This window comes from Kosmotoga sp. DU53, assembly GCF_001639905.1.
In the GTDB taxonomy this organism is placed as follows: Bacteria; Thermotogota; Thermotogae; order Petrotogales; family Kosmotogaceae; genus Kosmotoga; species Kosmotoga olearia.
Window position 1 is genome coordinate 1 of sequence record NZ_JGCK01000058.1, and the last position, 43790, is coordinate 43790.

Genomic DNA, 43790 nt, shown 5'->3' on the forward strand with positions numbered 1-43790 from the left:
GCGGAAAGATATGAGAGGAACAGCGTAATAATCACAACGAACCTTGAGTTCAGCAAATGGAATGGGATATTCTACGATGAGAAACTCACCAGTGCCATAATAGACAGATTGATTCACCATTGCCATTTGTTGGTGTTTACAGGCAAGAGTTACCGATTGGAACATTCGAGTATTAAGGCTTAATTTTTTTACCCCGGGTGCTGTTTTTTTATTTTTCCAAACGCTGGATTTTTATATTGCCAAAAACAATCTTCTTCGTTTTTTGATTTCACATTGAGATTTGGATTGGTTGAGGATTTGAAATCGGAACAGAATAAACTGACGGTTAGCAATGTCACACGAATTTTTTTAAGTCCACAACATGCTAAGGTGCTTTATAAGATACTTAAACAGCAGCTTGATGAATACGAGAAAAGATTCGGTGAAATAAAATTGCCTAAGGAGGAATAATTATGAGACGTGAGGCTTTGCATAAATGGCTTCATAAGAATGATATAACAACTTCCATGTATTATTTGTCTATTTCTACGAAGGGATATTCTAAGGCCATTTCTTCAAGTAATACACGACAAGTTGTTGGTATTCAATATGTGAAATCTTCAAGGCAAAAGCGCGGGTTACTTCAATTACGTGGGCTTGGAAAGCATGTATGGAAAGGTATCAATGCAGATGAGTATGTTCGAGAGCTAAGGGAAGAATGGAAAGAGAGTGAATGAGTCAGTTTGGAGAATGTGTTTGAAAAAGTAACAAGAATAGGTATTGATACCTCCCTTTTTATTTATTTCATAGAAGAGAATGAAAAATACCTCGAGTTTCTTACCTCCCTTTTCAAAAAGATTGACATAGGATCTATAAAGGCTTTTTCGTCAGTCTTAACTCTCGCTGAAGTGCTGGTGAGACCATTTGTTAAAGGAGAACAGTATCTTATCAATGAGTATATTAGTATTCTTACAGGCTGTGAAAACCTTTCTTTGATCCCTGGGGAAAAAGAAATAGCAGTTTTGGCCGCCAAAATTAGAGCTAAGAATGGTTTGAAACTTCCTGATGCTCTCCATTTTGCGACAGCCAAAGTATATAAGTGCGAGTTGTTTATCACAAATGACAAACATTTCAATGGGATCTCAGATTCAGAGATACAGATAGTTTTGCTTGATGATCTTCTTGATAAAAATGCTTGAAATGCTGGACTTCGTCCAGGAGGCTCACGACGTTGACGCTCACGAGGTTGAGGCTTGCAGACGCTGATGAAAAGCTGAGATCCGAGAATCCGAGAGTCCGAGAGGGCGAGAATCCGAAAAATTAAGAACGGTAGTTCCTGAATCGACAAAATCAGAAGAAAATACTTGTAATACAAAGGGCAGAACATGTTCTGCCCCTACGATAAAAAACAGTATCATTGCCTTAGGCAATTGCTTTTGCCATATTTTTGCCGAGTAATTTACATTGTTCAAGTTCTTCCTTTTTTGGAGCGTGTTTAGCTTCTATTACAGGTTCTACGAGTTTCCACTTCATTTTTTGTGCGAAATCGTGTAGTTCTTTCAGAGCTCCTCCGCTCCAGCTGTAAGAACCAAAGACACCTATATGCCTGTTTTTCAGCATTCTATTTTCCAAGGCGGCCAGGAGGTTTTTCATTGGTGGGAATAGTTCCATGTTATAGGTACAGCTACCAAGGATAACCCCTTTGAACCGCCATATATCTCTTATTATGAAAGATAAGTGAGTGACGGATATGTTGTGAATTCTTACTTTTTCTACACCTTCTTCGACGAGACCCTGCGCAACCGCTTCCATCATCTTCTGGGTATTGCCGTACATCGAGCCGTAAACAAGAACTACCCCTTTTTCAGCTTCATAACGGCTCCATTTATCGTAAAGCTCAATAATCTGTTTTGGATTGTCCCTCCAAACAGGGCCGTGTGTGGCGGCGATGATTTTGATATCCACGTTCTCTAACTTTTTGAACGCTCGTTGAACCATGGGGCTGTATCTTCCAACGATGTTGGAAAAATATCTGAGAACCTCGTCCTCGTAGAATTCTATATCGACTACATCATCAAAAATACCGCCGTTCAGAGCACCGAAACCACCAAAAGCGTCTCCAGAGAATAGGATACCATCTGTTAAATCGTAAGTCATCATTGTTTCAGGCCAATGGACCATGGGTGTGAGATAGAACTTCAATTTGTGTTTTCCGAGGTCCAATACATCACCATCGTTGATCACCATAAAATTGTCGCTGATTCCATAAAACCCTTCAAGGAAATCCCTGGTCTTCTTGTTGCCCACTATTTTGATATCCGGGAAAGCCTCTACAAGTACCTTTATTGCTCCAGAATGATCAGGTTCCATGTGGTTTATTATGAGATAGTCCACAGGTTTACCATCGGGTAAGAGGGCTTTGACTTTGTCCAGAAAGGTGGCAAAGAAACTGCCTTTCACGGTATCAATGAGTGCTACTTTTTCATCTAATATCATGTAAGCGTTGTATGATACCCCCATAGGAAGCGGCCATAAAGATTCAAAGAGATGTGTCTCAAAATCATTAACCCCTATCCAGAAAACATCTTTTGTTACCGGTATACCCTGATCCATACTTTTACACCTCTCCTTTTTATTTATAAGAACCAAAACTCATGTTGTGGGTACCTTTCAGAAATCCGAATCCCGAACTAACATTTTCTATGAATGCAATTCCTAGGTTTCCTCTTCAAAATCAAAATATTCTTTAAGAAGCTCCTTCGCTTCTTCAATACACTTATCCTCAATATACACAGATTTTGCTCTTCTTGAACCGGAAATATAACCCTTTTCTGTCAAATCATTCAGAACATCAAAATTATACCCTTTCCAGGCTCTAAGTGGAGACGGTCCCCGGGAAGTTAATTCCCGCCACGAGGTTAAGTACAGAAGCATTATCGTCAGTTTCTCGATAATCTCTTCCCTTTCCAATTTGCACACCTCCTTTATGTGCTCACATCAATTATAAAACAAAGTTGCGATTGGCTAACGTCGAAGCCGCTACGCGGTGGATAAGCCCGGCTGCGCCGGGGGTGAGCCTAGCTGCGCTGTGAAGCTGAGCTGCGCTCAGGAGGCTCACGACGTTGACGCTCACGAGGTTGAGGCTTGCGGACGCTGATGAAAAGCTGAGAATCCGAGATCCGAGAATCCGAGAGTCCGAGAGTCCGAGAAAAAACATGACGCTTGCGACAAAAAAACACGAGAATCCGAGAGGGCGAGAAAAAACAAGACGCTTGCGAGGCTATGCGCTGCTTCGTAGCGGCTATGCTGAGCTAAAGCTCAGGCTATGCGTGACTTCGTCACGGCTATGCGCAACTTCGTTGCGGCTAAGTATCTTTTAGAGAGCAATGACGAGATCCTGAATCGAGTTCAGGATGACAATCAAAATAAAGAGCACAGCATGCTGTGCCCTGTTTTTTATGTCAGCGACGCAGTCGCTTGATAAAAACACAAGAATCGGAGAAGCGAGAAGGTGAAAAACAGGACGCTTGTAAGACAGAGACTTGCGATGTCGAAGTGCTGGCTTACCCTATACCCTCTTTTTTCAAAAAGGTGTTAGAGGTTTCATATTTTTTGCAGTGTGATATGATATAACTTTAATATAGTGTATGAAACTTAATAAGAGGGGGATTATTTTGAGCCGGAGAATTGTTCTTTTTCTTTTGATTTTTCTCCTGGGGGTAACGGTCATTGGAAGAACCATAAAGGTGGGTATATATGAAAATAAGCCTCTTGTTTTTGTTGAAAATGGCGTTGCTAAAGGGGTATATATTGATATCCTTCAGGAGATTGCCCGTAAAGAAAACTGGGAGCTTAGTTTTGTTCGAGGAAACTGGATAGAGTGTCTGGATAAGCTAAGAAACGGCGATATAGATATACTTGTCGCAATAGCCCATACTCCCGAAAGGGAAGCGATCTATGATTTTAATAAAGAGGCCGTGTTTACTAATTGGGGACAGATATACTGTAGAAAGGGTTTTTCTCCAGAATCTGTTATTGATCTTGAAGGTAAGATGATCGCAGGGGTTAGTGGAGACATTTATTACCAGCATTTCTACGAGCTTCTTAAAAATTTCAACATTTCTGCTGATTTGGTGACTGTTGAGGAATATCATGAAGTCCTCTCGCTACTTGACCTTGGAGAAGTTGATGCTGGGGTTATTTCCAGGCTTTATGCTCAATTGAACGCTTCAAATTACAGGGTTAAAGAGACGGGCATTATTTTTTCACCTGTGGTGCTCAAGTTTGCTTTTACAAAGCATAAGCATAGAGACTTAATAATAACTATAGACAAATATCTGAAGGAGTTCAAAGAAGACCCTGAATCAGTTTACTATGAATCTTTAGACAGGTGGTTGAACATAGATGTTGTCGAAAGCACTTTTGTTATTCCACAGTGGTTAGTTGTTGCTCTTATTGTTTCTTCTATATTTATCACAATTTTTGCTGGAACTGCTTTTTTGCTCCAGAAGCGCGTGGATTTGAAAACGCGTGAATTGAGAGAGAGAAACATGGAATTGGAAGAGTTATCTAAGAAATTGAAGAAGAGTGAGGAAAAATTCAGACAATTAATTCAATCAATGGACGATGTTGTTTTTGTTCTTGATGTTAACAAGAGGTTTGTTGAATTCTACGGCGAATGGTTCGAGAAATATGGGTTGGACCCCGAAAAACTTGTAGGGAAAAAACCGTCAGCTGTGCTGGACAAGATCAATGGCGAGAGTATAGAAAAGGCCGCAGAGGTAGCTTTAGAGAGTGGAAGTGCAACGGTAGAATGGATCGTAAAACGTGACGATGACAATAAAGACAACAAAAAAGATGAAGGTTCCAAAATTTATTTGGGTGTTTCTCTTTCAGCTCTTCGTAATGGCAATGGTAAAGTGGTTGGAATAGTCGGTGTAGCGCGGGATATAACGGAGAAGGTGAAGAACAACGAGAAAATGCGGTACCTTAGTTTTCACGATGTTCTTACGGGTTTATACAATCGTGCCTTCTTTGAAGAGGAGTTGAAGAGACTTGATTCCCACAGGCAGTTGCCCATAAGCCTGATTATGATAGATATAAATTGTCTCAAGTTGACCAACGATATTTTTGGCCATCTTGAAGGAGATAGGGTAATAAAGGAAGTTGCCCAAGCTTTGAGAAGTTCGTGTAGAAAGGAAGACATAATTGCTCGTTGGGGAGGGGATGAGTTTGTTATCCTCTTACCAAAGACCCCCTTTGAAGAGGTGAAAGAGGTGGGCGAAAGAATAAGGCGAACGTGTAGGATTAAGATTGTCGATGATATTGAGTTAAATGTATCTCAGGGCATCGCAACAAAGGAAAAGTTTTCTCAAGATATGATGGATGTCTTGAGAGAAGCAGAGATGAGGATGTATGAGGAAAAGGTTGCTCTTGATGTTCAGATAAAGAAAGCATTGTTGAGATACTTTAGAGAAAAGATAGCCCAAGGGCAAGGGGCAGTTAGCAGTGTTGAATGCCTGGAGAAGATGAAAGAGATCGCAGAAAGGTTCGGTTACGCCGTTGGACTGGATAATGCAGAGATGAATAAATTACTTCTTCTGGTAGAGTACCATGATATAGGGATTGTTGCGCTGAAGAATCATTCTGAAAAAGGGTTGAATTACGAAAAGCATCCGGAGGTAGGGTACAAGATCGCTTTGAACTTCCCTGAGATTGCTCCGATAGCTGAGTACATACTTTATCATCATGAACGCTGGGATGGACAGGGTTATCCTAAGAAATTGCGTGGTAATGAAATCCCATTGCTTTCGAGGTTAGTATCTATACTCGACTTTTATGCGAAGGAAAAATGCAAAGATGGTGAACCCAAACAATCCGATGAGCGGATTATTTTAGAATTGGGAAAACGCGCAGGTTCCGAATTTGATCCTGATTTGGTGAAACTCTTCACGAAGTTACTTCTTTTGTAGTGGAATTCGAAAAAAAGGAGTGATATTGTGTCAGCTGAAGTAGTATTGGGAGTTAAAAACCTACGCAAGTATTATGGACAAGTGAAAGCAGTTAACGGGATTTCGTTCGAAGTAAAAAGAGGAGAATGTCTTGCCATCCTTGGTCCTAATGGCGCGGGGAAAACAACCACAGTTGAAATCCTCGAGGGGTTGAGAAAACCTGACGCTGGTGAGATATATTATTTTGGAAAGGTTGTTAAAAGAATAGATGATTCGATTAAGGAAAGAATAGGCGTTCAGCTGCAAAGTTCTGCTTTTCTGGAGCATTTAACGGTTAAGGAAACGCTGGATTTTTTTGGCGGCCTCTACAGCAAAAGGCTTCCTTCGAAAGAATTGATAAGACTGCTTTCTCTTGAGGAGAAGGTGAATGCCCGTGTTAAAGGTCTTTCTGGCGGTCAGCTTCAGCGTCTGGCTGTTGCTGTTGCGTTGATCAATGATCCTGAAATTGTCTATTTAGATGAGCCTACTACCGGCATGGATCCACAGGCTAGAAGAATGCTCTGGAGCACGGTTGAGGATTTGAAGAAACGCGGAAAAACAGTGATATTAACCACGCACTACATGGAAGAAGCGGAGTATCTTGCTGACAGGGTGTTGATTATAGACCACGGGAAAGTCATAGCGGAAGGTACCGTAGAGGAACTTATTCGTTCGATAGGTGAGCAGAGTATCATAGAGTTCAGTCTTGCTGGTATAGAAACGATATCTATTGAAAACCTGAAGAAATTGCTTCCAGATATTGAAGCCCTCGAAGAAGGGCGGTGCATGATTACTACCAATAAAGTCGAGGAAAGCCTTTCTCAATTGTTTGAGAAAACAAAGAACACTGGAATTATTATTGACGATGTTATTATAAGAAGACCAAATCTTGAGGATGTTTTCCTGAAACTTACAGGTCGTTCTTTGAGGGATTGAGTATGGAGAGAAGATTCTATACTCTGTTCAAAGGGCTTTTCCTCGATGAAATTCGCGAATTTCAGAGAGTTTTCTGGATGATGATTTTCCCTCTAATCCTTTATTTTATACTGGTTTCCGCCCTTGGGAACATGGGGAATGAGGGAGTGAGTTTTAAACTCGGGATTGTGAAAGAAGAGAATCTGTCCGGTTTTGGAAAGATAATCGATGAGGTTTTGAAAGGTATAACCTCCGAAGGAGGTCCTTTCATCGCCATTGAATTTGTGGACAGAGGGTCAGGATTAGAAGCGCTCAGGAAGAATAAAATAGACGCTTTGCTTGTTGTTCCCAAGGGTATTAATGCCGGGTTGGCGAGGGCTTTCATCGTTCGTGGTAAGGTGGAGCCTCCGAATTTGGAAGTTTATTACGCTGAGGGGAGACAGGCATCTGAAATTTCCGCCGATGTTTTATCGCAAATACTAGAGCAGGTTAACCTTGAAATTGCCAGACAGCAAAAAAAAGATTATAGAACGTTTGAAGTGAAAGAGAATATTGTTTCCTCTCCTGATAAAAAGACTTTCGATTATGCGGAGTATCTCTTCCCGGGAATTGTGTTGATGATGATCCTTTCTGTTTCTTTGTTCAGCGCTCCTATCAGATTGATGGTTTTTAGAAATTCCGGAGTGCACAAGAAGCTATACACTACTCCTATAAAGCCGCTGGAGTATTTCGCTGCTTATTTGCTAAAGTTGTTTGTTGTGATAATACTCTCTTTTATCTCTATTTTGTTTGTGGCGCTTTTTGTTTACAGAGTGGAGATTCCTGTTTTTAGTTGTGCGTTTCTCTTTTCGTTCCTGTATTCTATTTTGGTTTTGCTATCGATGGGTTTGATGTTCGCTTCATTTATTAAAAAGCTTTCAACGGCCAATGTTGTTGGGCAGATAGCTAATCAATTAATGATGTTCCTTGGTGGGCTTTATTTTCCTGTGTTTAATATCCCCTGGACAATGAGATGGCTGGTTTACGCGATCCCAACAACATATCTGGCTGAGTTAACAAGAAGGAGCCTTGGATATCGGATCGCTCCCATACCTGATCACTTTTTGATAATTGTGCCGGCGATATGGCTTGTAACCTCTGTGGTGATTTTCTCTTTGAATTTCAAGAAGGTGATGGGATATGAGTAATATGAAGCAGCTTCGTTCGCTTTTTGTCGCATTTACAAAGGAATCTTTGAGAAATCGTATGGAGGTTTTTTTCAATATTCTTTTTCCTCTTATTCTTCTTATCCTTTTTGGGACTTTTTTTGGTACTCCTGAGGTTAATCGCTTGAGAGTGGGAATTTATATAGAGCAGTCCGGAGGTTTATCTATTGATAATTTTGCGGAATTTGGGTTTGAGGCTGAGTTTTTTGATTCTCGAACAAATCTTTTGGAGTCAATGGATGCACGTAGATTGGACCTCGCTATAGAAGTTAAAAACGATGAGATTATTTTCAGCTATCTTGAGGGAAATATTTCAAAAACGAGTCAGATAAAGATGTTAGAGCATGCTATAAAGGCGGTGCTGGAGAAGAAGGTAAACGGTGTTGAAGATGTAATTTCTTTGAACAAGATACCTGTGAGTGTTGGAAGGGTAAAATCAGACCACTTAAATTATCTTATGGCAGGAATTATCGCCATCTCTTTGCTGTCTTCTGGGATGTTTTCGGTTATAAATCTTTTTGGTCGTTATCAGGAGCAGGGGGTATTGAAAAGGATTGTGGTGGCACCGATAAATCCCTTCAACTTTGTAATAGGCAGCACGCTGACGAGATTCTTGATAAGCTTTTTATCTGTTCTGATTATAATGTTTTCTAACAATCTTATATTCCATTCGCAGTTCGATGTGTACTGGCCAGCCTTCATTGTTACGGTAATCAGTTCTACCTCGGGATGATGGCTCTCGGTGTTTTGTTGGTGATAATCTTCAAGTCCTCTGGAGCCGCTGAAAGTGCCGGAGTATTGATGGTTTTCATGGTCTTCCTTGCCGGGGTTTATTTCCCCGTGAGTTTCCTTCCAAAATATTTACAGTATATTTCCGCTGTTCTTCCTATCAAATATGTCGCTGACCTCATGAGGTTTGTTGTTGGTGTGGAAAGCATGAGCATGTCGTGGTTTATCGTTACGAATCTCGTGCTCGCCGGTGCCGGAATAGTCCTTTTGTATCTAGCTGGAAAGAAGTTTTTGGGGCAGGTGCGTTGAAGAAAATGGGGACTGTCCCGTAGTGGACTGTCCCCATTTTCTTCAGATTCAAGAACAATTATTGTAGGGGCACAGCAAGCAAATAAAAACCGAGAGCCGAGAGCGCCGCTGCGCGGCGGACACGAATCCCTTCGGGATTGACCCGAACTCCTGCGGAGTTGTTGCGAACCACTTCGTGGTTGTTACGAACTGCTTTGCAGTTGAAAAAGCTGTCATTCTGGAGATGTTTTATCCAGAATCTTATTTTCTTAAGTACGAGATCCTGAGTCAAGCTCGGGATGACGGCCTTGCAAGCGGCGCCTCATCAGCTGACAACGTCGTGAGCCTCCGGGGCGAAGCCCCGCACTTCATTACCGAAGGCAATCTAAGCGTCAATCGGTGATTATGCCGCTGCTAAGGTAGCGTTCAAGATGATCCGGCGCTATTGTTACCACTCTACGGAATCCTTCTTTAGACAAACGCAGCGCTGCAGCCACATTTGCACCGGAAGAGATACCAACCAGCAATCCTTCTTTTCTTTGAAGATATTTTGTCATCTCTATAGCTTCTTCATCGGTGACCGTTAAGACACCGTCCAGTAATTTGAGATCAAGGATATCGGGTATGAAACCAGCACCAATTCCCTGTATTTTGTGTTTTCCGCTCCTGTTTTCTGTTATAACCGGTGAACCTGCCGGTTCGACACCGTAGATTTTTACGTTTGGAAGCACTTTCTTCAGAGCACGGCCAACACCGGTAACAGTTCCACCTGTACCTATTCCACAAACAAATGCATCAATATCAAATTCAGCCTGCACAAGTATTTCAGGTCCGGTGGTTAACTCATGAATCAAAGGATTCGCCGGATTTGAGAACTGATTGAGCATCACTGCTGAAGGCTCGTTTTTAACTATTTCCAGAGCTTTCTGTCTGGAACCGTTCATACCCAAATCTGCGGGTGTCAATATAACCTCAGCACCAAAGGCCTTTAAAACCTTGATTCTTTCCTGACTCATGCTTTCCGGCATTACCATTACCGCTCTGTATCCTCGAACGGCCGACAACATTGCGATCGCTATCCCGGTGTTTCCACTTGTAGGTTCGACTATCGTAGCTCCTGGAGAAAGGATTCCCCTCTTTTCTGCATCGATAATCATCCCGAGCACTGTTCTATCCTTAATGCTCCCACCTGGGTTGTTCTTCTCAAGTTTTAAAAGAATCTCCCTATCATCGTTTCCAAGGGATTTCAGCAAAATCATAGGGGTATTTCCTATAAGTTCACGCAATCTCATCCTCTTGCACCTCACATTTACAAAATTTACTAACAGGACGTGCTGGAATACCAACCACAGTGGTATTGGGTTGGACATGTTCCAGAACAACGCTATTAGCACCGATTTTCGCATTGTCGCCAATAACAAGTGGCCCAAGAATCTTAGCTCCAGCACCTATAACAACATTTCTTCCTACGTCCGGATGCCTCTTGCCTTCCACCAATTTGCGAGTTCCCAGGGTTACTCCATGATATATCAGAGTTCCACTACCTATGGAAGTGGTAGACCCTATAACAGTTCCAATGCCGTGATCAATTACTACACCAGGTTCAATCTTTGCGGCCGGATGTATATCAACGGAAAAAAGTATCCTCGCCGCGTAATGAATAAACTCCGCAAGCCATTTCATTCTATGACACCAGAAGAAATGAGAGATTCTATAGAATAATAACGCATGGAACCCGATTGATGTAAATGCAACATGAGTTTCAGAACGTGCAGAAGGATCCTTTAGAAAATACTCTTTGAGATCAGCCCGCACAGCTCTGAGCATTTCAAGAAAATCATATAATAATTTCATGGTCTCACCTCCAAAGAGGTTTGTGATAATTTTACCAGCTAAGTACAAATTTAATTATAAACTTTTAATGCAATTCCGATTAAATTTCTCGGAATGATCCTGCTTCGCAGGGGGAATAACGTGAAACGAACCGCAAGCGGTTGTTGCGAACCACTTCGTGGTTGTTATGAACTGCTTTGCAGTTGAAAAAATTGATACTTAAAACGATTGAATAATTTTCAAAATGCCGTATCTGATTATTCACCAAAAAATGATGGTCTGATACGTTGCTTCAACACTCCGGCATTCGGTACCGGTGAAATACGCGTTAATTCACAATATGTGAGCGCTACCTTGAGAATAGATATGAAGCAAGATTTCTCAGCGTTCATGATGGGTAGAGGTTGGAGCAATTTACCAATGCAGCTCTATAATTTCACGCCATTCACGGATGCCAATTTTCCTCAAATAGCTCTTGCACAGTACTACAAAGGACCTCTTTTGTTTTCTGTCAGCACAGGGTGAAGTGACGCTCAACACGCCTTATTTGAACATGGATGAACCAAGCGATGATCCGACGACTTTACCGATCTCGAAGACTGGAAAGGACCTGTTGGGGAGGTAAGAACCGTAAATATCCTGAAACTGGAGGCTAAATTATCCATACAAGAGCTGGATCTTTAGCGATTTATCCTTATTATTTCGGAGACTATTTTGGAAGGTTTATCTATGAAATACGCCTATATTTAATAAGATACTTTTAAATTACGCCGATTAAAAACAGCAAAAGAAGAGCTGTCGCAAATCCTGTTATAAAACCAAAGATAAAGGATCTAGAACTCCCTTTAGGAATTTTTCTGGGGAGTTCTAGCTTTTTTTGTTCTTCCTTATACCAGTCTCTATCGTAGATCCCCATGTTCTTACCTCCCGGGTTTTAATCGGTGTTCGAGAATAGAGATTCGAGATCCGCTGTGCGCTGCGAAGCAGCGGCAGTGCTGGGCTTTGCCCAGGCCATGCGTGACTTCGTTACGGCTTTGCGCAACTACGTTGCGGCTAAGTGCTCTAGAAACGTTGTCGGTTGTGGGTTGTACGTCTCTTTTTTTAAACTCTAGACACGATTTCTCTGTTGTCAGTTGATAGTTGTTAGTTTTTGAACTTTCTATATCCTAGATCCCAGACACTATACCCGATCTTTATCTAAACTCCAGTCTCCTACATCTATCCTCGCTTTTAATTTCTAATCCCAGATCTCGGTCACCGGTTCTCGGTTTTCTAGTCTTTCAAAACAAACATATTCCAGAATCTTCTTATGAAAACAATAGTGGGTACGGTAAGTATAATTCCAAAAGCTCCAAACAGTTCGCTGAATGCAAGAAGCGCTATGAGAACAACGAACCAGTTAAACTTTAATTGATTCGAGACGATCTTTGGCGATAGGAACCACATTTCCATCTGGTTTGCCGCTACAAGTATGATCAAAGCAATACCAACCCCCAGCAACCCTCTGCTGGTATAACCAAATACCATCATTGGAATAGCTGTTATTATGACTCCCAAAAAAGGTATAAGGTTGGTGATACCAGCAAGCAGACCGAGAAAATAAGAACCTTGAATTCCAAAAATCGCTGTAGAGATACCTATAAACACGCCGATACACAAAGCCACAATCAACTGTCCACCAATATATGTCTCAAGATCATCTAAGAATCCCTTCCAGAATTCCATTATTTTCTTGGTATTACACTTCGGAAACAGCTTTGGGATAATCCTATCAACATTCTTTCCTCTGGAAAGAATGTAAATGGCAGCGACTATAAGAAGCACGACAAAGGTTATCCAGTTTGCTATGTGAGTGCTTATATAGGTAACTATACTGACCAACACATTCGACATCAAACTCCCAAAATTCCCAAAGAAATCGTTTATAGATCCCTGTATAAAATCGGGTAAATCTGCCATGATAGATTCCAACGGGTTATCGATGATGAGTTTGTTGAAACTTTCCTTAAACTGATCAACACTCATAGAAATCATTGAAGGGAAGGTGTAAAACAGGTACGCAAACAATACAACTAATCCAAGGCTTACCATTACAACGGTTAGCCTTTTCAAAGTCTTCTTTTGGAAAAATCTTGAAGGATAATTTAGCAAAAGAGCTATTAAAAAAGCCATGCTTAGAACCCTTGATGTGTTCGGAAAAATAAAAAGACTCAAAAAATAGATTCCAGCATAGGAAAGTATCCATATCGCATTTCTGTCCATTGTCTTCTATCCTTTCTGATTTATATCAGGAGTTATATGATAATGCTTCTACCTGTGACCTTGTTAGACTTTTTCGCTTTCTTCAGTGCGCTTCATCAACCCTATAAACCGCTTTCTTAACATCGTGGGAGTACCAGAATCCGGGAAAGCTGTTTGAATAGGCTCGTTTTTCATTCCAAAATTATGACAAACGACCGGCTAATTCGTTCAATTCTTTTTGAGGAGGTCTCTCATTGGTAATCAGGGCATCCATTAACATCCCAATTAATATACTCAAAGTGCGCGAAATAACCTTCTTAGCCCTCTTTGTGGACATATTTTCCTCAAGGACATCTATACATTTTTCCATAAATTCCTGTTTTCCCGTTACCAGAATATCCTTTATCCTTCTGTTCTTTGTGCCGTGCAACCATAAATAAACGAGTGTTCTAACAACATCCGGGCGTTTTTCAAATAACTGAAACGCTTTCTCAAAGAGGTTCATCACAAATTCTTTGGGTTCTCTAGGATTTTTGTAGAGATCTTCGAATGTTGGAAATACGTATTTGATGATTATATATCTCGACAGATCGATTAACATTCCTTCCTTTGATCGATGGTGATAATGAATAGCGGCGAGGTTTACCTTCGCTTCTGATGAAACTTTCCTCGTGCTCAACCCCTCGATTGTTTCATTCGATATAACTTTTATAGCTGCTTCCATGATCTTTTCACGGGTTTTTTGGCCTCGCATAATATCACTCCTTTCAGTCGTTTGTATCATTTGCGATTATATCATAACCAATGATATATCAAAGAAGAAGGGAGAGTTACAACGTGCTGAGAGCTAAGAAAGCTGCTACGCGCTGCGGGGCAGCGGATTCGAATCCCTTCGGGATTGTCACGAACTGCTTCGCAGTTGAAAAAACATTGGGCGCTTGCGAGGCTGTCAGCTGATGAAGCAACGCTTGCGAGGTTGAGGCTTGCGGACGCTGATAAAAGCCGAGAATCCGAGAATCCGAGAATTCGAGAGTCCGAGAAAAAACATGACGCTTGCGATAAAAAACACGAGAGTCAGAGAGGGCCGCTACGCGGCGGAAGTACTGAGCAGCGCTCAGGAGGCTCACGACGTTGACGCTCACGAGGTTGAGGCTTGCGGACGCTGATGAAAGCCGAGAAACCGAGAGTCCAAGACGCTTGCGGGGCTATGCGCTGCTTCGCAGCGGCTATGCGCAACTTCGTTGCGGCTAAGTATCTTTTAGAGAGCAATGACGAGATCCTGAATCGAGTTCAGAATGATAATCAAAAAACAGGGCACAGCATGCTGTGCCCTGTTTTTTATGTCAGCGACGTTGAAAATGGGGACTGTCCCATTGTGGACTGTCCCCATTTTCACCTTTTCTTCTGTTGTTGAAAAGTATAGTTATTTGACTTTGATTACACCTCGATATTGGTATCTTAGTCCGTCGAACCAGTATGGTTGAATCCTTCCATCAAGGTATTTGAGTTTTTCAAGTGGGATATCATGTATTACTACGTCGTAAGTGCCGTCAATGTAAACATCATAGCCATCTGGCGGGAGTTCGTTGTCGAATTTCACGTTGACGATTTCAACAGGTGCCCATTCGGGTTTTTCTTTGTCCTCGAGTTGCTCGTATTGTTCCTGTAATGGTTGGGGTAGGTCTACGTTTTGAATGTATATTCCATCCTGCCTGCAATTTTTTATCTCAGAGTCTGCGATAAGAGCACCGCTGTTAGAAATCAAAATCCCTATGTAGGGTTCTCCGTTCTCTACGTCTCCGGAAACAACAATATTTTTTAAGAGGATGAAGACAGATTTTCCGATGACTATGGCAAAGTTCCTGGCATTTAGTTTTCCATTGTTGATTACCGCGCTGCTTACTTTTTCCAATTCTAATGCGATGTCACCTGTAGAGATTTCGATATTTTCTAAGCTACATGGTATGTCTAATGCGTTCTTAAGCTTTATGGCGGTACCCCTTATTCTGTCTGTGGCTTTAAAGTTAACGATTTCGAGACTTTCGGTGGGTTGGTTTATGATGACACCGTTTTCGGCGTTTATGATTTCTATATCGCGTAGTGCGACTTTACGAGGTTTTTCAAGATATATGGCGGTTCTCAGGTCTTTGAATTTGACGTTCTTCAACGTTAAATCGCTTCCAGCCGCCATGGAAATTGGTACGACGCCATGCTCAAAAGCGGCATTTTCAATGGTTACATTGCTGCCAAGTCCGTATAGCCTAACGGTTTCCCCATTGAAGTATATGTTACTGGCTTTGAACGTACTTCCGGGGAGAAGCAGCACTTCGCCTGTTGAAAGGTTTTCGAATTTAAGTCCGTCTGTTGTTCCTGCAATTTCCAGAGAACCCCTTACTTCAATCGAAGCTCCGTCTTGAATCAGGATTTCCCCGTTTCCTCGGATTTTAATTGAACCGGTTGGTAGGATCTGAACGAAGCCTGTGAAAAGAATTGGCATGGCATTGGAATCATAAACGACTTCTTTGTCGAATTTACCTGTAACAATCGTTGCACCCTTAAAGAGAGGGATATCCTTTTTGGTGAATTTAGTTTCGAAGTCTTTTCCGGTAACTATGACCTCAACGTTTATCAAGAGAGTGGAGTCGTCTGTATATTCGAATGGGGAATCAAAATCAACTTTCAATGTTGGTAAGGGTTCCCCTTCTTTAAGTGGTATGGGTTCCACAGTTCTTATATCTTGATAGTATCTTGTATTTGTAATCTTTCTCTTTATAACATAACGGATCTCAGGATCAGGGAGCTGGACAAATTCGACACGGAAGTTGCCATCTTCGGTTGTTTGGAAAGCTCTGAAATTCTTTAATTCCTTCAGCGTGACTTCTGTCTCGGTTGCAAGAATGGTTGGAGATTTGACGCCAGCAACGTTCAACTGGTAACTCAGTTGCATTTTTCCAAAGTAGACACCTTCGACCTTTTCCTCAACCCTCAGTTCTTCTGCAAGAGGATATTCAAAGATGAAAGATCCTTTTGGACTGTCGAGGTAAACGGTTAAGGTGGCATTGGGTGAAACAAAGTGAGTTTTGATCTGTACGTTAACAGGTTCGTAGTCTTTCTGATTTATGGAGAATTCAATCTTTTTAAACAGTTCTTCGAAATCGACGATACTCACTTTCTGTACGTTCACCTGAGAAACATTGCCAGCGAAGTCCTCGGCTAGCAGGGAAACTTCGAGAATTCCATCGAATCCTTCTATATTTTCGGGAACAGGTATCGTAATAACAGATGGTGTTTCAGTAAAAACCTCCAATTCAACCTCATGAATGAGTTCATCGGTTACTTTTACATAACCTGTGATTTTGGAAACGTCTGAGGAAAGGGGACCAAGAATAAGCGTGATCACACCTTTTCCCAGCTTAACATCCACTACTTCGGGTTCATTAGGTGGAATCGTATCAACGATAAAACTGGTTGTGGCTATGAGGCTTTCTCCATAAATACCAACAGCTTTTAATTCAACTTCATGTAGGCCTTCATCGAGACCAACAAATTTTACGAATCCACTGGTAGGTTCTAGTTGGGTTTTTTCACTGTTGTCCAGTTTCATACTCAGGGTCTCAACATTCTTAGCTATGTAAGGGATAGTTACTTCGGTGGCTGTGGAGTATTTTGAAATTGTTTTAATTTCCAACCTGGGCTTACCACGAACCGTGATTTCCTGTGTTTTTCCGAAGACAACTCCAAAGTAGCACGGTGAGATACTCAAAATAGAATCTTCTGCCGGTATTTCAATGACCATTTCCGTGGTGGTTGTTACTTCGGTGATATCAGCTATTTTAACTTTGTAAGAAATGTTGGCAGCATCAAAATCTTCGAAGGTGCTGCTCCACGATACTTTTAGTTTTTCCCCTTTAAGTTTTTCCACGATAGGTTTGGTTATTGAAATTACAGGCAAGGAATAGTTCATGAGATAAGGGAGTCCGTTATTCCAATCAAATACGGCTTCCTGTTTCAAAAGTTCGACTTTCCCGTAGCTCAAAGTGATGGAATGTTTTCCTTGAGAGACGCTCTTGAAAACAACTGTATTGTCTTCTCCAGGAGAGAGTTCCATATCATCCAGACTAACCTTTACCATATCCCTGGAGAGTCCCTGTGGAATTTTCAGCATAATTCTTACTTCAACCGGGTATTTTGGTACATCAATGGTGACAACTTTGGAAACGTCTATGCTGACTGGACCGTATTCAAACTCTGCGATCAGCTGGTATGAGACGTTCTTTCCTTGAAAATCGGCTACCTTATCTACAAATGGGCGATTTTCACGGGAAATCGTTATGCCATTTCTTTCAAGGGAAATCCCTCTGATGTTGTACGGTCCTTTATCAAGGCTCCAGTGCAGGGTTACCTCAGGAGCTTCTTCAGATAATTTGTATGTAAATTCGGATATCTTTGGTTCAGGGAAGGTGTATGTTAATTCTTTCATCCCTTTCTCAAAGTCTTTTCTTTGAAGAACTACTCCCTCAAGAGTGGAAAATTTTATTGTATCCTTTCCCTTTACACGTATGGATGCGCTGGGTGAGTTCTTGCTGAGTTGAATCTCTTCTATCGAAGAGCTAACTTTAATAGTTGGGTTTCCCTTAGCGGCATTGGGAAAAATGACGCTGACGTTTATAGTGATGGGTTTAATTGCTAAGAAGTAAATAAGGACTATAACTACCGCAATGAGTCCGATAAATAGCATGATCTTAGAACTTCGTTTCATTTTTTCACCTCCTTTAAGAAAAGTAGCCCGCCTTTGTGGGCGGGCCACTTTGGAGACGAATCACATTATTCGGCGTATATTCTTATAAAGTGGTCAGGTATGTTTTCGTCATCTTCGTGTTTTTCGAGGAGAACAATGTAATTCCCTGAAAGCTTGGAATAAGGAATTTCAATTCCATTGACTGTAACGCTGGTAAGGATAAGCTCTTTCAAACCTTTATTGATAACGGTACCTGTATCAGAACCAACTATTGTGGCGTAGATGTTGCCCTTCACCATTTCTTTTTCTGGAATGATCTCGGTCAGGAATTCGAAGAAGAATACTTTGTCTTTTTCATAGAATTTAGCTGATACGAGTCTTCCAAGCATTTTGTAGCTTATCTCAGCATTTTCAATGGAGATAACTGGAACGGGGACTTCAGGATTGTTCGTGAATTCGGCTTTTGCTGCGAAGACAGCATCTTCGGGAACACCCGCTTCGTCGAATACTTCGAGGAATCCTTTGAGCATGTTTATTACTTCAACTATTTTGACATCTGGTGACATGAGCTGTTCGCCAAAGGTTCCGACAAATTCTCTGAGTTTGCCAAGAGTCATTGGTTCCTGGGAGTAAAGAATTCTCGCAGCGACTGGATAGAAAACACTCTTAGCGCCTACAAAAGTGGCTTTGTCCATAGCTACCTTTGTAACCATCTTGATTTCTTCAACGTAAGTAAATCTGACGAGTTCTTTCGGGTATACCTTATTGACTTTGTTTTCTATTACATCGCCATTTACGGTGTAAATCTTCATGGTGAACTCTGGAATCTTGGATATGTCTATGTCTTTGTCAAGTTTGTCTGAGTAAACGGTGTAATCATCTTTGACACGGTTAACAACATCAGCTACAACTCTCTTTGTGATCTCTTCGCTTCTTGATTCATCCGGGAGTGCGAGATAGTGTTCGGCAAATTCATTTCCTTCGGCTACAAAAGCGGGTTTGGGGTCGTTTTTGAAATCATAACTGAAAATCGATTCATTGAGAAGGATGTAAACCTTTCCGCTTTCAGTCTTAACAAGAGTGAAGGATTTGAGTTCAGCGAGTTTCTTCTCGAACTCTTCTTTCATTGTTTCGAAGTTCTCGATGTTCTTGTGTTTTTCTTCCCACATTTTAAGGAGATCGTCAGCTGTATAGGCCTTTACTTCAACTACGACGTCTTTTGGAAGTTTAAGATCGCAGAATACCAGCTGACCATCGTATTTTGCTTTGTAATTGACAACGTTCTGGAATTCCCTGACAGGAACGAGAAGGCCAAGGTCCTCAGCTTTCTTCACATCGGCAAGAGCGATTCTGGCAAAGAGTGCGAAGGCTTCGTCTCTTGCAACATAGTCTTCGTAAGTTCTGCCGAAGAAATCAGCGGATTTGTAGAGTTCTTTATCTGCAAGTAAAGGAATAGCTTTACCCTTGTTGTTTTTATCTTCAACGAGGAAATAATTCTCAAATACGTAAATGTAAGCAGCATCCTCGGCGCTTGTTGTGAGGCTTCTGCTGTAAAGGGTCTTGAGTTTGTTGATTTTATCCTTGAGGTATTTGTATTCTGGATGCTTGATAACAAAAGCATCAACGAGATATTTAATGAGTTCTACTCTTTTAACATTTTTATCGAGATCTGTTATTGAAATACCTGCTTTCTTGAGCTCTTCCAGATAACCCCAGATTCTGGTTGTATCGAAAGTACCATTTTTGTAGCCAGCAGCTTCATATTTTGTCTTAATGCTGGGGTCATATGGAGCATTGATCGGGTAGTCGATAGCATCCAATTCAAGACCAAGATATTTAACAAGGATAGCAGCGATTTCGCCCTTGGTAACAGGATCAGTGAATTTGATAGTATTGAACGCTTGACTATTTGTCCAGATTTCATACTCTGTAAAATTGATTACAGGGTCCAGGTTGTGGTAAATGAGAAGTCTTATCAGATCAGCCCTACCAACTGGTTCTACGTTGGCTAATTGATCTTCAATGTTATACCAGAGCACGGGCTGAATGGGAACATTAACTGCAGCAACAATAACAGCTAACATAAGTAAGAGAGCTAACATAAGTTTCTTCATACATTTTCCCCCCTCTTTTGGATTTATGGATTATTTTGTGAGTAAACTTCTGATATTCACATTTCAGGCCAATTATACACCAAAAAACTATTCAAATGCAATGACGAAATACACAAAATCAAAAATTTATTACCACCAAGGAACCGTTGGTTGAATTGAATTTGAAATCTTCAAACAATAAAATCGCGACCTGTGAATCGTTGAAAATTAAGTCTATCGGGTATCCTTTTAAGTCTAAAGACTGAATCGTACTACCGTTAAGGTTTTTTAATTCTAATTCTCCGCTGATAGCGTTTAATACGAAAAGATTATCATTTATTCTGACACATTTTATTGGTCCCCGTCCTTCCACCGGATAGGATTCCATCGTGAGTTTTTTAATATTAAGCTGGTAAATTCGATCTTCGCCCGTTGAGGATATCCATACAATGTCACCTGAGATTACCGGGAAATTAGGGTATTTTCCAACGTTGAAGGTTTTAATCTTTCTGAATGTTTTTGTTGATATGATGTCTACGGTGGAGCTGAGATAATTCACCACACCAAGGTAATCATTTACGATGAACATATAAGACGGCCTTTTTCCGAGCTTCAATGTTTTTACGAGTTGTCCTTTTTTGTCGATGACGTAGAGACCGTGTTCGGTGTCATATTCGTTGGTGAGGAGGTTGTAATTGTAAAAGAGTGATACGAAGAAGTATTTGTCTTTAGCTACCATAGACAGAGCTGTTACGGGTAATTTCAGCGTTTTTACGGTTTTTCCTTTTTTTATGTCAACCATGAGAAATTTGTTATCGTAAGAAAGCACACCCAGTGTGTTTTCTAAAAATACACCTGTGATTAGCCGTTCGCCTGTAGATATGCGCTGCTTTATTTTCCATTCTCCGGGTTTTCCAGAGATGTCGATTATGATAATGCGGCCGCTATGAAAACCAAAGCAATACAGAGATTTGTTGTGATATATGATATCCTGGATTTTGTCTCTTTTTAGGTCGTCTATGTAGCGTATTGGTTCGAATTTTTCGTTCAGGACAAGAATTTCAGAGTCTCCCTTTACAAGAACAAGAAAATATTTTCCCGTTCTGTTTTCTACCTCCAATAATTTCATGGGAGCTGTTCCGATCGGGTAACGTTGAGTAACCTTTAATCCCAGAATAATGGGAGAGAGCATCAATAAAAAGGCAAAGAGAACAAAGATCGATTTTCTCATGGTTTTTTCACCAGGTATACCAGTAGTTTTTCTTTGAAAGTACCTGCCAATTTTAGGTCGGGTGTGTAAATGTCCAACCTTCTTCCGATCACCGAGCTTCCGGTGTCCTCAACAATGAAAAAGCCTTTGTTTGGTGCGTTGGCGAAGAACGGTATGTATATTATGGAACCGAGCGGAAGAATGTTTGGATCAGCGGCAACTGTACGATAAGCTTTTGCAAAGCTTCCGGTAGCTGTCATTTTGAAAGCCGGCGACGTTGGATTTCTGCCGTCATCCCATTCGGAATACATTGTGGCATCGAATTCACCAAGGTTTTTGAATATTAACTCAATGGGATTTATCGGGATGTCTTCTCTCCAGAATTCAAAGTGGAAGTTTCCGGGGCCTTCGGAGACAATTCCTATCTCCTGGCCTATCTTCACATGATCTCCCTTTGAAACATTTCTTTTTTTCAGGCGTGCGTAAACCGACTTTAATCCGTTGCCATGTTCTATAATCACCGTTTCACCGTAGAGTTCGTTAATTTTTCCAGCCATAAGGACTCGCCCCGGCAGAATAGCAGTAACCACGGTGTTTTCCGGAATGGTCAGATCTATTCCTGGATTGGCGTATCCCTTTTTATAACTGCCGAAAGGTGATTCAATTGCGTCCACAAGAATGGTGAAATCTCCCTCGAGGCCAAAGTGTGAGAGGAGTTTTTCACCTTCAAGAAGATTTTCCAGAGAAAGCGGAATCTTTATTTCATCTCCTACATGAATGATATTATTCTCTTTTATTTCCGGATTTGCGGCTTTGAGTTCCTCAACAGATAAATTATATGTCCTCGCAATATCCCAGAGCGTGTCCCCGGGCTTTACTATATAAACAATCTCCTTTGAAGGTTCACTATCTATATATTGCTGCTGGCCGATTCTGCTTCTTATGTCTGCCATTTCGGCCATGAAAAGTTCTAAGCTGACAACAGAGGTGGCTGTATTACTTTCTTGCTGTGAAAGCTGCTGAATTCTTTCCATGATATCTTTGTAAACAGTATTTTGTGTCTCTTCGAGGTTGGAAAGTCTATCTTTGATCTCCTTAATCTCTCTCTCATAAAACAAAGCTTGAATGGAACGATTTATAATCGAATCGAATTTTTTGTAGATATCTTTAATAACCATGGTTGTTTGCGTAGAATCACTTCCGGTGTTTTCTATCAGAAAACGTAGTTCTGCGAGTTCTTTTTGAATTTCTTGCAACTCGGTTGTACTGCCTATGCTTCCCAGACCTGACATGTACTGAAGCTGTTCGTTCAAGTTCTGAAGTTCTTTTTCAATGTTTGCGAGGCGTTTTTGCTCGTTTTCGATATTGTCCAGTTTCTTTTCAATGTAGGTCATTTCATCTACAAAATCACTTCTGGTGACCCACCAGAAGGAACAACCTGAAAGAAGGAAACTGATTATCAATAGAGCAAAGGGAAAAATAAGCATTCTTCGTATTTTCTTCATATCACACCCCCGGAATTTCAACTTCTTCGAGGGAGAGGATTTCAAAGATAATTCCTCTCTTTTCGAAATAATCCTGGAGTAAGGAAAGCCCTGAAGAGATATACTCATAATCACCGATTACTTCAATCACGAGTGGTGATATTCTGGTCGGTTTACCGTTGATAATCAACGAGGGCCCCACACATCGAATATAGCTAAAAGGAGTAATCCTCATCCCGTTGATAGCAATCTCGGTCAGGTTTAGAGCGTAAAGTTCATTGAGAACAGAAAGTATATCTTTATCGTGGAGTATTTCGCTTCCTCTTATTCCTGATTCGATTCTTATTCGTACACCCCTACCACTAGTTTTCTCGAAACGATTGTTTATACCAGGAGTATTTATTTTATTATAAATTTCTGTCATCTGATTATGCAGGAGCACCATCCCGATTAATATCAGAAGTTCTAAAATTACAAGAAGATAAAGAAAAATATTCCTCGGACTTTTCACAATTCAGCACCCAAATAGAAAAATAACGGCGGCAAAACGCCGCCGCGTTTCATTTAACCTTATCTTTCAGTTCTTTTCCAGGAATGAACTTTGGAACTTTGCCTCCGGGAATTTTAATCGGTTCCTTGGTTCTTGGATTTACTCCCTTCCTTGGTTTTCTTTTGACAACAGAGAACGTACCAAACCCGACGAGTCTCACAACTTCTCCACCTGCGAGTTTTTCCTCAATTATGTCTATGATTGCGTCGAGGATTTTGCCGGCGTCTTTCTTGGTCATATGGGTTCTCTCTGCAATGGCAGCAACAAGTTCCTTTTTGTTCATATAACCCCCCCTTAATCAGGATTCGCTCATATTCTATCACTTAGAGATTAAAATTCAAAATTAAATAGAGACACGGTTTTGATACGAGAGTCAGAGAGGGCCGCTACGCGGCGGAAGTACTGAGCAGCGCTCAGGAGGCTCACGACGTTGACGCTCACGAGGTTGAGGCTTGCGGACGCTGATAAAAGCCGAGAATCCGAGAATCCGAGAGTCCGAGAGTCCGAGAAAAAACATGACGCTTGCGATAAAAAACACGAGAGTCAGAGAGGGCCGCTACGCGGCGGAAGTGCTGAGCAGCGCTCAGGAGGCTCACGACGTTGACGCTCACGAGGTTGAGGCTTGCGGACGCTGATAAAAGCCGAGAATCCGAGAGTCCGAGAAAGCTGCTTCGCAACAGCTATGCTGAGCTTCGCTCAGGCTACGCTTTACTACGTAAAGGCTTTGCATTCCTGCGGAATGGCTCTGCGCCTGAGGCGGATAAGAGCCGAGTTGCGTGACTCGAGTAACGACTGTTGGTGGAGCGAGGAATGATGGGACGACGATTGATAGTACGACGCTTGCGAGGTTGAGGCTTGCGGACGCTGATAAAATCCGAGAATCCGAGAGTCCGAGAACCGGTAGCTGCTGTGCAGCGATCCGAATCCCTTTGGGATTGTCACGAACTCCTGATAAGAATCCGAGAAACCGAGAGTCCGAGAACCGATGTAGGAGTAAAATAAAGGCATAGACAAGAAACAGTCCCCATTTTCTTCAGTGCCCTGTAATAGATTTTTGCAGAGGGCAGAACATGTTCTGCCCCTACGACAAAAAACAACGATTTATTACTGCCTAACAAGTCCGGCTCATCATCCTGAACTTGATCCAGGATCCACAGATTTAACTTCGTGAATTTCGTACTCAAGGATTCTCGGTTATTGACCACGGCCGGAATGACATGCTGTACCTTATTTTGTCAGCACCGAAGGTGCTCCAAACATCCGAGAGCGAAGCTGATTCCAAGCACATTCCTTTTTTCCAACTCCGAAAGAGTTCGCATACCCTCAGAAAAACAGGAACAATCCTTGTTTTTCTGAGCTTACCGGATCTCGGCTCTCTACTTCTTGCTAGTCCCTTTGTAAGATATTGCATTTACAGGGCAAACTTCCTTACAGTTAAAGCACAGCAAACATTCGTTATTTATGATTTTTCTCTTTTTGTTGTCAAGGGTTATTACGGCGTCTGCGTTACAAACTTTTTGACATAGGCCGCATTTAATACACTTGTCTTCATCAACTTTAAGACCTAACTTCGCCGGTCTGGATAAGAGCGACAGTATGGTACCATAAGGACAAAAAACTTTATGCCAGAATTCTTCTTCAAAGAACAGAGTGATTACGACACCAGCAACTAAAATATAAAGCAACAAAGGAAGTTTGATGGCGAGAACTTTTACTGCAACCAGTAACCCGAGAAACAGGAAAAGAAAAGCATATCTAACTACGAGTTTTTTCATAATTTTCGGAGTTTTAAAACGCTTTATATGGAGTTTTTCATAGAGCCAGCCTATTGGCCTAAAAACTGTTTGAATCGGACAAACCCAGCCACAATAAAATCTACCAAAAAAGATTGAAAGGACTGCTAAGCCGCCAAAAATCAAGATCCATGACTGTAGGCTTTTTCCGATGAAAAGAAACAGGAAAACTAGGAATGCACCTATTTCGATGATAGTTCTCATAACTTTTGTAAAACTCAAAGCAATCCCTCCTGCATGCAGTTTTTTAGGGTTGTTTTTTAATTATAACTTGTGTAAGAGTGCGAATCAGTAACATTTGTTACATGAGAGAGTGAGGCTGTGATCATTAACGTTGTTGGTTGTGCAAAAAACACGAGAAACCGAGAGGGCCGCTGTGCGGCTGGTGAGCACGCTAGCGCCTGGGTAAGCCCGGCTGCGCCGGGGGTGAGCCTGACGAAGTCAGGGGTAAGCACTCCTTCGGAGTTGATTACAAATACGAGAGCGGATATAGGGTATAGTTTTTAGGGTATGGTTGTTTTCTCTAAACCCTAACACCTAGACCCTAAACCTCAGACCCTAGACCCTCTCTTTTGCTTTTTTTCAAAGCCGCAACGAAGTTGCGCAGAGCCGCTGCAAAGCAGCCTTTCGCTTTTTGATTTTTACGTACAACGCACAACGTACAACCAACAACGGGTTTTATCGCCGCGCAGCGGTTCGCGTCGCTCCATCAGCTGACAGCGTTGCAAGCCTCAGTTGTGCATTGGTTACCGGTTCTCGGATCTCGAACACCGGATCTCGGATTCTCGGTTTTTAAATCATCAATGAAAGAATTATCACTACTATACCGATGAGTTTGAAAGCGCCGATTTCTTCAGACAGGAATATGAAAGCGAGAAGAGTTGCAACCACCGGTTTGAGGTAAAACACTCTGCTTGCTGTTGAGGCTCCAATACGCTTGGCGGCGGCAAAAAATGTAAAGTATGCAATGCCGGTAACACCGATTCCAAGATGCAGAAGAATCAGCCAGCTCGAAAGATTTAGGGATGTAATTTTGAACTGGCCGAATAACATAAGGGTCGCTGAATACACAACACCGGAAAAAAAGGAAGAATAGGCGGTTGCTGTCAGCGCCCCGTGTTTTAACACATGAGGTTTAAGCAATAGGGTGTAAAGTGCGAAAGATATGGCGGAACCTATTCCGAAGAGAAAACCAGTAATTGTGTCTCCTTCAAGCATGCCGCTGATAAAAATCAGTATTCCTACAAATCCAAGAAATGTCCCGATGAATTTCCTTTTTGAAGGTTTTTCAGAGCCAAAAAAGGGAGCAAAAATGGTTACAAACAAAGGGTTAGTGGCAATTAATGTAGCCGCGGTAGAGGCGTTTCCAAATTTAACAGATAACTGAAGAAAGGTCATAGATACAATTGTGTTCAATGAACCTATCATTGTGAGTAAAATGATTTCTCTTGGCGGGAGTTTTTTTTCAATGAGGGGCATTAAAAATAATCCTCCAATGAAGAAACGAAAAGCTGTCATAAAGAACGGATCGATTTGTCCCATAAGCGGTTTTGAGACGATTTCCATGCTGGAGAAGAAAAGGAGTGTTATAGCAAGATATAGGGTTGACAAAATAGACACCATCCTGTCTTTTGTAGTCTGCTCTTTAAGTCAAATTATACCTGAATTTTATTGGAGTGTTTTTTTACCTGGTGAACTATTTTTTCTCAAAAGGAAATAAAAATTAGCTAATTTTTGTATAAAAATAGAAGTGTACGAATTTAGTGATATCAAGAAGAATTGCCAGCTGATATTCTGCAGAAAATTGGTAATCTGTATTACTAACAGCCCATAAATACCGGTAGTTGTTATGAGATATTCTGTAATAAAACTATGCGATAGTGGTATACTTTTAATGCCACATTCATTAAAAGGGGGTTTGTTTATGCGAAGGTTTTTGCTTGTCTTTGTTCTTTTGCTTATAGTTTCATTGCTCGTTGCTTCTGGTGTTAAGAACGTTATCTACATGATTGGTGACGGTATGGGAATTAACCATGTCCTTTTGACAAGTTATCTTGAGGGTAGGGAACTTTACATGCTTCAGGCTCCCTACACAGGGTTTGTCCTGACTTTTTCAGCAAACAGCAATGTTCCAGATTCAGCGGCTGCTGGAACAGCTCTGGCATGTGGTTATAAGACCAACAATGGGATGATAGGGATGCTTCCAGATGGAAAGGTGGTCACCAACATCGCTGAGATCGCGGCTCAGTATGGTATCAAGACAGGAATTGTTGCCACCTGCCGTATAACTCACGCTACACCTGCTGCTTTCTATGGGCACGTGAGTTCGAGAAGAGATGAAAATACACTAGCTGAGCAACTCGTAGATAGTTATTTGACAGTTGCTTTTGGTGGCGGTTGGAGACACTTCGTTCCAACGGGTGGTAAAAGGAAAGATGGGAAAGATCTTATAGCAATAGCTAAAGCTAATGGTTTTGACTACATCACGACAAAAACAGAGTTGTTGAATTACGATGGTGACAGGGTCCTTGGACTCTTTAGCTACAGCCATCTCAAAGCTGCTTCCGAGAGAACTGGAGAAGAACCAATGCTTCCGGAAATGGTTGAGAAAGCTCTCGAGATACTTTCAAAAGACGATTCTCCCTTCTTCCTGATGGTCGAAGGTTCTCAGATCGACTGGGAAGCCCACGGAAACGACGTTTACGGTCTATGGAAAGAAATCGTCGAATTCGACAATGCTGTGAAAGTCGCTCTTGATTTTGCAAAGGAACACCCGAATACACTCATCGTTATTACTGCAGACCATGAAACAGGCGGTCTCGGACTCTCCACAGGCGGATACACAATGAATCTCGAAAAGATAAGGAAGGATTACACAAAAACCGCTGATTGGATAGTTTCTAATTTCGGTGATTCCGATGAGGAACTCAAGGAAGCTGTCAAGACATACTTCAATGTTGAGCTCACCGATGAAGACCTTGCATATTACCATGAAGAAAAAGCCAAATCTTTCTACGGTGCAGGAAATGCTATCGGGAGAATCCTCAGCAACAAAGCCCAGATAGGCTGGACAACACATGACCACACAGGAGGAGCTGTCCCGATATTCGCCTTCGGTCCAGGTGCCGAACTCTTTAGTGGCGTTCATGACAACACCGAGATTCCAAATTTGATTGCTTATCTCCTTGGAATCGGTAAGGTCAGTGATGTTGAGTATGGTATTGAAGATGTCCCGTTGGTTGGTGGACATTGAAAATAATTGAAAGATTTTAGGGATTTAGCGCCCCGAGAAGGGGCGCTTTGTTTTGTATGTAATATATAATTGTTTTTAGGAATCATTCTCAGCTTTTCTAACAAAATGCAGAAAATTTTGGTGGTTTCCAAGGGGGATTTAAAATGAAAAAAACGCTTTCTTTATTTTTTTGTCTGTTTGTGTTTTCGCAGTTGTTCGGTGTTTTCTATGATATCGATGCTGTTTTCGAGCCCGAGGCACTTAGTATTTCGGGGACAGTAACGGTCGATACTGATGGAATAGAAACAAGGTTTTTGCTGCTTCCAAATCTTTCTTCAGAAGACAATCCTTTTATACACAGTTTGTTCGAGCAGGGAAAAAATAAGATGGAGATCCTTGGAGTTTATAACCCGGCTGGAGAACCTCTGAATTACAAACTGGAAACCTATCCGGCCACTCTTGTGGGAGCGGAGGAATTGAGGCGGAATTCGTTGCTAAAGGTTTTTACAAAGGAAAAAAGGATAATTATTTCGTTTAAAACGGTCTTTACTGAGAGTTTTCAGCCGGAAGAAGCAATGCTTGATGGTTTCTTTTTATGGCGGTTTGGCTGGTATCCGCTGCTTGTTGAAGATGTGACAGGATTTGCATTGCTGCCCCACTCATGGGATTTGAAGCTATCCCTCCCAAAAGGGTGGACGGCTGTTACCGGTGGAGAATACATAGAAGAGGGTCGTTGGAAGTCAAATGGGGATTATTTCTCCTGTCCTATTGCATTCGTTAATTCGGAAGATTACACTTCCATGACTGTTGATGGAAATGGTTTTACTGTGGAGGTTTATTATCGGAAAGGGCAGTTGGGAACGGCATCAACAATCGCGTTGAATGCCATAAGGGTTTTGCAACATCACATACCTCTTCTCGGGGATTTGAAGTACTCGACGATTCGTATTCTTCAGGATCCATACCCTGGGCTCTATGGAATCACCGCCGATGGGCTCGTTGTACTGGGGGATGGTTTTTTCACTACAGCTAATTTATGGGCCGATGGTTTGCTGGATCCAGTAGCTTTTTATGTTGTTGCACACGAGTTGACCCATCTCTGGTTTGGAATAGGTGCTGGCGTGGATTTTTTGAAGAGCAACTTTTTGAGCGAAGGTATGACGGATTACGTTGCCCATAGAACAATGTTTGATTTGTGTGAGAGGGACGATTATTTGAATTGGGATGCTCCAGATTTTATGTTGATTTTACTTTCTGAACTTGGAGTTCCCGATACTTTTTCGGAAGCTGACCAACTTTCGTTCCTGGATATGAAAAGAGCAGGGGTTAAGGCAAAAATAGCTGCAGCGGTTGACGAGATTCCGCTGAATTACCAGAGCTATGTTTATTATCAGAAGGCTAAAAGAGCCTTTTTTATGCTTGAGGATTATCTGGGAAAAGAAAAGCTTCTTGAGATTCTCAAAGATTATTACGAAAAATTCTCTGGAAAAACGGTTTATTCGGAACAATTTCTTAGTTATTTTTCTAACTATGTAGATCGGGAAATTCTTGAGGATCTCTTCTTAAATCCAGAAAATTTCGATCCGAAGGTTTATCCTGTCAGCGACGGGATACGGGTAGATCTTCAGGATAGGAAAGTTCCTGTAGAAATCCTTGTGGAAACTAATAATGGAAGCGAAAGTTTTATCACCACAGAATCAACTACTATAAAAGTTGGAAATCTGAAAGCCGTACACGTCGATCCCCATATGCACACTTTCGATATTGAAAGACACAACAATCACTGGCCACCTATTTTGAAGATGCCTGGTGAAAAAGAACCGAGTAACCTCGATGCTTATGAATTCAAAACAGATTCGAGTATAATGTTTCAATCAGATGGGCTCGAGGTGAGTTCAAACTTCATTTTTACCATGTTCCCTTATGTGAAAGTCGGACTGACTGCTGATTCAATTTACCTGTACGACGGTTCTATAGATAATCGTTACGGTGCTTTTCTGCAGTTCTCACCGAATAATTATGTTGCATTAGCTCTCTCCTATGACGAGTTAAATGGCTTTGGTGGCGAGTTGAGATTGGCTCTTCCTGAAAAACTCAATATAGGTGCTTCTGCACCCCTTTTGTCCCCGCGGCATAATCTGGTCGTTCAAGGGGGCTATGTTGATTCTGACAGTCATTATATAGATGTGTTGTATGATTTCAACAATGTTATAAAAAATGGCTTTGAAGTATCGTCTGAGTATTTTGCAGCTGTTCTATCAGGCGACTTCATCGATATACTGGGGATTTATGGTGGGTACGTTCCTGAGGTTGATTGGACTTTCACCCCGATCTTGTCTGTGATTTATCTTAAGGAACTTAACGAGAATGATTTCATAGATCCTTTTTATGATTTAGTTACGATGGAAGCAACATCAAACGAGGAGGATCCGTTATTTTCCCTGGTAGGTGGTACGGATGAGTTTTTAGAACTTTCGTTGGGGGTGTCGGTGGATCTTTTCAGTACGAGGAGAATGAATTTTTTAAACTTGTTCTCCATTGGTGGTGTGGGGATTTCGCTGGAAGCAGATTACAGGCGCTTTGAAGAGTATAGAACTATTGGTTTGCATGCGAGTTTTGTCCCGCTTTTGTACATTGTAGCTGATACACCTGTGAGGATACCGATAACTTTTTCGATACTTTATGAACCAAGTGAGGACATTTCTACTTTAGCTTTTAAAATAGGGATTTCTCCTGGAAACTCAATTTTCTATGGTCAGGTGATTGGCTGGTTGGCTTCTCCATTAATGATACAATATGACAAAATGATGAAATATTGAGCTCTAGGGGGGAACTCGGTTGAAAAAAATAGCGCTGGTTTTTGGTACGCGGCCTGAGGCGATAAAAATGGCACCGGTTTATCTTGCTTTGAATGGTTCTCCATTGCAACCTGTAGTTATCGCCACGGCCCAGCACAGAGAAATGCTCGATCAGGTGCTCGAATTGTTTGGTATAACACCGGATTACGATCTGAATATCATGAAAGAAAGGCAGAGCCTTTCAGATTTGACATCGAGACTTACTAAAGCTCTGGAAGATATATATAAGAATGAGAAATTTGCTGCCACGCTCGTTCAGGGAGACACAACCACTACCTTTGTGGGTGCTCTGGTATCCTTTTATCACAAAGTCCCTGTGGGGCATGTGGAAGCCGGATTAAGAACCAATGATATTTACAATCCTTTCCCTGAAGAGGTAAACAGAAGACTTGTTAGCGTTATAGCCACCTATCATTATCCTCCCACCGAACAAGCGAGGAAGAATCTTCTAGCAGCCGGGATTTCGGAGAAAAACATGCTGGTCACTGGTAACACAGTGATAGATGCCCTTTTATGGACTACAAAAAATAAGAGCCTTGAAGCCAGGAGAATTCGTGAATCTCTTGGTTTGGAAGATGAGAGTTATATACTCATGACCATGCACAGGCGTGAAAATTGGGGAGAACCTATGAGGGAGGTTATGAAAGCCATCAAAAAGATTCTTTCTGAGAAGAAGGACCTGAAGCTCGTTTTTCCAGTCCATTTGAACCCGGTTGTTAGAGAAGTAGTTTATGAAGAATTGGGAGAGTATCCCCGGGTTTTACTTACAGAACCACTTGATTATTTGCCTTTTGTTTCCTTGATGGAAAAAGCTAAGCTTATTCTTACCGATTCTGGAGGGATACAGGAAGAGGCTCCTGCTCTTGGAAAACCCACATTGGTTTTGAGAAGCGAAACGGAAAGACCGGAAGCTTTAGAAGCCGGAACAGCAAAACTTGTGGGTACATCAGCGGAGAAAATAGTCGAAGAAACGCTCAAGCTTCTGAATTCGACTGAAGAATACGAGAAAATGGCGAAATCTGTGAATCCTTTTGGCGATGGGAAGGCTTCCGAGAGAATAGTTACACACCTTATCGAGGCTTTCGGAGCGTGATATAGTGTCAGGTGAAATAATGGTGGAAACAATTGTTTTGATCATTCTTATTGTACAAGCAGTGCTGATGATTCCTATCAGTATCCTTTTTGTCGTGTTCAACAGACGCTCTAAAGATATAATACCAGCCTGGGATTTCTTCTGGATTTCTTACGCTGCGAATCGTATTATCGCCATCTATAAGTATTTGAAAGGCTACAATATAATAATAGCGCTGTCGGAGAGTATTTCGTATAGCCTTCAAATTTGGGCTTTACTCGTGGTTATAAAATTTTACTCAGATGATACGAAGAAATATAATACTTTCTTCTATCTACCGATTCCAGCAATGGTTATTCTGAAATTTCTTGGTGTTTACAATTGGTATTATCAGGCTTTGGGGTTTGTATTGCTGGGAATTGTTATGGCCTGGGTTGGATTGGTTCTAATAAAATCGAAAAAAATGCAAACAAAATTTGGTCGAATCTTAAGCTGGGTTGTTTTCTTTTCAGGGATTCAAACTGCTCTGTACATTTTCTCAAGAAATACAGTATTTGCCCTGATAAGATACCCAATAAACATTCTATTGGCGTTCTTGATCTTTATTTACTATCTTCTATACAGAATCGATGATGAAGTAAATAAACGTGTTAGTACCGAGCAGATGCTGAACAACATGGCTGAAAATATCTCAGACCACCTTGCATTGAGAATAAACGAACGCGGAGAAATTCTTTACTCTACCCCCTCTATGAATAACTTTGTGAGTTCAACGAAGGAACTTTCCAGGTTTCTAAGGGGCTTTGATGAGGATGACAGGAAAAAGTTTCTTACAACCTTTGAAGATTCCTTGTTTTTTGGAAGACAAGGTGAATTAGATCTTTCCATAAAACCGGAAGGGAGCTCTTTTGAGAAGAGATTCCTGGTTAAGTTTTATCCTACAAAGTATCTCGGAACAAAGGTTGTAGATGTATTTTTTCTGGATATAACAGAACAGTTAAGACGAGAGAATTTTTTGAAGAAGCAAAAGGAAGAAGCTGAATTACTCAATAAATCACAAGCGGCTTTCTTTTCCAATATATCTCACGAACTTCGAACGCCGCTTACGATTATTCTTGGTTATTCAGAAATGCTCTATGAGATAGTTGGACCTGCGGAAAGAAGAATGGTTTCTATGATCGCTGATTCGGCGAATTACCTTCTCAAACTGGTAAACGATATACTGGATATCTCAAAAATCACTTCCCGCGCTGTAAAGGTTGAACCTGAAAGTGTGAACATAAAGCTTCTCGTAAACAATATTCTCGAACAATTTAATAGTCTGGTGGAGAAAAAGGGTATCAAATTAGAATCTAAATTGATGATTTGCAGGGAAAACTTTGTAACAGACAAAACAAAGTTGCAGAGGATTCTCACAAATCTTATAGGTAACGCTATAAAATTCACTAATGAAGGAGTCGTCAGGGTCCTGGTCAAAGAAGAGGGAAGTAATGTGTTCCTTTTTGCCGTAGAGGATACTGGAATAGGTATAAAGAAAGAATATCAGGATAAGGTATTCGAACGCTTTGTCCAAATTAAAGATGATAGGTCCCGTGTAAAGTTCAAAAAAGGTACCGGGCTCGGATTACCTCTAACCAAGGAGTTAGTGCAGTTGCTCGGCGGGAGGATCTGGCTGCAATCTGAATATGGGAAAGGAACCACAGTATATTTTACTCTTAAAGAGTTGAACCACTCCGAAGAGAAGCAAAAAGGTGATAAAAATGGATGATGAATTTGAGGCGCTTTTTCAGGAACTGCAGAATGAGAGGGCATGTCCTGAATGTGTTAAGTGTGGATATTGCTGTAAAAACACTCCCTGTTATTGTGGAGAGTGGGATGGGAGTAACAGTCAATGTAAATACCTTACGGAAGATAATCTGTGTTCTAAATATCAAGAAATAGTGGAATACGAAGAAAGCTTGAATCTGAGGGTGAGATTGTTCGGGTCAGGATGTTGCCTGAATTTCCTGAATCCTGACAGGTTGAGAATACTGAATGGTTCGAAGCATTGAATTGGTCTTAGAATAATATCGAAAAACAATAGATACTCGCGAGGCGGAAGTGCTGGACTACGTCCAGGAGGCTCACGACGTTGACGCTCACGAGGTTGAGGCTTGCGGACGCTGATAAAAGCCGAGAATCCGAGATCCGAGAATCCGAGAATTCGAGAGTCCGAGAAAAAACATGACGCTTGCGATAAAAAACACGAGAATCCGAGAGGGCCGCTACGCGGCGGAAGTGCTGAGCTGCGCTCAGGAGGCTCACGACGTTGACGCTTGCAGACGCTGATAAAAAGCCGAGAACCGAGAACCGGGATTCGAGATCCGGGATTAGAAATTAAATGCGAGATTGGATGTTGGAGACTGGATTTTAGATAAAGATCTGGTCTAGGGTTTAGAAAAAGAGACGTACAACGTACAACCAAAACGAGAATAGGTGTTTGAGATCCAAGAAAGCTTCAAAGATGGAACGTATGCCAAATAAGCCGGAGAAGAGTACGAAAAAGGACTTGAAAAGTCCACTATAAAGGCAGAGTAGAACTAATTGTTGAAAAAGACAAGAAAGCAGGGGAAATCTTATGATAAAGTTTGGTACAGGCGGTTGGAGAGGGATTATAGCCGAAGATTTTACCTTCGATAATGTCAGAAAAGTGGCGAAAGCCCTGAGCATCTATTACAAAAAGAATTTTAAGAGTCTAAAACCTGTGATTGTTGGGCACGATTTGAGATTTTTATCCGGGAGGTTTTCCCGAGCTTTTTCAGAAATTCTTGCAGAAGAAGGTATAAAAGTATATTTTGTTGAGGATGCCTCTCCAACTCCGATGATAATGTATGGAGTTGAAAAATTATCTCTGGATTTTGGTGTGATGATCACCGCTTCGCACAATCCGCACGAATACAATGGAATCAAAATCATCGTGGAAAAGGGGAAGGATGCCCCAGTGACTGTTACTGATGAACTTGAAAGAATCGCCAATAGCATAGATGGTAAATTGGCGCGTAGAAACTTCTTCGAATATATAAATGAAGAAAAAATCGTTTACTATGAAAATAAAAATGAGTATATAGATTCTTTGTTAGCTTTTATCGATACGGGATGTATAAAAAACAGGTCTTTCAAAATACTTTTTAACCCGATGTACGGTGTTTCCAAAGATATAATGCTTATGTGCTTAGCTTCGTTAAGATGTTATGTAGATCTGATGAACGCTTATAGAGACACCATGTTTGGTCTCAAATTACCATCTCCTGAAAGAAAAAGCCTTCTGGATATGGAATACAAAATGAAGGAAAAAAAGTATGATATGGGTATAGCGACAGACGGTGATTCTGACAGGATAGGAATTTACGATGAGAACGGTAATTATATAGACGCGAACAAGATACTGGTATTGCTGTACTATTATCTGTTGAAGTACAAAGGAATGAAGGGAGGAGTTGTTAGAAATCTCACCACGACACACACTCTCGACAAGATTGCAGAAAAATTCGGTGAGAGAGCCTTTGAAGTACCCGTTGGGTTCAAGTATATATCCGAGAAGATGGAAGAATACGATCTCTTGCTTGGTGGGGAGAGCAGTGGTGGCTTAAAGATAAGAGGTCATGTGAACGGAAAAGATGGAATACTTGCAGCTCTTTTGATGGTAGAAATGGTGTGCAAAACCGGGAAAACAATAGGAGCGCTATTGAAAGAGATCGAGGATGAGTTCGGAAAGAAATACTTTAAGATGGAAAATATAAAGATAACTAACAAGGAACTACTGAAAAAGCGGTTTTTCGAAGATAAATATGTACCTGAAATAGGAAAGAAAGTAAAGAGGATCTCCTATATGGATGGGTTGAAGATATACTATGATGACGATACATGGCTCTCAATAAGATTTTCAGGAACTGAACCTGTGCTTAGAATAACCTGTGAAATGAATTCGGAAGATGAAGCAGCGAATGTGATAGAACGTATTATTTCTGTCATGAGGTGATTTGATGATCGAGTATCTCGTAATTCTCGCCGCCGGGAAAGGGACCCGCTTAAAGGCATCGACTTCAAAACCCCTTGTGAAAATCAACGATAAGAGTTTGATTGAATATGTTATTGGTAACGCAAAGGAGTTCGTGGACAGGATTTATATAGTTGCCGGTAACCACAATAAAGATGAATTAAGAGAGCACCTGGGAGATGGGTATGAATACTGTCTTCAGAAGGAACAGCTTGGAACTGCCCATGCCTTTAAGTGCGCGCTTAACAGCATAAAGAGCGATTCTGGAAATGTCATGCTTTTGTATGCTGATACGCCTTTAATAAATAAAGAAACGATAAAGAACATCGCCGATGTTCACCTGGTTCAAAAAAATGACATTACCTTTCTCACTGCTGAAACGAATACCTGGTTCCCGTACGCGAGTGTGTTGAGAGACGAGAGAGGGAACTTAATAAAAATAGACGAGACTTATGATTCGTCAAAATTGAAAACAAAAGAATATGCGATAGGCGCATACGTTTTCGGTTTGAGGTATGCGAAGAAGTATTCAGAAAATTTGCACCTTTATGGCAGGAAGGAATTTTATATAGATCAGGTAATAAATGAAGCCATAAAAAATGGTGACAAAGTGGGTGCCTATAAGATTAAAGACGATACCCAGATAAGAGGAATAAACACCCCTGAAGATCTTGAATTTGCTAGAAGGCTGTTGGGCAAAGCAGACTGATAGTCATTGATCCTTGAATAAAAAAGGGAGCTATCGTGAATGACAGATAACTCCCTTTCTTATTTTTGAGGGAAATTATTCGAGTACTACCATCACCTGTCCCGCTTCTACGTTGTCACCTTTGTTTACTTTTACCTCTTTAACGACGCCATCGAATTCAGACAGGATGTTATTCTCCATTTTCATAGCTTCCATTACGACCACAGTGTCTCCAGCTTTAACATGGGTTCCCGGTGATACGAGTATTTCGAGTATTACTCCGGACATTGGGGCGATTATGCTATGGCCTTCGGATTGAGCCGGTTGTGGTTTGGTTTCTTTTTGAGGTTTGGGCTTAGTTTCTTCTTTTCTGAGAGGCTGAGATACAACCTTAGATGGTGCTGGTGACGGCGCAGAAGTTTGAACCTTTGTGGCTTCTGAAGACAGTTCTTCGACTTCAACGATGTATTCTTTCCCGTTAACTTTTACCCTGAATTTTCTCAGCATTTCTTGCTCCTCCTTGGTTTCCATTGTGTCATTGGTTTTCTGCTTTTCCAGCTGGACCGGAGTTTCCTTGATGGTTTAATGGATCTAATAATGAATCTGTCGCTTTCGATGATAGTAGTGATTGCAGCTGTGATGGCAGCAACAAGCTCTTCTGGCTGTTCTGATTTCATGATTCTTTCTCTTTCATACTTCATTTCTTCTGGACTAACCTTGTAGCTTTCCCTGAGCATAGGCCTGGATTTTTTTGCCGGGGAAAGAATCTTGCCCATGCTAACAAAAAAGACGTACAGTATTACAAAGGTTAGGAAAACTACCGAGAGGCCTATCAGGGTAACCTGACCTACTGTCAAATCCACAAAATGTCACTCCTCACAGGGGAATGTTTCCATGCTTTTTCGTTGGCCTTCCTTCAACCTTGCTATCTAAAATCTCCAGTGCTCTGGCAATTTTTAGTCTTGTATCCGCTGGATCTATTACTTCTTCTATGTATCCCCTCGCAGCAGCCGTATAGGGATTTGCAAACATTTCTTTGTATTCTTCTATCCTTTCTTTACGTACTTTTTCGGAATCTTCGGCTGCCTGGATCTCTTTTCTGAATATGATGTTTGCCGCACCCTCCGGTCCCATGACCGCTATCTCAGCTCCGGGCCAGGCAAAGACCATATCGGCTCCAAGATGCTGACTTCCCATTGCTATATAAGCGCCGCCATAAGCCTTTCTGATGATGGTTGTAATTTTCGGGACGGTTGCTTCACTGTAAGCGTAAAGAAGCTTGGCACCGTGTCTGATGATGCCGCCGTGTTCCTGGGAAATGCCGGGAAGGAATCCTGGAGTGTCAACGAATGTGATTATTGGGATGTTGAAAGCATCGAGGAATCGTATAAATCTTGCTGCTTTATCGGAAGAGTCGATGTCCAGCACGCCAGCATAAACAGAAGGTTGATTGGCGATAATTCCGACAGAACGGCCAGCGATCCTGGCAAATCCTATCACTATATTTTTTGCGTAGTGTTTGTGGACTTCAAGGAATTCGCCGTTATCTACAACGAGTTCTATTACTTTTTTTACATCGTAAGCTTGTTTTGGATTCTCTGGCACGATTTCTCTTAGTTCCGGTACTTGCGAGACTGACATTGGTTCGGTAATTTCAGGTTCTTCTGAATTGTTCTGCGGAATGTAGGAAATAAGTTTCCTGACGAGCTGCATGGCGTCGCTATCGGTCTCAGTTATGAAGTGAGCAACACCGCTTTTGCTGTTGTGGATCATGGCACCACCGAGTCCATTTTTGTCTATATCTTCGCCGGTAACCGCTTTGATAACCTGTGGACCGGTGATAAACATCTGGGATATCTGATTAACCATTATTATGAAATCTGTGATTGCAGGAGAGTAAACCGCTCCACCGGCGCAGGGACCGGCAATTACGGTTATCTGTGGTATGACACCAGAAGCAAGGGTGTTTCGATAGAATATACCGCCGTAACCATACAGGGAATCGACGCCTTCCTGAATACGGGCACCACCAGAATCGTTTATCCCGATTATCGGGATTCCCAGCTTAATGGCGAGATCCTGGATCTTCATGATTTTTTTCGCATGCATTTCACCAAGAGAACCACCTTGAACTGTGAAATCCTGTGAAAAAACAGCGACTTTTCTGCCGTTTATTTCACCAATTCCGGTAACAACACCATCTGCCGGGAAATCTTTTTTATCAAGTCCAAAGAAGGTTGAACGGTGTTTGACGAATTTATCGATTTCTTCAAAGCTTCCAGGATCGCACAGCAATTCTATTCGTTCCCTGGCGGTAAGTTTTCCCTGAGCATGCTGTTTCTCTATTCTCTCTTTTCCACCGCCAAGGGTTATTTTTTCATCTAGCTTTTTGAACTTCTCGAGTTTTTCGTTCAACTCATCACCCCCCATTAGTGTTGACCTTCTACCATTTCTATGAGAACACCGCCGGTGGTTTTTGGGTGCAGGAAGATTACTTTTGTTCCACCGGCACCCGGCTGAGGTTCATCGCTGAGAGGTTTAAAACCACCGTTTTTAGCCTTTTCGAGTGCTTCATTGATGTTATCGACGTGATAAGCTATATGATGGATGCCTTCACCCTTTTTTTCAAGGAATTTCGATATTTGACTTTTCTCATTCAAAGGTTCTAGTAATTCTATTCTCGTGGTTCCAACTTTTAAGAATGCAACCTTTAGCCCCCTTTCCGGTAGTTCTTCTATTCCTCCAAATTCCAATCCGAGGAAGTCCCTGTAAAGCGGAAGTTTTTCGTCTATTGAGCGAACAACGATACCGATATGGTCGATACGATCGATTTTCAAGCTTCTTCCCCCCTATCGAAGTTTTTGATGAATTCCAACAAAGTGTCCAGTTTTTCATCTTCCAGGAATCTTTCCTGTATGATTTCACAGATACTGTTGAGTTTATGAAAACGCTCTCTGTGTGCACGTTTTTTGTGTATCAAACCGGTTTCAATGAGTTTGGACAGTTCCTTTTCCACCAGTGCACACAATTTGTCAACATTCTTGCCGCTAACCGCGTTTGTGAGGATGACCTCTTTTTTTCTGTCGGAAAATGCTAGCATCGCCTTTATTTTGTTTACAAGACTCGCGGCGCCGTCAACGTCCATTTTGTTGACGACGTAGATGTCACCGATTTCCATTATACCTGCTTTTAGCATTTGTATCTCGTCGCCGATTCCGGGTGCGAGTATCAACAAAACTATATCGGCTAGGTTGACAATATCGGTTTCTGATTGGCCGGCTCCAACGGTCTCAACGATTATCTTTTCAAAGCCGCATTTTCCCAGCAATTTTACAGCATCGTATATGGCAGGGCTCAACCCTCCGACTTTTCCTCTACTCGCCATGGAGCGCACAAAGATTTTATCATTTTCCAGGGCATGCCTCATTCGTATCCGGTCGCCCAGAATGGCACCCCCGGTGAACGGGCTGGAAGGGTCGATGGCTATTACGGCCACCGAATGATCGCTGGAAAGTTCTGTGGCTAATCTATCTACCAGAGTGGATTTCCCTGCACCTGGACTGCCAGTAACCCCTATAACATGATATTCTCTTTCAGGAAGAGAATCTATCAGTTCCTTTCCAGCTATTGGATCCCTTTCGACGGTGGTAAGTGCTTTAGAGATCCAGAGTGGGTCTTTCGACAGCAATTTCTCTATCTTCATTTTTTCATCGCAGCCTTAATTCTTTCTATGATATTTGCTAATGGGGTACCGGGACCAAAGACCTCGTATATGCCCATTTTTTTGAGTTCTTTTGCATCATCTTCCGGTATTATTCCACCAACGAAGATTGGTTTGGATTCTATCCCGGCTTCTTTCATCAATTTCAGGACTTTTTCGCAAAGCCGCATATGGGCTCCTGAAAGTATAGATAATCCTATGATATCAACATCCTCCTGCAACGCGTCTTTGACGATTTTCTCTGGTGATTGCCTGAGGCCTGTATAAATAACCTCCATTCCGGCATCTCTCAAAGCCATAGCAACAACTTTCGCACCTCTATCATGTCCATCGAGTCCCGGTTTTGCTATTAACACTTTTATCTTCTTATCCATTTCTACCACCTCGCAATTTGAATAAGTTTCAGAGGATAACAGCTTCCGTGTATTCGCCGAAGACATCTCTCAAAACATTCGAAATTTCACCGATGGTCGCGTAGGCTTTTACGGCATTAAGAATATAAGGCATCAGGTTTTCGTTACCCATGGCCGCGTTTTTCAATTCTTTCAGGGTTTTCTCCACCTTTATGTTATCACGCTTTTCCCTGAGAGCACGTACTCTTGCTTTCTGTTTTTCTTCAAGTTCTTCATCGACTTTGAGAATCTTCTTTGGTGTGGTTTCTTCTCCGGTAAATTTGTTGACTCCAACGATCACTTTCGATCCTTCTTCAATTTCTAGCTGATATTTGTATGCTGTATTCAATATTTCTTTTTGGATGTAACCTTCTTCGATCGCTCTAACCATTCCACCGAGTTCATCTATCCTTTTTATGTATTCGGTAGCTCTCTTTTCAATTTCGCTCGTCAAATGCTCTATGTAATATGAACCGCCAAGCGGGTCGACAACATCAGCGACACCTGTTTCATGGGCTATTATCTGCTGTGTTCTAAGAGCTATCGTAACAGATTCTTCAGTTGGAAGCCCCAGAGCTTCGTCGTAAGAATTCGTATGGAGTGACTGGGTGCCTCCGAGAACCGCGGCAAGTGCCTGGAAAGCGACCCTGACAATATTGTTCATCGGCTGTTGAGCGGTTAACGTTGACCCTCCCGTTTGAGTATGGAACCTCAACATGAGGGCCTTTTTATCGGTTACACCAAAGCGTTCCCGCATGATCTTACTCCAGAGTTTTCGCGCGGCTCTGAACTTCGCTATTTCTTCCAGGAAGTTGTTGTGAGCGTTGAAGAAGAAAGACAATCTCTTACCGAAGACATTGGGATCAAGGCCGGCTTTCACGGCAGCTTCAACGTAGGCTATACCATCTGCTAGTGTGAAAGCAACCTCCTGGACGGCATCTGCGCCGGCTTCACGTATGTGGTAACCGCTGATACTGATTGTGTTGAATTTGGGTAGGTGTTTCGAACAGTATTCGAAGATGTTTGTGATTATTCTCATCGAAGGTTCTGGCGGGAAAATGTACGTCCCTCTGGCGATGTATTCTTTTAGGATGTCGTTTTGTATCGTTCCTCGCAGTTTATCGGAGGAGACGCCCTGTTTTTCGGCAACTGCTATGTACATTGCGAGTAAAATGGCAGCCGTTGAGTTTATCGTCATGGAGGTACTTACCTGATCCAGAGGAATTCCGTCAAAAAGGACCTCCATGTCTTCCAGTGAATCTATTGCAACTCCGACTTTTCCTATTTCGCCCTCTGCCATGGGATCATCTGAGTCGTATCCTATCTGAGTTGGGAGATCGAAGGCAACTGAAAGCCCCGTTTGTCCCTGTGATAGAAGGTATTTGTAACGTTTGTTGGATTCTTCGGCGGTTCCAAAACCGGCGTACTGTCTCATCGTCCAGAAACGACCGCGGTACATGGTTGGTTGTACTCCTCTTGTGAAGGGGTATTCGCCAGGGAATCCAAGATCATGTTCGTAATCCAGTTCAGCGATATCTAACGGCGTATAAAGCCTTTCAATCTCTTTACCAAAGGAGGTTTCGAATCGTTCTTTTCTCTCCGGGTATTTCTGAATAACTTTTTCAACGATAGTCTTTTCCCAGTTTTCTTTCAAGGTTTCAAGGTGCTTTTTCTCTTCAGGATTCAAGGACATCATCATCCCCCCAATTTTTTTCGGAGTTTCTCACTTCAAAACTAAATCAAAAAAGCTATTTAGTCAACAGCTATTGGGAAAAGATAGGAACGGATAGATGATTTTAGAGTGTTTTTCTTTCGAGAACGAAGAATCCGAGAACTGAGAGGGCCGCTACGCGGCGGAAGTGCTGAGCTGCGCTCAGGAGGCTCACGACGTTGAGGCTTGCAAACGCTGATTAGAAGCCGAGAATCGAGATAGCCGCTGCGCGGCGCTCCGAATCCCTTCGGGATTGTTACGACCGGCTGCGCCGGTGTTACGAACTCCTGTGGAGTTGCCTCCGTAATCACCCCCTAAAGAAATAGGACAAGAGATAACGAAGTGATAGTATGAAAGAAAAGGGGGCGAAGGGATGAGAGGCAGAGCACAATATTCAATGGAATTGAAGCTAAAAGTGGTAAAGGAATACGAAGAGGGTCACAAAAACACAAGAGAAATCAGGGAAGAATACGGGATACCGGATTCTACATTATGGGGTTGGATAAACAAATACAGAGCGGAGGGAGAAAGTGCTTTTGAACAGAAACTCAGAGCTGGAGATTTCATTGTTGATCCAACGAAGATACCACCTGTTCTGTACAAAGAGATAGGGCTCGACAAGATAAAGAAAGACCCAAAAGAGCTAAAAGGGGTTCTCAACGAAATCGAGAAATACAAACTCATAATAGCAGAGAAAGAATTGGAAATAAGGTTGCTAAAAGAAGCTCTAAAAAAAACTGGAAAAGGCTAGCAGTTGAACTTTTCGCTGAAACATATATGGGTTATGGTTTTTCAACCTCTTATCTTTAGAGAATCTTTGGAATAACCAGAAGCAGTTACTATCGCAGGAAGAAACCCGTGTTCTTTCTCAAAAAGACAAAACCAGGTAGAAGGCGCAATTACTGTCTAAAGACAAACGGTGAAAAGTTCGAAGATAAAGAGCTTGAAAAACTACTCAAAGGCATATACAGCAGAGTGAATCCATATGAACCTGAGTATTATCTGAAAGTATTAGGAAGCAAGAAGCTCAGC

Annotated in this window: 38 protein-coding genes and 1 pseudogene; 17 read left to right on the top strand and 22 right to left on the bottom strand. The window is 41.7% G+C overall.

Annotation, left to right across the window (positions count from 1 at the left end):
- The 4 genes from DU53_RS07015 to DU53_RS07025 all read left to right on the top strand — a co-directional run.
- Positions 1–183, top strand: a 183-nt coding sequence (locus DU53_RS07015; protein ID WP_161484774.1) for an ATP-binding protein, incomplete at its 5' end; no start/stop codon positions are given.
- 27 nt (positions 184–210) lie between these two features.
- A complete protein-coding gene (locus tag DU53_RS11945) occupies positions 211–450 on the top strand; it encodes a DUF3467 domain-containing protein (protein WP_082853869.1) in 240 nt (79 codons plus the stop codon).
- A gap of 2 nt (positions 451–452) precedes the next feature.
- Entirely contained in the window at positions 453–716 is a 264-nt protein-coding gene (locus DU53_RS07020; RefSeq protein WP_063728261.1) for a hypothetical protein, read from the top strand.
- Between the two features lie 15 nt (positions 717–731).
- On the top strand, positions 732–1178 hold the full coding sequence (locus tag DU53_RS07025) for a PIN domain-containing protein (RefSeq protein ID WP_063728263.1): 447 nt from the start codon (positions 732–734) through the stop codon (positions 1176–1178).
- 223 nt (positions 1179–1401) lie between these two features.
- Here the strand turns inward: DU53_RS07025 and DU53_RS07030 are convergent, their stop codons facing one another.
- Positions 1402–2592, bottom strand: a complete 1191-nt coding sequence (locus tag DU53_RS07030; RefSeq protein WP_063728265.1) for an FprA family A-type flavoprotein — start codon at positions 2590–2592, stop codon at positions 1402–1404.
- Between the two features lie 102 nt (positions 2593–2694).
- Positions 2695–2949: a DUF6429 family protein gene (locus tag DU53_RS07035; RefSeq protein ID WP_015868681.1), complete on the bottom strand. Its 255-nt coding sequence runs from the start codon at positions 2947–2949 to the stop codon at positions 2695–2697.
- A 704-nt stretch (positions 2950–3653) separates the two neighbouring features.
- Between DU53_RS07035 and DU53_RS07040 the strand changes: the two genes are divergently transcribed.
- The 5 genes from DU53_RS07040 to DU53_RS13210 are packed head-to-tail and all read left to right on the top strand — an operon-like array spanning position 3654 to position 9127.
- The gene (locus DU53_RS07040) at positions 3654–5951 is read left to right on the top strand and encodes a diguanylate cyclase domain-containing protein (RefSeq protein ID WP_015868683.1); all 2298 of its coding nucleotides are present in this window, start codon (positions 3654–3656) and stop codon (positions 5949–5951) included.
- A 27-nt stretch (positions 5952–5978) separates the two neighbouring features.
- Positions 5979–6905: an ABC transporter ATP-binding protein gene (locus tag DU53_RS07045; protein ID WP_015868684.1), complete on the top strand. Its 927-nt coding sequence runs from the start codon at positions 5979–5981 to the stop codon at positions 6903–6905.
- Positions 6906–6907: 2 nt separating this feature from the next.
- The gene (locus tag DU53_RS07050) at positions 6908–8071 is read left to right on the top strand and encodes an ABC transporter permease (RefSeq protein WP_015868685.1); all 1164 of its coding nucleotides are present in this window, start codon (positions 6908–6910) and stop codon (positions 8069–8071) included.
- Entirely contained in the window at positions 8064–8822 is a 759-nt protein-coding gene (locus tag DU53_RS07055) for an ABC transporter permease (RefSeq protein ID WP_082853872.1), read from the top strand. Before DU53_RS07050 ends, DU53_RS07055 begins: the two co-directional genes overlap by 8 nt.
- 20 nt (positions 8823–8842) lie before the next feature.
- Positions 8843–9127 (top strand): ABC transporter permease, encoded by a 285-nt coding sequence (locus DU53_RS13210; protein ID WP_161484775.1) that lies wholly within the window; start codon positions 8843–8845, stop codon positions 9125–9127.
- Positions 9128–9498: 371 nt separating this feature from the next.
- On the opposite strand, the gene cysK is transcribed toward DU53_RS13210, so the two are convergent.
- Together cysK and cysE are read right to left on the bottom strand one after the other, a co-directional pair.
- Positions 9499–10398, bottom strand: coding sequence for a cysteine synthase A (cysK, locus tag DU53_RS07065; protein ID WP_015868687.1), 900 nt, complete (start codon positions 10396–10398; stop codon positions 9499–9501).
- Positions 10385–10960 carry a serine O-acetyltransferase gene (gene cysE / locus DU53_RS07070; RefSeq protein WP_015868688.1) on the bottom strand — a complete coding sequence of 192 codons (576 nt, stop codon included), beginning with the start codon at positions 10958–10960 and terminating at the stop codon, positions 10385–10387. Before cysE ends, cysK begins: the two co-directional genes overlap by 14 nt.
- 207 nt (positions 10961–11167) lie before the next feature.
- Between cysE and DU53_RS12320 the strand changes: the two genes are divergently transcribed.
- Positions 11168–11464 (top strand): hypothetical protein, encoded by a 297-nt coding sequence (locus DU53_RS12320; protein WP_161484776.1) that lies wholly within the window; start codon positions 11168–11170, stop codon positions 11462–11464.
- A 235-nt stretch (positions 11465–11699) separates the two neighbouring features.
- Here the strand turns inward: DU53_RS12320 and DU53_RS12325 are convergent, their stop codons facing one another.
- From DU53_RS12325 to DU53_RS07135, 11 genes are all read right to left on the bottom strand, one after another.
- On the bottom strand, positions 11700–11855 hold the full coding sequence (locus tag DU53_RS12325) for a hypothetical protein (protein ID WP_015868689.1): 156 nt from the start codon (positions 11853–11855) through the stop codon (positions 11700–11702).
- 356 nt (positions 11856–12211) lie between these two features.
- Positions 12212–13201 (bottom strand): AI-2E family transporter, encoded by a 990-nt coding sequence (locus tag DU53_RS07075; RefSeq protein WP_015868690.1) that lies wholly within the window; start codon positions 13199–13201, stop codon positions 12212–12214.
- A gap of 181 nt (positions 13202–13382) precedes the next feature.
- A complete protein-coding gene (locus DU53_RS07080; protein ID WP_015868691.1) occupies positions 13383–13934 on the bottom strand; it encodes a TetR/AcrR family transcriptional regulator in 552 nt (183 codons plus the stop codon).
- 669 nt (positions 13935–14603) lie between these two features.
- Entirely contained in the window at positions 14604–17939 is a 3336-nt protein-coding gene (locus DU53_RS07095; protein ID WP_063728266.1) for a hypothetical protein, read from the bottom strand.
- A 65-nt stretch (positions 17940–18004) separates the two neighbouring features.
- Complete coding sequence (locus DU53_RS07100; protein WP_015868695.1) at positions 18005–20032, bottom strand: hypothetical protein; 2028 nt, start codon at positions 20030–20032, stop codon at positions 18005–18007.
- Between the two features lie 118 nt (positions 20033–20150).
- On the bottom strand, positions 20151–21242 hold the full coding sequence (locus tag DU53_RS07105) for a YncE family protein (protein ID WP_015868696.1): 1092 nt from the start codon (positions 21240–21242) through the stop codon (positions 20151–20153).
- The gene (locus tag DU53_RS07110) at positions 21239–22726 is read right to left on the bottom strand and encodes a peptidoglycan DD-metalloendopeptidase family protein (protein ID WP_015868697.1); all 1488 of its coding nucleotides are present in this window, start codon (positions 22724–22726) and stop codon (positions 21239–21241) included. The genes DU53_RS07105 and DU53_RS07110 overlap by 4 nt, the downstream gene beginning before the upstream one ends.
- 1 nt (position 22727) lies before the next feature.
- Positions 22728–23216 (bottom strand): DUF881 domain-containing protein, encoded by a 489-nt coding sequence (locus DU53_RS07115; protein ID WP_015868698.1) that lies wholly within the window; start codon positions 23214–23216, stop codon positions 22728–22730.
- A 49-nt stretch (positions 23217–23265) separates the two neighbouring features.
- Positions 23266–23538 (bottom strand): HU family DNA-binding protein, encoded by a 273-nt coding sequence (locus tag DU53_RS07120; RefSeq protein WP_015868699.1) that lies wholly within the window; start codon positions 23536–23538, stop codon positions 23266–23268.
- Between the two features lie 1093 nt (positions 23539–24631).
- The gene (locus tag DU53_RS07130) at positions 24632–25270 is read right to left on the bottom strand and encodes a 4Fe-4S binding protein (RefSeq protein WP_235599747.1); all 639 of its coding nucleotides are present in this window, start codon (positions 25268–25270) and stop codon (positions 24632–24634) included.
- Positions 25271–25840: 570 nt separating this feature from the next.
- Positions 25841–26671, bottom strand: coding sequence for a DMT family transporter (locus DU53_RS07135; protein WP_063728270.1), 831 nt, complete (start codon positions 26669–26671; stop codon positions 25841–25843).
- Positions 26672–26972: 301 nt separating this feature from the next.
- Between DU53_RS07135 and DU53_RS07140 the strand changes: the two genes are divergently transcribed.
- From DU53_RS07140 to DU53_RS07170, 6 genes are all read left to right on the top strand, one after another.
- Complete coding sequence (locus DU53_RS07140; protein WP_063728272.1) at positions 26973–28301, top strand: alkaline phosphatase; 1329 nt, start codon at positions 26973–26975, stop codon at positions 28299–28301.
- 143 nt (positions 28302–28444) lie between these two features.
- Entirely contained in the window at positions 28445–31099 is a 2655-nt protein-coding gene (locus DU53_RS07145) for a M1 family aminopeptidase (RefSeq protein WP_015868703.1), read from the top strand.
- Positions 31100–31118: 19 nt separating this feature from the next.
- Positions 31119–32231 carry a non-hydrolyzing UDP-N-acetylglucosamine 2-epimerase gene (gene wecB, locus DU53_RS07150; protein WP_015868704.1) on the top strand — a complete coding sequence of 371 codons (1113 nt, stop codon included), beginning with the start codon at positions 31119–31121 and terminating at the stop codon, positions 32229–32231.
- A gap of 4 nt (positions 32232–32235) precedes the next feature.
- Positions 32236–33978, top strand: coding sequence for a HAMP domain-containing sensor histidine kinase (locus tag DU53_RS07155; RefSeq protein ID WP_015868705.1), 1743 nt, complete (start codon positions 32236–32238; stop codon positions 33976–33978).
- Between the two features lie 849 nt (positions 33979–34827).
- On the top strand, positions 34828–36228 hold the full coding sequence (locus DU53_RS07165; RefSeq protein WP_015868707.1) for a phosphoglucomutase/phosphomannomutase alpha/beta/alpha domain I: 1401 nt from the start codon (positions 34828–34830) through the stop codon (positions 36226–36228).
- Between the two features lie 4 nt (positions 36229–36232).
- Complete coding sequence (locus DU53_RS07170; protein WP_015868708.1) at positions 36233–36955, top strand: NTP transferase domain-containing protein; 723 nt, start codon at positions 36233–36235, stop codon at positions 36953–36955.
- Between the two features lie 75 nt (positions 36956–37030).
- Here the strand turns inward: DU53_RS07170 and DU53_RS07175 are convergent, their stop codons facing one another.
- From DU53_RS07175 to DU53_RS07205, 7 genes are read right to left on the bottom strand one after another with little or no spacing between them, the layout of a single operon-like run.
- A complete protein-coding gene (locus DU53_RS07175; RefSeq protein ID WP_015868709.1) occupies positions 37031–37441 on the bottom strand; it encodes a biotin/lipoyl-containing protein in 411 nt (136 codons plus the stop codon).
- A complete protein-coding gene (locus DU53_RS07180) occupies positions 37435–37797 on the bottom strand; it encodes an OadG family protein (protein ID WP_015868710.1) in 363 nt (120 codons plus the stop codon). The genes DU53_RS07175 and DU53_RS07180 overlap by 7 nt, the downstream gene beginning before the upstream one ends.
- A 13-nt stretch (positions 37798–37810) precedes the next feature.
- Positions 37811–39364 (bottom strand): acyl-CoA carboxylase subunit beta, encoded by a 1554-nt coding sequence (locus DU53_RS07185; protein ID WP_015868711.1) that lies wholly within the window; start codon positions 39362–39364, stop codon positions 37811–37813.
- On the bottom strand, positions 39364–39771 hold the full coding sequence (gene mce / locus DU53_RS07190; protein WP_015868712.1) for a methylmalonyl-CoA epimerase: 408 nt from the start codon (positions 39769–39771) through the stop codon (positions 39364–39366). Before mce ends, DU53_RS07185 begins: the two co-directional genes overlap by 1 nt.
- Complete coding sequence (gene meaB, locus DU53_RS07195) at positions 39768–40637, bottom strand: methylmalonyl Co-A mutase-associated GTPase MeaB (protein ID WP_063728275.1); 870 nt, start codon at positions 40635–40637, stop codon at positions 39768–39770. Before meaB ends, mce begins: the two co-directional genes overlap by 4 nt.
- A complete protein-coding gene (locus DU53_RS07200; protein WP_063728277.1) occupies positions 40634–41029 on the bottom strand; it encodes a cobalamin B12-binding domain-containing protein in 396 nt (131 codons plus the stop codon). The genes meaB and DU53_RS07200 overlap by 4 nt, the downstream gene beginning before the upstream one ends.
- Before the next feature lie 28 nt (positions 41030–41057).
- On the bottom strand, positions 41058–42740 hold the full coding sequence (locus DU53_RS07205) for a methylmalonyl-CoA mutase (protein ID WP_063728278.1): 1683 nt from the start codon (positions 42738–42740) through the stop codon (positions 41058–41060).
- Between the two features lie 391 nt (positions 42741–43131).
- Between DU53_RS07205 and DU53_RS11955 the strand changes: the two are divergent.
- Positions 43132–43790: pseudogene (locus DU53_RS11955) on the top strand (IS3-like element ISKol9 family transposase); the annotation flags it as partial.

Coding starts and splice junctions, on each gene's coding strand:
- DU53_RS07020 (WP_063728261.1), top strand. CDS start 453: ATGAGACGTGAGGCTTTGCATAAATGGCTTCATAAGAATGATATAACA.
- DU53_RS07030 (WP_063728265.1), bottom strand. CDS start 2,592: ATGGATCAGGGTATACCGGTAACAAAAGATGTTTTCTGGATAGGGGTT.
- DU53_RS07050 (WP_015868685.1), top strand. CDS start 6,908: ATGGAGAGAAGATTCTATACTCTGTTCAAAGGGCTTTTCCTCGATGAA.
- DU53_RS07055 (WP_082853872.1), top strand. CDS start 8,064: ATGAGTAATATGAAGCAGCTTCGTTCGCTTTTTGTCGCATTTACAAAG.
- cysK (WP_015868687.1), bottom strand. CDS start 10,398: ATGAGATTGCGTGAACTTATAGGAAATACCCCTATGATTTTGCTGAAA.
- cysE (WP_015868688.1), bottom strand. CDS start 10,960: ATGAAATTATTATATGATTTTCTTGAAATGCTCAGAGCTGTGCGGGCT.
- DU53_RS12325 (WP_015868689.1), bottom strand. CDS start 11,855: ATGGGGATCTACGATAGAGACTGGTATAAGGAAGAACAAAAAAAGCTA.
- DU53_RS07075 (WP_015868690.1), bottom strand. CDS start 13,201: ATGGACAGAAATGCGATATGGATACTTTCCTATGCTGGAATCTATTTT.
- DU53_RS07080 (WP_015868691.1), bottom strand. CDS start 13,934: ATGCGAGGCCAAAAAACCCGTGAAAAGATCATGGAAGCAGCTATAAAA.
- DU53_RS07095 (WP_063728266.1), bottom strand. CDS start 17,939: ATGAAACGAAGTTCTAAGATCATGCTATTTATCGGACTCATTGCGGTA.
- DU53_RS07100 (WP_015868695.1), bottom strand. CDS start 20,032: ATGAAGAAACTTATGTTAGCTCTCTTACTTATGTTAGCTGTTATTGTT.
- DU53_RS07105 (WP_015868696.1), bottom strand. CDS start 21,242: ATGAGAAAATCGATCTTTGTTCTCTTTGCCTTTTTATTGATGCTCTCT.
- DU53_RS07110 (WP_015868697.1), bottom strand. CDS start 22,726: ATGAAGAAAATACGAAGAATGCTTATTTTTCCCTTTGCTCTATTGATA.
- DU53_RS07120 (WP_015868699.1), bottom strand. CDS start 23,538: ATGAACAAAAAGGAACTTGTTGCTGCCATTGCAGAGAGAACCCATATG.
- DU53_RS07135 (WP_063728270.1), bottom strand. CDS start 26,671: ATGGTGTCTATTTTGTCAACCCTATATCTTGCTATAACACTCCTTTTC.
- DU53_RS07140 (WP_063728272.1), top strand. CDS start 26,973: ATGCGAAGGTTTTTGCTTGTCTTTGTTCTTTTGCTTATAGTTTCATTG.
- DU53_RS07145 (WP_015868703.1), top strand. CDS start 28,445: ATGAAAAAAACGCTTTCTTTATTTTTTTGTCTGTTTGTGTTTTCGCAG.
- DU53_RS07165 (WP_015868707.1), top strand. CDS start 34,828: ATGATAAAGTTTGGTACAGGCGGTTGGAGAGGGATTATAGCCGAAGAT.
- DU53_RS07170 (WP_015868708.1), top strand. CDS start 36,233: ATGATCGAGTATCTCGTAATTCTCGCCGCCGGGAAAGGGACCCGCTTA.
- DU53_RS07175 (WP_015868709.1), bottom strand. CDS start 37,441: ATGCTGAGAAAATTCAGGGTAAAAGTTAACGGGAAAGAATACATCGTT.
- DU53_RS07185 (WP_015868711.1), bottom strand. CDS start 39,364: ATGGGGGGTGATGAGTTGAACGAAAAACTCGAGAAGTTCAAAAAGCTA.
- meaB (WP_063728275.1), bottom strand. CDS start 40,637: ATGAAGATAGAGAAATTGCTGTCGAAAGACCCACTCTGGATCTCTAAA.
- DU53_RS07200 (WP_063728277.1), bottom strand. CDS start 41,029: ATGGATAAGAAGATAAAAGTGTTAATAGCAAAACCGGGACTCGATGGA.
- DU53_RS07205 (WP_063728278.1), bottom strand. CDS start 42,740: ATGTCCTTGAATCCTGAAGAGAAAAAGCACCTTGAAACCTTGAAAGAA.